General features: G+C 51.9%; 39 protein-coding genes, 1 tRNA gene and 1 pseudogene (1 of these 41 only partly in view). 25 read left to right on the top strand and 16 right to left on the bottom strand.

Going from position 1 to position 46,451, the window contains the following annotated elements; genetic code table 11:
* From E0E20_RS14830 to E0E20_RS11605, 3 genes are all read right to left on the bottom strand, one after another.
* On the bottom strand, nucleotides 1-566 hold a 566-nt coding region (locus E0E20_RS14830), incomplete at its 3' end, for a helix-turn-helix domain-containing protein (RefSeq protein WP_207302872.1).
* A 310-nt stretch (nucleotides 567-876) separates the two neighbouring features.
* A complete protein-coding gene (locus E0E20_RS11610; RefSeq protein ID WP_130838355.1) occupies nucleotides 877-1,962 on the bottom strand; it encodes a DUF5688 family protein in 1,086 nt (361 codons plus the stop codon).
* 382 nt (nucleotides 1,963-2,344) lie between these two features.
* Nucleotides 2,345-2,421, bottom strand: a tRNA-Arg gene (locus tag E0E20_RS11605).
* 847 nt (nucleotides 2,422-3,268) lie between these two features.
* Between E0E20_RS11605 and E0E20_RS11600 the strand changes: the two genes are divergently transcribed.
* The 6 genes from E0E20_RS11600 (at nucleotide 3,269) to E0E20_RS11575 (ending at nucleotide 11,526) form a co-directional block, all read left to right on the top strand.
* Nucleotides 3,269-4,975, top strand: a complete 1,707-nt coding sequence (locus tag E0E20_RS11600; RefSeq protein ID WP_130838354.1) for a sensor histidine kinase — start codon at nucleotides 3,269-3,271, stop codon at nucleotides 4,973-4,975.
* Nucleotides 4,976-5,045: 70 nt separating this feature from the next.
* The gene (locus E0E20_RS11595; protein WP_130838353.1) at nucleotides 5,046-6,725 is read left to right on the top strand and encodes a response regulator transcription factor; all 1,680 of its coding nucleotides are present in this window, start codon (nucleotides 5,046-5,048) and stop codon (nucleotides 6,723-6,725) included.
* 172 nt (nucleotides 6,726-6,897) lie between these two features.
* Complete coding sequence (locus E0E20_RS11590; RefSeq protein WP_165444096.1) at nucleotides 6,898-8,442, top strand: ABC transporter substrate-binding protein; 1,545 nt, start codon at nucleotides 6,898-6,900, stop codon at nucleotides 8,440-8,442.
* A 216-nt stretch (nucleotides 8,443-8,658) separates the two neighbouring features.
* Nucleotides 8,659-9,588: an ABC transporter permease gene (locus tag E0E20_RS11585; RefSeq protein WP_130838351.1), complete on the top strand. Its 930-nt coding sequence runs from the start codon at nucleotides 8,659-8,661 to the stop codon at nucleotides 9,586-9,588.
* Between the two features lie 117 nt (nucleotides 9,589-9,705).
* On the top strand, nucleotides 9,706-10,632 hold the full coding sequence (locus E0E20_RS11580) for a carbohydrate ABC transporter permease (RefSeq protein ID WP_242622774.1): 927 nt from the start codon (nucleotides 9,706-9,708) through the stop codon (nucleotides 10,630-10,632).
* 21 nt (nucleotides 10,633-10,653) lie between these two features.
* Nucleotides 10,654-11,526: a Nif3-like dinuclear metal center hexameric protein gene (locus tag E0E20_RS11575; protein WP_130838350.1), complete on the top strand. Its 873-nt coding sequence runs from the start codon at nucleotides 10,654-10,656 to the stop codon at nucleotides 11,524-11,526.
* A 94-nt stretch (nucleotides 11,527-11,620) separates the two neighbouring features.
* On the opposite strand, the gene E0E20_RS11570 is transcribed toward E0E20_RS11575, so the two are convergent.
* Nucleotides 11,621-12,601 carry a LacI family DNA-binding transcriptional regulator gene (locus E0E20_RS11570; protein WP_165444095.1) on the bottom strand — a complete coding sequence of 327 codons (981 nt, stop codon included), beginning with the start codon at nucleotides 12,599-12,601 and terminating at the stop codon, nucleotides 11,621-11,623.
* A 671-nt stretch (nucleotides 12,602-13,272) separates the two neighbouring features.
* On the opposite strand from E0E20_RS11570, the gene E0E20_RS11565 reads away from it, so the two are divergent.
* The 8 genes and pseudogenes from E0E20_RS11565 (at nucleotide 13,273) to E0E20_RS11530 (ending at nucleotide 18,871) form a co-directional block, all read left to right on the top strand.
* Complete coding sequence (locus tag E0E20_RS11565) at nucleotides 13,273-14,655, top strand: ABC transporter substrate-binding protein (RefSeq protein WP_130838348.1); 1,383 nt, start codon at nucleotides 13,273-13,275, stop codon at nucleotides 14,653-14,655.
* A 114-nt stretch (nucleotides 14,656-14,769) separates the two neighbouring features.
* Nucleotides 14,770-15,654, top strand: coding sequence for a carbohydrate ABC transporter permease (locus E0E20_RS11560; RefSeq protein WP_130838347.1), 885 nt, complete (start codon nucleotides 14,770-14,772; stop codon nucleotides 15,652-15,654).
* Nucleotides 15,654-15,857 carry a hypothetical protein gene (locus tag E0E20_RS11555; protein ID WP_130838346.1) on the top strand — a complete coding sequence of 68 codons (204 nt, stop codon included), beginning with the start codon at nucleotides 15,654-15,656 and terminating at the stop codon, nucleotides 15,855-15,857. Before E0E20_RS11560 ends, E0E20_RS11555 begins: the two co-directional genes overlap by 1 nt.
* A 20-nt stretch (nucleotides 15,858-15,877) precedes the next feature.
* Complete coding sequence (locus tag E0E20_RS11550) at nucleotides 15,878-16,483, top strand: carbohydrate ABC transporter permease (protein WP_130838345.1); 606 nt, start codon at nucleotides 15,878-15,880, stop codon at nucleotides 16,481-16,483.
* A 185-nt stretch (nucleotides 16,484-16,668) separates the two neighbouring features.
* Nucleotides 16,669-17,196, top strand: coding sequence for an alpha/beta hydrolase (locus E0E20_RS11545; protein WP_130838344.1), 528 nt, complete (start codon nucleotides 16,669-16,671; stop codon nucleotides 17,194-17,196).
* 118 nt (nucleotides 17,197-17,314) lie between these two features.
* Nucleotides 17,315-17,515: pseudogene (locus tag E0E20_RS11540) on the top strand (sucrose phosphorylase); the annotation flags it as partial.
* A 22-nt stretch (nucleotides 17,516-17,537) separates the two neighbouring features.
* Entirely contained in the window at nucleotides 17,538-17,711 is a 174-nt protein-coding gene (locus tag E0E20_RS11535; RefSeq protein ID WP_165444094.1) for a hypothetical protein, read from the top strand.
* 29 nt (nucleotides 17,712-17,740) lie between these two features.
* Nucleotides 17,741-18,871, top strand: a complete 1,131-nt coding sequence (locus E0E20_RS11530; RefSeq protein ID WP_130838342.1) for an alpha/beta hydrolase-fold protein — start codon at nucleotides 17,741-17,743, stop codon at nucleotides 18,869-18,871.
* Between the two features lie 4 nt (nucleotides 18,872-18,875).
* On the opposite strand, the gene E0E20_RS11525 is transcribed toward E0E20_RS11530, so the two are convergent.
* The 3 genes from E0E20_RS11525 to E0E20_RS11515 form a co-directional block, all read right to left on the bottom strand.
* A complete protein-coding gene (locus tag E0E20_RS11525; RefSeq protein ID WP_130838341.1) occupies nucleotides 18,876-19,793 on the bottom strand; it encodes a Fic family protein in 918 nt (305 codons plus the stop codon).
* Nucleotides 19,794-19,899: 106 nt separating this feature from the next.
* Entirely contained in the window at nucleotides 19,900-20,097 is a 198-nt protein-coding gene (locus E0E20_RS11520; RefSeq protein WP_130838340.1) for a hypothetical protein, read from the bottom strand.
* A gap of 133 nt (nucleotides 20,098-20,230) precedes the next feature.
* Nucleotides 20,231-21,151: a helix-turn-helix domain-containing protein gene (locus tag E0E20_RS11515; RefSeq protein ID WP_165444093.1), complete on the bottom strand. Its 921-nt coding sequence runs from the start codon at nucleotides 21,149-21,151 to the stop codon at nucleotides 20,231-20,233.
* Between the two features lie 311 nt (nucleotides 21,152-21,462).
* On the opposite strand from E0E20_RS11515, the gene E0E20_RS11510 reads away from it, so the two are divergent.
* The 4 genes from E0E20_RS11510 (at nucleotide 21,463) to E0E20_RS11495 (ending at nucleotide 28,306) form a co-directional block, all read left to right on the top strand.
* A complete protein-coding gene (locus tag E0E20_RS11510) occupies nucleotides 21,463-22,815 on the top strand; it encodes an MFS transporter (protein WP_130838338.1) in 1,353 nt (450 codons plus the stop codon).
* Nucleotides 22,802-25,213 carry a glycoside hydrolase family 2 TIM barrel-domain containing protein gene (locus tag E0E20_RS11505; protein WP_130838337.1) on the top strand — a complete coding sequence of 804 codons (2,412 nt, stop codon included), beginning with the start codon at nucleotides 22,802-22,804 and terminating at the stop codon, nucleotides 25,211-25,213. The genes E0E20_RS11510 and E0E20_RS11505 overlap by 14 nt, the downstream gene beginning before the upstream one ends.
* Before the next feature lie 387 nt (nucleotides 25,214-25,600).
* Nucleotides 25,601-27,061 carry an ATP-binding protein gene (locus E0E20_RS11500; RefSeq protein ID WP_130838336.1) on the top strand — a complete coding sequence of 487 codons (1,461 nt, stop codon included), beginning with the start codon at nucleotides 25,601-25,603 and terminating at the stop codon, nucleotides 27,059-27,061.
* Nucleotides 27,062-27,193: 132 nt separating this feature from the next.
* The gene (locus tag E0E20_RS11495) at nucleotides 27,194-28,306 is read left to right on the top strand and encodes an MATE family efflux transporter (RefSeq protein WP_130838335.1); all 1,113 of its coding nucleotides are present in this window, start codon (nucleotides 27,194-27,196) and stop codon (nucleotides 28,304-28,306) included.
* 126 nt (nucleotides 28,307-28,432) lie between these two features.
* On the opposite strand, the gene E0E20_RS11490 is transcribed toward E0E20_RS11495, so the two are convergent.
* The 8 genes from E0E20_RS11490 to E0E20_RS11455 all read right to left on the bottom strand — a co-directional run bounded on the left by E0E20_RS11490 (nucleotide 28,433) and on the right by E0E20_RS11455 (nucleotide 36,383).
* Nucleotides 28,433-30,028 (bottom strand): ABC transporter substrate-binding protein, encoded by a 1,596-nt coding sequence (locus E0E20_RS11490; protein WP_130838334.1) that lies wholly within the window; start codon nucleotides 30,026-30,028, stop codon nucleotides 28,433-28,435.
* A gap of 31 nt (nucleotides 30,029-30,059) precedes the next feature.
* Nucleotides 30,060-30,440 carry a C-glycoside deglycosidase beta subunit domain-containing protein gene (locus tag E0E20_RS11485; protein WP_242622773.1) on the bottom strand — a complete coding sequence of 127 codons (381 nt, stop codon included), beginning with the start codon at nucleotides 30,438-30,440 and terminating at the stop codon, nucleotides 30,060-30,062.
* A gap of 89 nt (nucleotides 30,441-30,529) precedes the next feature.
* The gene (locus E0E20_RS11480; protein ID WP_130838332.1) at nucleotides 30,530-31,630 is read right to left on the bottom strand and encodes a TIM barrel protein; all 1,101 of its coding nucleotides are present in this window, start codon (nucleotides 31,628-31,630) and stop codon (nucleotides 30,530-30,532) included.
* 86 nt (nucleotides 31,631-31,716) lie between these two features.
* Complete coding sequence (locus tag E0E20_RS11475) at nucleotides 31,717-32,997, bottom strand: Gfo/Idh/MocA family protein (protein ID WP_130838331.1); 1,281 nt, start codon at nucleotides 32,995-32,997, stop codon at nucleotides 31,717-31,719.
* A 98-nt stretch (nucleotides 32,998-33,095) separates the two neighbouring features.
* Nucleotides 33,096-33,938 (bottom strand): sugar phosphate isomerase/epimerase family protein, encoded by an 843-nt coding sequence (locus E0E20_RS11470; RefSeq protein ID WP_130838330.1) that lies wholly within the window; start codon nucleotides 33,936-33,938, stop codon nucleotides 33,096-33,098.
* Nucleotides 33,939-34,236: 298 nt separating this feature from the next.
* The gene (locus E0E20_RS11465) at nucleotides 34,237-34,896 is read right to left on the bottom strand and encodes a YesL family protein (protein WP_130838329.1); all 660 of its coding nucleotides are present in this window, start codon (nucleotides 34,894-34,896) and stop codon (nucleotides 34,237-34,239) included.
* 31 nt (nucleotides 34,897-34,927) lie between these two features.
* Entirely contained in the window at nucleotides 34,928-35,653 is a 726-nt protein-coding gene (locus tag E0E20_RS11460) for an extracellular solute-binding protein (RefSeq protein ID WP_130838328.1), read from the bottom strand.
* Nucleotides 35,637-36,383, bottom strand: coding sequence for a ThuA domain-containing protein (locus E0E20_RS11455; RefSeq protein WP_130838327.1), 747 nt, complete (start codon nucleotides 36,381-36,383; stop codon nucleotides 35,637-35,639). The genes E0E20_RS11460 and E0E20_RS11455 overlap by 17 nt, the downstream gene beginning before the upstream one ends.
* Before the next feature lie 165 nt (nucleotides 36,384-36,548).
* Between E0E20_RS11455 and E0E20_RS11450 the strand changes: the two genes are divergently transcribed.
* The 5 genes from E0E20_RS11450 to E0E20_RS11430 all read left to right on the top strand — a co-directional run bounded on the left by E0E20_RS11450 (nucleotide 36,549) and on the right by E0E20_RS11430 (nucleotide 42,166).
* Nucleotides 36,549-37,478 carry an ABC transporter ATP-binding protein gene (locus E0E20_RS11450; protein WP_130838326.1) on the top strand — a complete coding sequence of 310 codons (930 nt, stop codon included), beginning with the start codon at nucleotides 36,549-36,551 and terminating at the stop codon, nucleotides 37,476-37,478.
* Between the two features lie 69 nt (nucleotides 37,479-37,547).
* Entirely contained in the window at nucleotides 37,548-39,674 is a 2,127-nt protein-coding gene (locus tag E0E20_RS11445; protein WP_165444091.1) for a Gldg family protein, read from the top strand.
* Nucleotides 39,675-39,739: 65 nt separating this feature from the next.
* Entirely contained in the window at nucleotides 39,740-40,309 is a 570-nt protein-coding gene (locus tag E0E20_RS11440) for a DUF4340 domain-containing protein (RefSeq protein ID WP_165444090.1), read from the top strand.
* Between the two features lie 245 nt (nucleotides 40,310-40,554).
* Entirely contained in the window at nucleotides 40,555-41,010 is a 456-nt protein-coding gene (locus E0E20_RS11435; protein WP_130838323.1) for a C-glycoside deglycosidase beta subunit domain-containing protein, read from the top strand.
* A 76-nt stretch (nucleotides 41,011-41,086) separates the two neighbouring features.
* Complete coding sequence (locus E0E20_RS11430; RefSeq protein WP_130838322.1) at nucleotides 41,087-42,166, top strand: xylose isomerase; 1,080 nt, start codon at nucleotides 41,087-41,089, stop codon at nucleotides 42,164-42,166.
* A 111-nt stretch (nucleotides 42,167-42,277) separates the two neighbouring features.
* Here the strand turns inward: E0E20_RS11430 and E0E20_RS11425 are convergent, their stop codons facing one another.
* On the bottom strand, nucleotides 42,278-44,662 hold the full coding sequence (locus E0E20_RS11425) for a GH39 family glycosyl hydrolase (protein ID WP_130838321.1): 2,385 nt from the start codon (nucleotides 44,660-44,662) through the stop codon (nucleotides 42,278-42,280).
* Between the two features lie 392 nt (nucleotides 44,663-45,054).
* Here E0E20_RS11425 and E0E20_RS13955 point away from each other — a divergent pair, with 392 nt between their 5' ends.
* Together E0E20_RS13955 and E0E20_RS11420 are read left to right on the top strand one after the other, a co-directional pair.
* The gene (locus E0E20_RS13955; protein ID WP_165444089.1) at nucleotides 45,055-45,192 is read left to right on the top strand and encodes a hypothetical protein; all 138 of its coding nucleotides are present in this window, start codon (nucleotides 45,055-45,057) and stop codon (nucleotides 45,190-45,192) included.
* 5 nt (nucleotides 45,193-45,197) lie between these two features.
* Nucleotides 45,198-46,451 carry the 5' portion of an MATE family efflux transporter gene (locus E0E20_RS11420; protein ID WP_165444088.1) on the top strand. Its footprint extends 147 nt past the window's final position, so the window shows 1,254 of its 1,401 coding nt (coding positions 1-1,254); it begins with the start codon at nucleotides 45,198-45,200; the stop codon falls past the right edge of the window.

The raw sequence follows: 46,451 nt of genomic DNA, 5'->3' as shown, positions 1-46,451 counted from the left end.
AGTTCCACTTTTTTATGCAGCAAAAAGTCTCGTTGAAGAACAATCTTATTTCTCTTCTGGATCTGACTTATCCAGGCGCAAACGCCCTGTTTGACAGCCCTGTTCGCTCTGACGGAAGCGAAAAATGTATTGTTTTTTTCAGTATTTGTTCCTTCTGTACTTGTTTTATCTTTATTTATTTCTCGCGGGTTTCCCGGATCCGATTCCGCCGTATCCGGATTTTCCGTATACGGTGAAGCTGTACCCGGAAATGCTGTATCCGGCAAAACTCCGTCCGGCATCTCGTAGATCACATATTCGATCTCGCCCATGCGGCCGTTCTCCTGCCGTTTCTGGCTGCGGATCAGGTAGCCGCATTCCTCCAGTTCACGGAGCGCCGTGTTCACGCTGTCCACACCTTCCTTGCTGATCGCCGCGATCCCCCGGATGCTGTAATGCCATTCATCCGGCAGGCTCAGGAACAGGGAAAGCAGCCCTTTTGCTTTCAGGCCCAGGTTCTGGTCCCGCAGGTGGTAGTTGCACATGGTCGTATAGTTGGTATTCTTCTCAACGCGGAACACAGCCATGATGGCCACCGCCTTTCCTGCTATCGGATGCCGCCGGGATCAGATAAGGACAGGTTTTAAAGACGCAATCGCCCCTGGCAGAATACGGTATATGGTACCGGCAGTTCCTGCATTCCGGATACCTGCCTTCACAGCCATCGTCATAATGATTGCTGCCGGGAGCCTCCCGCATCAGAGCCTCGATAGCCCCAGACTTTCCATCTGTAAAGCTCATGTGATCCGTCCTCTCCGGTGCATCAGAAAAGGGAGCAATATCCGCTTTTTGTAATAAGCCTCTAACGCTCCCTTGTTCCGGTATGCTCCTGTGCTGTTATAATGCTGCTTCCGGCGCGATCCTTCCCGGTGCTTTTGCTTTCGGTGCATGCTCCATCGCCTCTTTCTTCTTTTCTCCCAGCTGATCCAGAATGGACGGTTTCTTCTCCGCTGCAGCCCGTGCTTCCGCTTTCTTTTCCAGCTTCTGTGCCAGCTTCCGTTCAGCGGTTTTGTCTGCCAGTTCGAATACCCTGTCCGCCTTGTCGTAATGGTAAACATTGTCCGACAGGCGCTCTGCCGGGGCTACCTGCGTCTCGTTGATAGACTGCACCATGGCTGCCAGCTCATGGTAATCCGCCTTCCCGTCATCCGGCACCAGCAGCACTTCATGAATGGATGAGGGGAGAACGAAGAAGTCTCCTCCGAGCTTTTCCACCGCCTGCTCCATGAAGCCGGGATACTGGATTACGGAAGCGCCCATGAAAGCGCCTTTTGTCGTGGCCACCAGCATCATGGGTTCCCCGGGAATCGGTTCCTCCGGTTCCATGCCCATCATGTCTGCCATCACTTCCTGCATGGAGCGGAGAGATCCCGGATGGGTAAGCGGTGCATTCTCCAGCGCGTCCTGATGGAGCTGGTCTGCCGTAATTCCAAATGCATCCAGTTGCTGGTTGGTAATAACGGAAGTCATCTTGCCGCCATTACTATCGCCCATATCCAGGCGATAGATCAGGGCCATGTCCTCCACCTTCTTATGCGGGACATTGCCCAACCTGTCTTCATTCCCTTTCTGCGGGATCATCTCCATCATCAGCTTTGGCTTCATGGCCTCGTAGTCAGACAGCTCCCCTATATTGAACTGGGGAGTCCGGTCCACTACCTTCATAAGCTGGGCTTCCACATCCTGCAGAATGTCCTCATACGGACGGCCCGCTTCAAAGGCCTGAAATGCCCCGGCCATGTTGAGGTTGGCTTCTACCGGAGAATTTCCGCTGCGGAAGGATAGTCCGCGGTAGGATTCCCCCTGGAGCTTCTCCACATCCCGGATGCCGATCCTCACATCGGCAAGCTCCGGCGGAAGATCTGCGGCAAACCGTTCCGTCAGTTCTTCTTTCATCTGTTCCAGAAACTGCTCGTAATTCATCTGTCGTCCTCCTTTGCGTGAAATGATAAAAGGCCGGTCAGAATACCTCCGAAGAGGCTCTGACTGGCCTATGTAATGGACGATTGATGATTAAAATATACGGGGAATCATTCCTTAGGACAAGGAACAACCGCCTTTTTGATTAGCAGGAAAATTAGCTGGGAAAATCGGCAAATTAGCGGGAAGCCCGTTTTGATTAGCAAAAATCGCGATTTTTTGCTAAAAATTAGCTGGCTAACGGAAGAGGATGGTTGAGTGTTCTACGCCTTTCCGATTAGCAAAAATGGAGCTTGCAAAACGGGTTATGTACGAAGTTCGATAGATGTGCTGGATATGAAAAAACCGGAAACCCTTTATTTACGCGGGTTTCCGGACTGTTGTCTGGCGTCCCCGGGAGGATTCGAACCTCTGACCTTCCGCTTAGGAGGCGGACGCTCTATCCTGCTGAGCTACGGAGACGTGTATGAAATTGGTGGATTTTTAGGTCTCCCGACCTCGCGCCTGTTTTTCAGCTGATGGCCGTTTCTCCCTGTTCTTAGGAAGCGGACGCTCTATCCTGCTGAGCTACGGAGACACATGTAAATTTTGGCTTATTTACGGGCTTTTCGGACCCTCCGGAGCCGCCCGGATGCCTCCGCTTCCTGCTAATGGGCTGACGCCCCGGAGGCCTGATTCCGAGAAACGTCGTGGACGCCATTCTGGCGGAAGGTGCCTGTTGCACTTTTCCCAGTCCCGACCGGATTCGAACCCCGCACTTAGGTGCTTTTTGGATTTCGGCAAAAGCTGCCGGGAATCCTTAGGAGGCGGTTTTTCTGGCCTGCTAAGCCACCCGAGCATGGCGCTACACAACTGCGGAGATATTATAACATATCTTCAGTGTCGGCGTGCTGTATTCGAGATGATTTTTGCAAAAACCAAAATTGTAAAAGTAACTTCCCAAAGAAAATCCCGTTGCAGATCCCGTTGTGGGATTTACTTTGAGAAGTTACTGGATTTTTAAGGCTTCAGGTGAGTTCAATAAAACATCTTTCCGTTACAATAGAGTTGTTCAGCCTCTATTGCAGGAAAGGTGTCCATATACATTCAAGGTCAGACCTGCCTGCATAGACAGCCGGGGAAAGCTGTGATTCGTTTTTTTGACGTAAATACTTCATAATAAGCAGAGAAAGTCATAGCCGTGCAGCGGCCTGGAAAGGAGGAGCGGGAAACGAAAACGGAGAGAAAAGAAAGAACTGGAGCAAAAGAAGCCGGAGCAAAAGGAAGAACACGCGTCCGCTGTTCTTTTCTGTCTGTCATCAGCCGTACCGTGGCAGCTTTTCTGCTGCTCATGATTGTGATTTTGTCTGCGATCTGGGCGAATACCTTTCTGTCCCTGCGCAGCAGTGCGGGAGAGCTGCTGCGTCAGACAGCGGAGAACGGGAGCACAACGCTGGCGCAGATGCTGGAATCCAACGACCGGGCGCTTGCGATTTTGTTTCAGGACACGGGAGATCTCGTCGCGCTGGAGCAGAGCGATATGGTCCGCCGGAGTGTGGCTGCGCAGGGGCTGGTCAAGCTGATGCGGGATCTCATGTACGCCAACAGCGATATTCATGAGCTGGCGCTGTATGACATGGCCAGCGGACAGTACCTTTCCAAGTACAGCGCCCAGTTTTCTTACGCGCAGGATCAGGAGATCCGGCAGTATTTGACCGATACGGAGATGGAAGAAACCGGGAGGATCATGGGCAGGTGGGAGACTGTGCAGATCGGGGATTTTTCCTATCTGATGCGCTGCTACCGCAATAAGAATCAGAGGATCGCCGCATTTTTGCCGGTGCAGACGGGCGGAAAAATATTCCTGCCGGTCTCCGGAGGCTTTGCCGCACTGCTGGACGCAGAGGGAAATCCTCTTTACAGCGCGGGGGAGATTGCAGAACCGGGGGCGGGAGCGCTTTTGGCAGAGCTTTCGCGAAGCGGAGGGCTTCTTTCCGGCAGGGGAGCGTTTTGGACGGCCCGCGGCAGAATGCTCGTCTATATAGACCGGGTGCCGGATACGGATCTGGTGATTCTTGCCGGTATGCCAAGAAGCCGGGTGATCGGCAGCTTCAAGCTGATCCAGCTGCTCATTCCGGCGCTTGTTTTTGCGGCTCTCGTGCTGACGGTTCTGTTTATTCGCTACGCCCGCAGTGCTGTGGTGATCCCGGTGCAGGAGCTGCTGTCTGCGATGAGCCGGATTGAAGAGGGCGATTCGTCGCTGCGGCTTCCGGGCACGGCAGAGACGATGGAGTTTGACCGGATCAACCGGAGTTTTAACCGTATGATGGACACCATCGTCAATCTCAGAATACGATCGTACGAGGATCGGATCCAGTTTGACGAGGCGACGCTCAAATATGTTCAGCTCCAGATCCGGCCGCATTTCTTTCTGAATGCGCTGACGACGATCCACAGCATGTCCTATCAGAACCGAAATGAAGACATTCGGAGGTATATCGAGAGGCTCTCCGAGAATATCCGCTACCTCTTTAAGGCCGGGCTTCACACTGTGTCGCTTTCCGAAGAGATCCGGCATGCAAGATCGTATATCGACATGCAGAATATGCGGTACCCGGACTGTGTGTTTGCTTTCTTTGATGTGGAACCCGGCATGGAGGATTATCAGGTTCCGCAGCTTCTTGTGCACACGATGCTGGAAAACATTTACAAGCATGCGGTATCGCTGAACCGGCTGACCTCCATTCTCGTCGGTGCACATGAGGAGGAACGGGACGGGGATAAAATGCTGCATATCACGGTGGAGGATGATGGTGACGGTTATCCGGAGCAGTTCCTTATGGAGGTTCGCAGCGGCAGGATGACGATTCGTGAGGACGGACACGGGATCGGGCTTTGGAACTTTAAGAAAACGCTGTCTCTGATGTACAGGAGAGAGGATCTGATAGAGTTTTCCAATCGCGAGCCGCACGGGAGCCGCGTGGATATCTGGCTGCCCCGCCGCGCAAGACGGCAGAGCACCATTTGGAAGCTGTAAGAGACGAGGCGGCCGCGAGCAGAACAAAGCAGCAGAGCAACGCAGCAGGATAAAAAGGAATGCGAACAGAATGAACGTTCTTGTCATCGATGATGATATGCCTACGGTCGACGTGATCGTGCAGGCCATGGACTGGCAGCATTTTGCCGTGGACCGGGTGTTTTCCGCCTACAATGCGGAGGATGCGCGGAAAATTTTTGCTTCGGAGCAGGTGGACGTTGCGATCTGCGATATCGAGATGCCGAGGGAGAGCGGATTGGAGCTGCTCTCGTGGGTGAGAGAGCGCGGCTTCCGGACCCAGTTTATTTTTCTTACAAGCCATGAGCGATTTGACTTTGCGCAGACGGCGATCCGCTATAACGCGTCGGGCTATGTGGTGAAGCCGTTTTCCAAAAGCAGGATGGAAACGGAGCTCTACGGGGCGATACAGAAGCTCCGGCAGGAGGAGCGGTACCGGGAGGCGACCAAATATGAAGCGTGGTTTTCTGATACGCTCGAATATGTGGAAGCGGGCTTCTGGGAGGATCTTCTGCACCGGAAGCTGACAGCGGAGCGGAGGGCCGTCGAGCGGGAGCTTCGGGAGAGAAAACTGGACATCCCTGTCGGAGGCAGCTATTGTCTGGTTCTGCTGATCTATGGATTGAGTCTTTTCTCGTCCGGAGAAAACCGGCTTCTGTCTTCTGAGGCAGGGGAGGAGAACCGGGCAGGCGGCACGGCCGATGCGGAGGAAAAGCTCCGCGCAGCGCTGTCTTCGTTTTTGCGGAGCGAAGCGTGCGAAAAGTATGGATATAAGGGAAAGCTCGCGGGGCTTGCGGAGGAGTTGCAGAGAAATGCACTTGTTTTTTCCGCAGTTCTCGAGGGGCAGGAGCCGCAGACATTCGCAGACGCAGAGGGGCTTGCCGCATGCTGTGAGGCGCTGAATGAACGGATCGCAAAGCAGCTTCTGGCTCCTGCCACGATTTATGTCGGGGAACCCTGTGTGCTCTGGAGGCTTCCGGAGGAGAGGAAAAGACTGCTGGCCCTCGATGCGGACAATGTCTCCCGCAAGGGACGGGTCCTCACCGGCGCAGAGGCACAGGCGCTTGCGGCGCCGGCAGGAGAGGAGCCGGTGATCGACATCCGGCAGGTGAGGAGCTTTCTTGTGGACAGGAAAAAGCGGGAGCTTCTGGAATATTTACGGCAGCGGCTCGAAAAGCTTGCGGCGGGACGCAGACTGACAGCCGCGGCGCTCCATCAGCTGCGGCAGGATCTGCTGCAGTGCGTGTATGTATATCTCGCGGATCGGGAGATCATGGCGGCGCAGCTTTTCGGGGATCCGGGCGCGGCGGAGATGGAGCAGCGGGCGGCGGACTCTGTTATGGATATGATCCGCTGGCAGGTGTTTTTCATCGGCAGGTCCATGGATTATGTCGAGGAGGTGGACCGCACGGACTCTGTGACGGAGCGTGCGCGCCAGTTTATGCAGGAGCATTACAGTGAAAATATTTCGCGGACGGAAATCGCGGCCAGTGTGTTTCTGACCCCGGAATATGCCGCAAAGCTCTTCAAAAAGGAGACCGGCATCAGTCTTCGGCAATATCTGACGGAGTGCCGGATCGGGAAAGCAAAGGAGCTTCTTGCATCGAGAGACGTCCGGATCAGTGATGTGGCGGCAAAGGTGGGCTTTGATAATTTCTCGTATTTTTCAACGGTGTTCCGCAAAGAGGTCGGCTGCACGCCGAATGAGTATCATATGGGAGTGCGGCCATAGTGACGGCATGTGCGGAAAAGGAGAAACAGCAGTCCTTAAAAGTGGAAATGGAAAGCCTGTTTTTGAAAGAACATTTTCGGGAGTCTTCCTATACTTATACTCAGCATAGATTTATGACATTGGCGGGAAAAGCAGCATAGAACCCGCAGCAAGGCAAAGGGAGGGAATGAAAATGTTCAGGAAAGCAGTCAGTATTCTGCTGGCAGCAGGTATGACACTGCCGCTTGCGGCCTGCGGTTCGGCAGCGGGAAGCGGCGCAGCGCAGGACGGACAGCAGACGGAGGCGTCCGCGGGGACAGAGGAGACGGGCGACAGCGGAGAGTATACGCAGATCACCTATGCCTTTGTGAGCTTTAATACAATCCCGGATGATACTTCGGCCGTGGAAGAAAAAATCAACGAGATTTCGAGAGAAAAAATCGGCGTCGAGGTTCATCTCATGCCGCTGTCGATCGCGGACTACACGCAGCAGGTCAGCCTTGCGGTGCAGAACGGTGAGGTCGACCTTTTCCATACGCTGGGTGATCTGGGCAACGACATTGCGCAGGATATGTGCTGCGACATCACCGATATGATCGATGCGGATGCCCCGGAGCTGAGAAATCTGATCGAGGAGGACTGGTTCAAGACGACCAGCCAGAACGGCAGAATTTATGCGGTTCCGACGCTCAAGCCGTTTGCACTGCAGCCCATGCTGATCTACCGCAAGGATATTGCGGAGGAGCTCGGCCTTGACATGGATTCGGTAAAGAGCGCAGAGGATCTGACGGCGATTTTTGAAAAGGTGAGAGAGGCACATCCGGAGATGACGCCTCTTGCCCCGGTTTCCCAGGGCGACAGCGGCCTCACGAGGTGGATCACGAACATTGACTGGCTGGGAGATTCTTTCAGCGCGCCGACAGGAGTTCTGCAGGGCGATGACATGACCGTGACCAGCTACTATGATCTGGCCGATTTTGAAAAATATGCAAACCTGGTGAGAAGCTGGTACGAAAACGATCTTATTATGAAAGATGCGGCGACGACCACCTCGGCGGCGGCGGAGCTGATGTCCTCCGGAAGCTATTTTGCTTACAGCGCGTCGTACAGTTATCCGCTGGAGGACACGGCAGCGTCTCTGTCGGCTCCGTCCGGCTATGACGTCGGCGCGATCGCGCTTGGCAGCGCGTACCTTGATACTTCGGCCATCAATGCGGTGGCGCAGGTCGTGGCTTCGACCTCGGAGCATCAGGATGCGGCGCTCAAATTCCTCGAGCTGACCTACACCGATCCGGAGGTCATCAATACCATGCTGTATGGCATCGAGGGCGAGGACTACGTTAAGAATGATGACGGAACCGTCTCCTATCCGGAGGGACAGGATGCTTCTACGGTTTCCTACACGGCGCAGCTCTCCTGCGGCGTACTCGGCAATTTCTTCATTCAGTGGCCTCTGCAGGGCTCCGGCTCCGAGGAGTCTCTGGCATGGGAGAACGAGCAGAACCACAAGGCGGCCAAGTCGCCTGCGATGGGCTTTACCTTTGATGCAAGCCAGGTGCAGACGCAGTATACGGCGGTCAACAATGTCATCAAGCAGTACTTGCCTGGCATTGCCTGCGGTTCGGTCGATCCTGCCGCGGCGCTGCCGGAGTTCCGTGAGGCGCTGAGGGATGCGGGATATGACGACATCCTTGCGGCAAAGCAGACCCAGCTCGATGCGTGGCTGGCACAGCAGTAAGGAAACGCGGTCATCCGAAAGTGCCGGAATGGCACGGCAGTAAGGAAACGCGGTAATCTCAAATCTTAAAACTCTCCTCTCGTTTTTGAAAGAAAGCGGGAGGGGAGTTTTTGTATGATGAAAGAGTAGGAAAGAGGCGCTTTGTGCCGTTTGCCGCCGGACCATCATCCGGCAGGCGTGCGCTTTTGGTTTACTGGCTTTGGCAGGGAGGAAAATATGTCTGCTCCAAAAAAGAAAGTTCGTGTCAAATATGCAAAATCCGGCCCGCTTCTTTTGATCGCAGCACCCGGAATCGTGTATCTGCTCATCAACAACTATATTCCCATGCTGGGAATCTTTCTGGCTTTCAAGCGGTTCAGCTACAAGAAAGGAATTTTCGGCAGTGCATGGAGCGGACTGGACAATTTCCGTTTCCTGTTCCAGTCCAAGGACGCGGTGCTCATGACCCGCAATACGCTGCTCTACAATCTGGCGTTTATTGTGCTGGGGACCATCTTTGCCATTGCCATTGCGATTATGCTGAATGCGCTGGGCGATTCGATCCGGACCAAGTTTTTCCAGTCGGCGCTGCTTCTGCCCAACCTGATGAGCTGGGTCGTCATTGCCTATATGGTCTATGCGTTTCTGAATGCAGACAGTGGCTTTGTCAACAATACGATAATCCGGCTGCTCGGAGGCAGGGAGATTGCCTGGTATATGGAAAAGGGATACTGGCCCTTTATTCTCGTCTTCGTCTTCCTGTGGAAAAATGCGGGATATCAGTCGATCATCTATCTGGCCAGCATTGCGGGCATCGACAAGTCGATCTATGAAGCCGCCAGCCTTGACGGCGCCTCCCGCTGGCAGCAGATCGGACGGATCACCCTGCCGCTGTTAAAACCGACGGTCATTATTCTGACGCTGATGGCAGTCGGGCGGATCTTCTTCTCTGATTTCGGCCTGTTTTATCAGGTGCCCATGAACTCCGGCGCGCTGTATGAAACGACGCAGACGATCGACACATATGTATACCGCGGCCTGATGGAGCTCAATGATGTGGGTATGTCCGCGGCGGCCGGGCTGTTTCAGTCGGTCCTCGGCTTTATTGTCGTCGTCACGGCGAATGCGCTGGTACGCAGGTTTGATGGTGAAAACGTGCTGTTTTGATGAGAGCGAAGCGGTTATGCTTACGGCGTGCGCCTTTGATGGCAGCCGCAAAACCGCCTGCGCGGATTTGGCAGTCGCGAGACTCGCACGGAAAGTGCTTCGGCATGGAGGACTTTTATGAACACACAGACAAAAAATGCGGCGCGGGACGACCGCATGATTTCGGATACCGGACGGTTCAAGGCCGTCTCCACGATTGTTCTGGCGCTCTTTACGGTGATGGCGCTGCTTCCCATCCTGCTCATTGTTATCGCGTCCTTTACGGATGAAACAACGCTGCTGCGCGACGGATACAGCTTCGTTCCGAAGCTTGTTTCTGCGGATGCCTATGTCTATATGTTACAGCAGGGCGCCACGATTTTGCGGGCTTACGGCATTTCCGTTCTGGTCACGCTTGTCGGGACGGTTGTCAGCGTGCTCATCACGACAATGATCGCCTATCCCATGAGCCGCAAAAACTTCCGCTATCGGAACGTGCTTTCCTTTTTCGTATTTTTCACCATGCTGTTTAACGGCGGCGTTGTTCCCTCCTATATGATGTGGTCTCAGATTTTTCATATCAAAAACACGATCTGGGCGCTTATCATTCCCAACTATCTGTGCGGAGCCTTTAACATCTTTCTGGTGCGAAACTATTATGCCAACAGCATTCCCGATGCGTTGATCGAATCGGCGCAGATCGACGGAGCCTCGGAGCTCACGATCTTCTTTAAGATCATTTTTCCTCTGGCGGTGCCCACCGTCGCGACCATTTCGCTCTTTACGGCGCTGACCTATTGGAACGACTGGGTAAATGCACTGTACTACATCCAGAAGCCTCAGTATTACGGCATTCAGAACCTGCTGATCCGGATCATGAACAATATTCAGTACCTCAAGAGCGGCGCGGCCAGCGTGGCGGTCGGAACCGGAGCGGTCTCCCTGCCCAGCAACGCGGTCCGCATGGCGATGGCGGTGATCGGGATCCTGCCGATTGTGATGATCTATCCGTTTGTGCAGAAATACTTTGTAAAGGGCGTTGTGGTCGGCGCGGTGAAAGGATAAACGAAAGGGGAAGGTCTGACAATGACGATTGCGGAAGTATTAAAAGCGGTGGCTGCCTATCATCCTGACCTCGGGCCGGACTATGGCGGCTGCGACGGGATCAAGACGGGGGATCCGGAGCAGGAGTGCACGGGAATCGTGACGGCGCTGGTGCCGACCGCCGAGGTGATCGACAAGACGGCAAAGCTGGGTGCCAACCTCTTGTTTGTGCATGAGCCGACATGGTATTTGACGCCGGACTATCCCGATTGGAGAGCCGCGTTTCCCTGCCATGTCTATGAGCAGAAGCGCAGGGCGGCGGAGGATCATCAGATCGTGATTTACCGCGATCATGACCATATGCATGCGCACCGGCCGGACAGTATTTTTACCGGTGTGATCCGATATATGGGCTGGGAGCCGTATCTTCTGAAAGAGGATCACACGGTCCCCTTTGGCTATATGATTGAGTTTCCGGAGCCCAGGACGGCGGAGGAGATCGGGCGGGAGCTCTTAGAAAAAATCGGGCTGAACGGAACCCGCTATATAGGCCGGCCGGATGCGGAGATTCGCAGGATCGCGCTGGTGGGGCACCTCTATCCGGAGGCTTTTATCCCCTCGAGCGTGACGAACGGCATTTATACGGACTATGCGACGGAAATCATCCGCGTGCTGGAGCAGGAGAATGTGGATGCCATTCTGCCGGGAGAGATCATCGAGTGGAATGTGCTGTCCTATATTCGGGATGCGGCGTATTATGGTGAAAATAAGGTCTGTTTCAATATCGGCCACTATAACTGGGAAGAATTGGGTGCGCGATATGCCGCAGACTGGATGGGGGAAATCACGCACCGCAGGGTGCCGGTCCGGTATGTGCCGACGGGGGATATCTGGAACTTTATGCTGAGGAAATAGAGGATGCAGTGTAAGGCCGCTGCGCATTTACAACGGCGCCCGCGTTCCCGAAAGCTTCTTCTGGCGGCGGGGCCGTGCCTGCAAGCCCTGCGGCTCAGGTTGTGCCGCGGCGGACGAGCGACACCTCCAGCACAGACTGCGTGGGAATGAAGTGCGCCGGGTCGTATTGGAGAATCGCGTCGACGGCAAGGCGGCTCATTTTTTCAATGGGCTGCCGAATCGTTGTGATCGGAGGACAGACCCATGAGGCCATGGGGAGATCATCAAAACCGACGATGCGAATCTCCTCCGGAACCCGGAGCCCTTTTTTCTGGCATGCGGCGAGCAGCTGGATGGCGGTGATGTCGCCGCATGCAAAATAGCCGTCAATGTCCGGCCTTTGTTCCAGAACCGAGGAGCAGAACTCCTCAAAGCACATGAATTGAAACTGTTCTTCTTTCGCTTCAAATACATGACAGGGAATGCGATTTGTCCTGCACACGTCCTGAAATGCGTCAATGCGTTTATCTGCGGCCATCGCGACGTCGCTTCGAACCAGAAAAGACCCGAGACGGCGGCATCCGCAGTCGATCAGATGCTGTGTTGCGATTCTGGCGCCCTCATAGTTGTCGCATACGACAGCGGAGGTGTTTTCGTTGATCACGCGTTCCAGAGAGACGACGGGGAAATTGCCGTTCAAGTCGTTTTCTATCCCCGGCGTGCGGCTGGAAATGACGATTCCTGCAACTTTGTTTGCTTTAAGGAGGGAGATATATTCCTTTTCCTTATCCGGCTGCCGGTAGGAATTGCAGAGCTGAATACGGTAGCCTTTTCGAAAGGCATAAATTTCCATCTTGTCAACGAGCTCGGAAAAGAACGGATTTGCGATACTGGGAACAATGACGCCGATGACGTTGGTGCGTTTATTGCCCAGTGATCTGGCGGCTTCGTTGGGGATATATCCGAGCTTCTGAATGGATTCCCGGACTTTGCTTCTTGTCGATTCGCTGATGGCGCCCCTGTTGTTCAAAACTCGCGATACGGTGGTGACGGTGACTCCTGCGTCTGCGGCAACATCAGCCAGTGTAATGCTCATTTCTGTACAGTCCTCTGCATGGATTCTGAAACGAAATATGAAAAACTCAGACAGGCAGGCCCTGTCTCTTTTTGCTTCGTGTTTATGATTATTATGGAATTGCATGGAGATGTCAAACACAGGCGTGACGCGATGTGCGCTGCCTTGCATCAATAATGTCAACCGATTGACGCATATTCGGAATGAAACCCGAAAAATTCCGGAGAAAACCGCGATATAATTAGGAAAGATGCATAAAAAACAATCGAATTATTAGGTAATATGAAGAAAATAATTGTCAAACGATTGACAATAAGGTGATGAAATTTTATAGTGCATATAGGGACAGGGCGCGAATGCGCCGGAAGGAGATTAGTGTGAAAAATCACGCTGATGCGCTGATTTGCTCCGTGAGCGAAAAGTGCTGTTACGTAGTGGGACGGCATGAGACGCGAAGCGGCTCGTATCTCTGCGCGCCGGCGCAGAGATTTTGCACACGGCTATTTGTGCCGAAGCCAAATAGCCCCTGACCGCAGCTGTAAAACCGCCTGCGCGGATCTTTCAGTAAACGAAAAATGCTGTCAGGTGGAGGGATGGAATGAGCCGCAGAGCGGCTCGGCAGCCCGCGAGCTGGCGCAGGGCGTTTTTACAGCGCGTGCCTCGCACAAAGTGCTTCGGCAGGGAGGATTATTATGAAAAAAAGAGTAGTTGCGGCAGTGCTTGCAGGCGTGATGGCGGCCGGTCTTGCGGGCTGCGGAGCAGCGGCCGGCACAGCTGCGGAAACGGCGGCAAGCCATGAGGATGCGGCTGTTTCTGAAGAGCAGGGAACGGAGGAAGCGGAGTCGGAGACCGGAGCGGATGCTGCGCAGGAGCCCGTCAGTATTTCGTTCTATACAACGGAGACCGGCAAGGACGATATGTTCCAGGATCTGATCCGCGATTTTCAGGAGAAGAATCCGGGAATTACCGTGGAATATATTGCGGCGGGAGACGATCAGCTGCAGAAGTGGATGTCGCTTTATGCCAGCAATGAGGGGCCGACGGTTTCCCTGATGGATCCGATCAATATTTATGAGAACCGCGAGAGAATGAAGGATCTGACCGATAAGGAGCTGATCGCCAATATTCAGGAGGACGCGCTCAGCACATTTACCTTTGACGGCAGGATCTACGGTGCGCCGTACACGGCGGCGGGCATCGGGATTCTTTACAATCAGGCAGTCTGTGATGAAGCAGTCGGCGGAACCTTTGACCCGGCTTCCATCAAGACCCGTTCTGATCTGGAGGATCTCTTCAATAAGATCGAGGCGACCGGCAGAGCGGGAACGATGTTCACCGGTGTCAACTGGTCGCTCGGCGCACATTATGTCGGCATCACCTATGGAGCCGCCAACGGAGATGTGGAGGCAAGAGTGCAGAAAGTCGCCGATCTGAAAGCCGGGCAGCTTTCTCTTGCGGACGACGAGGTTATCAACGATTATTTTGATACCTTTGATATGATGGCCGAGCACAATTACAACAAAGAAGATCCGCTGGTCGGCAACATCAATATGGATGCGCAGGCATTCGCTGACGGAGCAGCAGGCACATGGTTTATGGGCGACTGGGCGTGGACCTATCTCGGACCCATTGTGGAAGAGGGAGCGGAATTCGGACTTCTTCCGGTTCCGCTCAATGACGATCCGGACAACGAGGTCAACACGCTCCTGCCCACCTCCTTTGCGAAAGGCTACTGTGTGGACGCTTCTCAGAACAGCAAGGCGCAGCAGGCTGCGGGCGTCAAATTTATTCAGTATATCACGAGCGACGAGTATGCCGAGGAGCAGCTGGCAAAGATCGCCGGGCAGGCGCTTCCGTACAAGAATTTTAACGGCGAGATCGAGAGCCCTCTCGGCAGATCAACGGCATCCTACATTTCCGCGGGACGGAATTATGATTTCTATGGCACGCCGGATCTTCTCCCGTCGGACTTCTGGTATGAGAACGGCGCTTACATGTGCGAGTACATTTCCGGCGCATGCGACAGACAGACGCTGTTCTCCGATATGGAAGCATACTGGAAGAATATACAGTGACGCAGAGCAATTGATACGATGATAAAAACGGGCGGGAAGCAGAATTTCCCGCCCGGCTCTTTTTGCAGAAACCGGTGCTTGTAAAAAAGTCGGGAAACTGCGGACAGGATTTTTATGAAAACACATGCCAGGCGAAGACCTATTACGGCGTTACAATTCTGCGGCTTTGCTCTTCCGTCTCTTCTGATCTGGACGGGCGTTGTGGCAGTGCCGTTTTTTTATGGAATCGGTATTACGTTTACGGACTGGAACGGGCTTTCGATGCATATCCATTTCACCGGACTGCAGAATTACAGAGCTGTATTCGGAGACAAGACCTTTCTGGTCTCTTTCTGGAGGACGGTGATTTATGTCCTTTTTACCGTTGCGGCAAGCAATGTCGTCGGATTTTTGCTGGCTCTGGCGGTGACAGGCAAGATCAAGGGGCAGAACCTTTTCCGGGCAGGCTTCTTCACGCCGAATATTATCGGCGGCATTATCCTCGGGTATATCTGGAATTTCCTGTTTTCGTATGCGCTGACCGGATTCGGCAAGTCGATCGGCTCGGCGTGGCTCTCAAAATCATGGCTCACAGACCCGTATAAAGCGCTGGCGGCACTCATCATTGTCAGTGCATGGCAGCTGAGCGGGTATCTGATGGTGATTTACATTGCCGGTCTGACGAATGTGCCGGAGGAGCTGATTGAAGCGGCAAGAATCGACGGCGCCTCGGCCGGACAGATTGTGCGGAGCGTCAAGCTGCCGCTGATACGGGAATCCGTTACAATCTGTGTCTTTCTTTCTATCGCCCGCTCCTTTATGTCATACGATGTGAACCTGTCTCTGACAGCCGGGGGACCTTACAAATCAACAGAACTCATTGCCTATAAAATCTATCAGACGGCGTTTACCAATATGGAATTCGGCAAAGGGCAGGCGCAGGCGATCGTTTTGTTTGTCATTGTGGCGGCAGTTTCCCTGCTGCAGGTCAGACTTACAAGAAAGGGGGCGGAGCAGTGATGGGAGAGAAAGGAAAGAAAAAGCTGGTCGTTATCGTGGTGGCGGCGGCGCTGGTTCTTTTTATGATTCCGTTCTATCTGCTGGTGCTGAATACTTTCAAGACGACCGCAGAGTTCACCAAGACCCCCTTTGCGTGGCCGCGGAGCTTTCGTTTTGATAATTATGCAGAAGCCATCCGCAGAATGGATTTTTTCATGCGCTGAAAAATACTGCGCTGATCACAGTGAGTGCGACGATCCTGAACACACTGTTTTCGTCGATGACCGGGTACTTCTTTTCGAGGAAGAAGGCGCTGCGTGTCAACAAAATCATTTTTGCGTGTTTTCTGGCGTCGATGGTGGCCCCGTTTCAGGTTTACATGATTCCGCTTGTCAAGATTTACGGCGGCATGCTGGGCCTTTCCAACCGGATCGGAATGGTTTCCTTTGTGGCAATCGGATTGAATGTGCCTTTTGCTGTTTTCCTTTATAATGGATTTATCGAAGCGATTCCCGGCGAGCTGGACGAGGCGGCGACGATTGACGGATGCAGTTTTACCCGCACATTCTTTGAGATCATTTTTCCCCTGCTCAAGCCCATTATGATTACGGTCATGGTTTTTGTGGGACTGGGGGTCTGGAACGATTACCTGATGACCAGCCTGTTTATGACAAAGCTTGAGACAAGAACGCTGTCCATTGCGGCCTTTACGTTTCTGAGCAATCACACAGCGGACTATACGCCCATGATGGCGGGACTTGTACTTGGAATCATACCGGTGCTGCTGTTTTACTTTGCGGGGCAGAAATACATTATTGAGGGCGTTGTGGCGGGCAGTGTGAAGGGCTGATCCGTGTACCGAAGCCCAAATCGCCGATTGCAGCAACAAAACCGCTTTCGCTGTATGACGACGGGAGTAGCCCTATCTGGCCTTTATCCCCGCGGCGGAGGGGAAAGGTACCATATTCTTATTGCTCACGGGGGCGGCTTCCGCTGGCGAACCGGCTGCTGCCCTCGTCCCGCATGGATGCCGCAGTGATCGGGTATGGAGCCATGACAATAGCTTCCTTTCCGCCTCCGTTCATGCGGGCTGACAGGGACATGGATGAGGAGGCGCTGGAATTTTGGGGAAGAACCAAAGCAGAGCGTCTTTACCTTGCGCCGGAAAAGAACGTTCGTGCGGATACGCCGCCGGTCTTCCTCTGGCAGACCGGCAGTGAGCCGGGAATGTACAGCATGACGCTTGCCAGAGCGCTGGAGGAGGCCGGAGTGCCCTATGAGCTGCACATTTTCCCGGAGGGTTCTCATGGCCTCGGATTGGCAGACGGCGAAAATAATCTGGAGGAGAAGAAAAATATGATGTTTGCCGCGGATAACTGCTGCAGAGCGGATGTCCTTCTGGCGATGGAGACCTCCCTGCCGCTGCCTGTTTATGCAGAATCAATGCGCCGCCTTTGTGCGCTCATTCGGGAGAGGGATATCAGGGAAACATGGCCGGCACATCACTCGGCGCCGGCGCTGCGGTATGCGTACAAGGACATTGCGATTGTCTGCAAAGCCTGAAGAGCGGAAACCTGATGCCTGCTTTCCGTGTCACAGGATGGCGCGGGAAGCGGGCCGATTGACAGGACGGACAGCCGGTAACGGCAATGGCGGATATTTATACGAGGAGTATTTGTCTATGAAAAAAGAGTTGTCCAATGAGATCATGCTGATTACCTATCCGGATTCCATGGGACGGAACCTCAGCGAGCTGGAAAGTATTCTGAACCGGTATTGCAGCGGGACGATCGGCGGCGTGCATATCCTGCCCTTTTTTCCCTCCTCCGGAGACAGGGGCTTTGCGCCGATGGCGTATGATGTGGTTGATCCGGCGCCCGGTCGTTGCGTCTCTTTTTGCGCTGATGCGGTTCCGCAATGAGACCAAGGCGTTTTCGGGGAGCTTCGACCTGCAGGAATGCGATGACGCGCATCTCGTGATCCGCAGAGAATGCGGCGGGGATGAGGCGGTTCTCCGGGCGGACTTTGTAAATAAGAGCTTTGAGATCACGCATAACGGCAGGCAGATTTCTTTATGATATGACTTGCAGGAAAGAGGGAGGCTTGTATGCAGGCGCTGGCATTTAATGACGTTTTGCCGTGGGATGGGCAGAGAACCCCGGTGGTGCAGGAGAATGGCAGGGCATTTCTCCGGCTGCGGGAGAAAGGGGCGCGGGAGGTTTCGCTCCTTTATGCGGAGAAAGAATATCGCTTCCATCAGACCGGGGAAGCGGGAGAATGGGAGCTGGAGCTGCCGTTTCATGAGGGAATCAGTTATGTGCAGCTTCTTGTCGACGGTCGGGAGGTGCTCTCTCCGCTCCTCCCGATTGTATACGGGTACAGCAGACCGTATAACTGCGTAGAGCTGCGTACGGAGAACGATTCGTATTATCAGCTGCGGGATGTTCCGCATGGCACGCTGCGGAGGGAATACTTCTTTTCACAGGTGACGGAGGAATGGGAAAGCTGTGTGATCTATACACCGCCGGGCTATGAGGAACACCCGGAAATTGTGTACCCGGTGCTGTATCTTCAGCATGGACATGGGGAAAACGAAACCGGTTGGACGGCGGCGGGAAGAGCCAACCTGATTCTTGATAATCTGATTGCGGCGGGGGAAGCCGTCCCCTTTGTGATCGTTATGAACAATGGCATGGTGCAGAAAAGAGTGACGGACGAGGCCGGCCGGACATCGCATATGGTGGATCACCTGCTGCTTGAGCCGATGCTTCTCCGGGATGTGATCCCCTTTGTGGAGGGGCGGTATCATGCGGGCCGCTCCAAGGATAAACGCGGCATGGCCGGGCTTTCCATGGGCTCCATGCAAACCTCGATGATTGTGATGCGGCATCCGGAGCTGTTCTCTGAGGTGGGAATTTTCAGCGGGTTCCTGCAGGACTGGATCAGCGGATCGGAGCTGGACATGTCGGGCCATGCGGAGAATAAGAATGCGCACCTTGCGGCAATGAAGGACAGTGAGCGCTTCAATCATTATTTTCACACGTTGTTTCGCTCGATCGGAGACAAGGATCCGTTTATGGAGTTTTTCCTCGAAGACGACCGGCTCTGCGAGGAGAATCAGATTCAATGCACGCGCATGATCTATCATGGCGCGCATGACTGGAATGTGTGGAGAGAGTGCTTCCGCGATTTTGCAAAGCGGATCTTCCGGCAGAGCGATACGGCGCAGGCGAATTAGGATTTTATGAGTCGGTTTCCATATCGAACATGTCCAGAAGTCTGCGAAAGGTATCCTGTCCATCCAGACAGGTGTCCGTGAGATAGCCTCTCTCATTTTCCCATTCCGAAAGGCCGCGGTAATAAAAGGATTTCTTTGCGTCTTCGATAATGAACGGGACAATATTCCAGCGAAAGCATTCTTTCAGAGCAATCAGGCGTCCGACTCTTCCGTTCCCGTCCTGAAATGGATGGATGTGTTCAAAATCCGAGTGAAATGTGATGATATCCTGAATGGAAATATCGGATTTCGCATTGTAGGAGGCCAGAAGCTCTTTCATTCTGGCCGGCACATCTATGGGCCTTGCCGTTTCATGTCCGCCTACGACATTGGCTCTTTGCTTGTAATCGCCGACAGCAAACCAGCTAAGAGAAGCGTCTTTGGTATCGTGCTTCAGGAGGTAATGAAGCTCTTTGATGCCGTCTTCCGTAAGCTCTTCTTCGGCATGATCAATGATATAATCGATGGCCCGGAAATGGTGGACTGTTTCGAGAATATCATCAACAGGAATACCGTCGCCCGCATCAATCGTATTGGTTTCAAAGATCAGACGCGTCTGTTCTTCAGACAGTGTGCTGCCCTCCATGTGATTGGAATTGTAAGCCATCCTTACTTGAAGTTCATGGTAAAGGCCGCCGGAAAGTTTTGTTTCTTTTTCTTCACGAAGACGCTGCAGGATCGGGTTATCAGATATAACCCGGCAGAGGTCTTCGGGTTCACAGGAGAGATAATCAGCGATTTTTTGAAGAACGATCCGCGAGAGCTTTTCCCCTTTCCCAATCTTTGCGATCGTCCGTGAGGAAATCCCGAGCTCATGTGTCAGATCGGTTTTGCTTATGCCTTTGGCTGCCAGTTTTGTTTCAAGATATTCATAAGAATACATAGCCCCTCCCCTGAAACTTTACTTTATTTTATCAAAAAAGGAAAATAAATAAAGGAAATCACAGAGATTCGGGTGAAAAAGTAAAGTCGGAGAATTTGAAAGACACTCACGCTCTGATGATCGTGACGCCCTTGCGCTCAATCTCGCGCAGGATGCCCTTGTTTTGTTCTGTTTCGACCGTTATCAGCATATCAAGCTCTTCATATCTGAAAAAGGTGTAAAGGCCCCGAGTCAAAAATTTGGAAGAATCCACCAGCGCTACTTTTCTTGCTGAGCATTCGATCATCGCTTTTTTGGTTTCCACGGCTCTCAAACATTCCTGCTTGCGTCAAGTAGCTGTTGGCGGCAATCTCATGATTGAACACGGACAAAATTATATAGTAGTCATAATTCAATGTTCAATGCGGCATTAATCGGACTTACAACGCTTCCGGTGTTCAGTCAAAAACTCTGCTTGCGCTTTTCAGCATACAGCGGTATTTGCAGGGGGTAGTTCCATAATACTCCCGGAAGATCTTGTAGAAATGTGTTCGGTTGGAAAAATCCAGCTCGCTCATAATTTCCTCGATAGACAGTTCTGTGTGTGTCAGCAGGGAAACGGCCTCCCGCATGGTGTAAAGAGTGCCGTAGCCGAAAATATTCAGTCCTGAGTATTTCTTAACAATGTCATTCAGGTAAGATCCATCATATTTCAAGGCACATGACAGATCCGATCGGGAGGCCCGGCCATGAGTGGTCTTCATAATATCGGAAATCCGGTCAAAGATCTTCGCTTCCTGCTCTGTCCCCACGTTGATGGGAATATTGTCGTAGGAATTTTTGTCAACGATAGCAGTAAAAATTTCCATCAGGGTTCCCTTAATGTGGAAAGTCCTGCCTGGTGAGGAAATCAGGAAATAGCGGAGCAGAGCTTCAAAGCGGCTGATCATGGCTGCTTTCTCTTTAAGGGCCTCCGGCTTCAAAACAAAGTCGATGTATTCTCGCAGGGCTTTCTTGTTTTCCTCGCCGTTGTTCTGGAAAAAGGAGCGGATTTCATCGAGGTCTGGATCCTTTTCCGAAGCAAAATACTGGTTTCTCTCGTCGGAAAACAGATCCTCAATGATCTGCTGAGGCAAGGCGAAGAACACCGCTTCGTAATCCGTGGAGAAAAGCTCCGCGTGGTGGATATTCTGATTCATCAGGCAGAAAGAGCCCTCGGAATACAGGTGGATTCTGTTCTCGATATTCTGATACATATTGCCCTGACGCACGTATACCAGTTCGAAAAAGGAATGCTGATGCAGATTTGTCCGGCCGAAAACGGAATCGGTGTCCGCTTTGGGAACTTCTGTGTCGTATTGATAATCCGGATTCAGCATTGCCACCTTTAACCGTGGGTCGCCGTTGGGCCGGACAGTTTCAATTATCAGCTGTACCTGATGGAAAGCTTGCATGGATTTGTCTTCCGGCTGGTACTCCTCCGAAGCCGGAGTACTGGAAACCCGGGTTCCATGGGACGATGTATTTCGGGTGACCTGGGCTTCTTGCATTCGATTCATTTTGGAGCCTCGAATATGATAAAAATTCTGATTTTGCGACCTTGATTATGGTATTGTTGGAATATTTTTATTATATACAATTGGAGCAAGCAGGTAAAGAACTGACGAAAATATAATTTTGGAGGACTCTTATGGAACAAAAAAAGTATTTGTCTTTACCGAAAAAGTTGGCATACGGATCGGGAGATTTGGGTTCCAATTTTTTCTACATGATGCTGACTTCCTTTGCGCTGATCTATATGACAGACGCTGTCGGCCTGGACGCAGGCATTGTAGGCACTCTGATCATGGTCAGTAAGCTGTTGGACGGTATTACCGATGTCTTCTTTGGCAGCCTGATTGACAAGACCCACTCCAAAATGGGTAAGGCCCGTCCATGGATGTTCTACTCTGGTTTTCCCCTCGCTATCAGCCTTGTGTTGAATTTTGCGGTTCCTGCGAGTATGGGCACTGTCGGTCAGTATATTTGGTTTTTTGTCTGCTATACCTGCGGCAACGCGCTGTTCTATACCGCCAATAACATTTCCTACGCAACTATGTCCGCTCTGATTACCAAAAACGATGCGGAGCGTGTTTCTCTGGGCTCTTTCCGCTATGTTTTTGCGATCGTGGGAAGCATGGTAGTTATGGGGGTTACCGTTGCCGGCGTTTCTGCAATGGGCGGCGGTATGGCCGGTTGGAGAACGATGGCTATGGTTTATGCTGCTGTCTTCCTGATCTTCAATTCTCTGGCCAGCCTGTGCTGCAAGGAAGTCGCGGAAGAAGAGAACATCAAATCCGAAACTTTCCGGGAGGAATCTTTCTTTGTTCTGCTGAAAAGCATTCTGGCCAACAAATACTACCTGCTTCTGTTGGGAATTTACCTGGCTTTCTATATTACGGGTAGCCTTGGCTCCTCCATCGGTATTTACTATTATCAGTATATTCTGGGGAATCCTGCTCTTATGGGGATCACCTCTATGAGTGCGTTTGTTATGATTATTGGTCTGGCTCTGAACCCTGCGATGGTTAAAAAGTTTGGCATGTATAAGGTTAATCTGGGTACTTACATCGCTACTACAATGGTTTCTGTTGTGTCTGCATACTTTACATATACTGCGAATTTCAGCGGAATGCTGGTCACGGCTTTCGTTCGCTGTGTTACCTCTGCTTTCCTGGTGGGTAGCTTGAATGCAATTGTTGCAGAGGTTGCCAAGAATAATTTTCTGAAGACCGGCCTTCACACTGAGGGGATGATGTTCTCCTGCTCCTCCATCGGGATGAAAGTCGGCGGCGGTCTGGGTGCCGGGATTTCCGGGTGGGTTCTGGCTGCAGCTGGTTATGTTGGCAGTGCTGAGGTTCAGACTCCCGCCGTCATCAATGCGATCAAATTTCTGATGGCCGGCGCACCTCTTTTTCTGACAATCCTGATCACTGTGTTCCTGTATCTGATGAAAGTTGATGTCGAAAATGCTGTATTGGAGAGGAAGCATGATGAAAATTGATTTAAGAGATAACTGGAAATTCCGGCGTCTGGGTGAGCCAGAATATAGGATTGTTCGCGTCCCTCACGATGCGATGATTGAAGAAAAAAGAGATCCGAACTGCGAGAGCAAAGCCTCCGGCGCCTATTTTCCCGGTGGGATTTATGAGTACATTCAAGAGTTGGATGTTCCGGCTGACTGGAAAAATAAGAAGGTATCCATCGAGTTCCAGGGGGGTTTTCGCAAGACAGCTGTCTATGTCAATGAAAACCAGGTGGGTGAGATCGTTTATGGCTACACGGAAGGCTTATTTGATATTTCTGATGCCTTGATCGCAGGCCAGGTCAACACAATCCGTGTTGTGGCAAAGAATGACGAGCAGCCCAACAGCCGGTGGTATACCGGCAGCGGCATTTACCGCCCGGTTACCCTGTATGTACAGGAGCAGGAGCATATCGCGGTCCATGGCGTTCGCGTCTCTACCGTTTCCATTGATCCGGCTGTGATAGCGGTTGCCAGCGTATGCACCAAAGCGAAAAACACAGATACGATTGTGAAAGTATTTGATGCAGCAGGTAAGCTGGCAGCAGAAGGGCAGGGCAATGAATTGCGGCTGACCATCCCGGATGCTAATTTGTGGAGCCCGGAGAATCCTTACCTGTATCGATGCGAGGTTACTCTCTGCGCAGAGGGCCGGGTTATCGATTCCGTCAGCGAGAATGTGGGCATCCGCACGATTACCTGGTGCTCCAAGGGTCTGTTCATCAATGGGCAGGAAACCTACCTGAAAGGAGGATGCATTCATCATGATAACGGTGTTCTGGGTGCCCGCTCTTTTCCCGCGGCGGAAGAGCGTAAGGTCAGAATCATGAAAGAATACGGCTTCAATGCCATCCGTTCTTCCCACAATCCCTGTTCCAGAGCTATGCTGGATGCCTGCGACCGGCTGGGCATTATGGTGATGGATGAGACATGGGACATGTGGTATCAGCATAAGAGCAAGTACGATTACGCAGAGAATTTCCTTACCTACTACCGGGATGATATTCGCAGGATGGTGGAAAAGGATTTTAACCATCCTTCCGTAATCATGTATTCTATCGGCAATGAGATTAGTGAGCCGGCTAAAGAAAAGGGCATGATTTTGGCACAGGAAATGATTGATTATTTCCATATACTGGATGCTTCCAGACCGGTATCCGCCGGCCTGAACCTGATGATCGTTTCTAACGCCGCCAAGGGCATGGAAATGTATAACGCGGACGGTGGTGTCAATATGGATACTGCCTCCGGGATTGGCGGCAATTCGGAAGCAGGACAGGAGCAGGCATTCAAGATGCCCGAGATGAGCAAGATGGACAGCACTATGTTTAACATGATGACCCAGTCCATGGGTGCTGGCATGAACCACTGTGCAGACAGCGAGGAGGCGGACAGGGCAACCACCCCGATCCTGGATGCACTGGATATCGCAGGCTATAACTACGCTTCTGGACGGTACCCGCTGGAAGGCGAAGCCCATCCCAACCGCGTCATCTTTGGCAGCGAGACTTTCCCTCAGGATATCGGCAAAAACTGGGCAATGGTGAAAAAATATCCGTATCTGGTGGGTGATTTTATGTGGACGGCATGGGATTATCTGGGTGAGAGCGGCATCGGTGTGTGGAGCTATTCTATGGATGCCATGTCCTTTGATAAGCCTTATCCCTGGCTTACTGGCGGCGCAGGTGTCATTGATCTGATTGGCCACCCGGACGGCGAAGCTCTTTATGCAGATGTGGTATGGAGCGAGGATATGCGGATCCATATGGCAGTAACTCCTGCAAATCACCCCGGCCAGACCCCATTTAAGAGTGCATGGCGCGGCACCAATGCTATCCCCAGCTGGGCCTGGAAAGGCTGCGAGGGCAACCCGGTGTCCGTAGAGTGCTATACTCAGGCGCCTCAGGTTAAGCTGTATCTGAACGGGGAATTGCTGGGCCAGATGGCTGTCAGCGACAGCAAGGCTGTTTTTGAAATTGATTATCACCCCGGCACTCTGACGGCAGAAGCCTGTGCAGAGGACGGCGGCGTTCTGGATAGCTGCACACTGACTTCTGCAGAGGGTGAGTTGCAGATCTGCATCCGTCAGGAAGCAGCATCTGCTGTGGATCCCAAGATTCGTTTCCTGGAAATTGACATCTGCGGAGAAAATGGCGTACCTGAGAGCAATGCGGATCGCCTGCTTCAGGTAAAGACAGAGGGCTGTGAGCTGCTGGCTTTCGGTTCTGCCCGCCAGAAAACCGAGGAGAGCTTTGTGGATGCAGAAGAAACGAGTTACCATGGCAGAACTCTGGCAGTTGTGTATCTGACCGCACCGGAGAGCGGCATCACGGTGAGCGCTGACGGCCTGGTAGATCAGAGCCAAGCAATCCGGTAAAAACATATGCACCAAAGGGCAACTGAACAATAAAGCAGGCTATTGACAATTTTGCGGTTTCATTGCCATGGACAGCGGTACTGCTTTTCCGCTATGGACTGCACAGTTTTCCCTCTTTCTCTTAGGACATGCTCGTAAGCGGATTAATTTTGTGTGTTGCAGGGGTCTCTTGAGTGAGGCCCCTTTATTTTGTTTTTTCTTTGGCCTGATTAAAAGTATAAACTGAAAAATGCAGTCACAAAGCCGGGAGGGAAACTGAAAACCGAACCAAACAACTGAAATCAGGAACATAAAAAGAACAAAAATATAAACTTAAAAATTTAAGTTCTTTTCTTGACTTCTAAAAAAATGACACTAGAATATTAAATAAATAAGGAGAAAGTGAAAATGACAAGAGAAGAACTCCTTGAAAAGTTAAAGATGATTCAGGTAAGTAAGTGTGAAACACAGACTCTTGAATTGAAAGCGGCTGAATTCGGCTGCCCGAAGCGGCTTTATGACACTCTTTCCAGTTTTTCCAATCAGGATGACGGAGGAGTGATTATTTTTGGTGTTGATGAAAAAAACGGTTTCAATGAATGCGGAGTATATGATTCGCAGGATATTCAGAAGAAAATTAATGAGCAGTGTATTCAGATGGAGCCGCCGGTGAGACCGCTTCTTACTGTTGCGGAAAAGGACGGGAAGCTTTTTGTATCTGCGGAAATTCCCGGAATTGATCTTTCGGAGCGGCCTTGCTATTACAGGGGAAGAGGATGGCTGAAAGGCTCTTATGTGCGAGTGGGGGACAGCGATGAGCCGATGACAGAGTATGAAGTGTACAGCTATGAGGCTTTTCGGAAAAAGTATCAGGATGATATCCGACCGGTGCCGAGAGCCTCGTATGCGGTGCTCGATAAAGCGCTGCTGGATGATTATATGGACTGCCTGAAAGCGGAAAAGCCGAATTTGAGCTCCCTGCCGGATGAAACGATTCGTGAGTTGATGAGCATCACGAGGAACGGAGACGTAACGCTGAGCTCGGTTTTGCTGTTTTGCAGATACCCGCAGGCCTTTTTTCCGCAGCTCTGTATTACTGCCGTCGTATTGCCGGGAGATGAGCCGGGTGAGTTCGGTGATTTTGGAGAACGTTTCATTGATAATCAGAGGATAGAGGGAAATATTTCTGATATGCTGGATCGGGCGATCGCATTTGTCCGCAGGAATATGAGAACAAAAACCATCATCAATCCGGAGACAGGAAAACGGGAGGACCGCACGGATTATCCGATCACGGCGGTCAGAGAAGCGATTTTGAACACTCTGGTTCACAGAGATTACAGCATTCATACGGAGGGTATGCCGATACAGATTTTGATGTATTCGGATCGGATCGAGATCAAAAATCCGGGCGGGCTTTATGGACGTATTCAGATCGATCAACTGGGGAAAATGCAGCCGGATACCAGAAATCCGGTGTTGGTCACGGCGCTCGAGCTTATGAATCTGACAGAAAACCGATATTCCGGGATTCCAACCATAAGGCGCGCCATGAAAGAAGCGGGATTGAAAGAACCGGTCTTTGCGGATGAGAGAGGAACGTTTACAGTAACTTTGTACAACAATGTGCAGGACGAGGAGCAGAAACAGGCCGCTCAGCGAGGGCTGAAAGATAAGGAAGAAGAGCTGCTGATGTTTCTGAAAATGCCGAGAAGCAGGCAGGAGATAGCCGAACATCTCGGAATAGGAACCGTCGCATACGTCATGCGTGCCTATGTGAACCCGATGATAGAAAAGGGGTTGGTGCAAATGACGATGCCGGAGACCCCGAAGAGCCCAAAACAACGGTTCGTGAAGAGCACCCCATAAATCTGAACGCGGGAACTATTAACGGAGGCAGCGCCGTGCTTTATCGTTCTGGAATGGATCGATGCCCATAGACCGGAGATGGAGCGTTGACGATGGCGCGGATTTTTTTATTATATAAGGAAGTCCCTCATCATGGTCAACGACAGGCAGTTTTACAAGACATTTTTCTCCATGGCGCTTGTTCTGATATTGCAGAACGTCCTCACGCTCAGCGTCAATCTGGCGGATAATGTCATGCTGGGCGTTTACAGCGAGGTCTCTTTGTCCGGGGTCGCCGTAATCAACCAGATACAGTTTATTTACCAGCAGCTGTTGCTTGCGGCGGGTGAGGGTATCGTGGTGTTGGGCAGCCAGTACTTCGGGAAAAAGCTGGAGGAGCCGATACGCCGGCTTGCCTCCATCGCGATGCACTTTGCCCTTGTTATTTCGGCGCTGCTTTTCCTGACTGTATCGCTGTTTCCGCATCAGATTCTCGCCTGCTTTACCACCGATGAGGCAATCATCGCGGAGGGTATGCGTTATCAGAATGCCGCGATCCATATGAGGCTGCAGGATTATTTCCGTACGGATAAAACACTTCGCGGCGACTATTTCCGGGTCATGACGCCGATGCTCGTTGTCAATGGTCTCTGGGGACTCAACAACGCGGCGCAGAATGCGATCTTAGGGCACATGACGGCAAGGGCGATTGCCGCCAACAGCGTCGCCTCCACGCTTTTTGTTCTGGTCAAGTCGATAGCCATCGGCTCCGCTTCCACGTCGGCCTATCTGGCTGGTAAAACGATCGGTGAGGGTGACATGACAAAGCTTCGCGCCTATGCGCGGACGCTGCAGGTGATCTTCGTAGGCATCGGCATTACAGCGGGGCTTCTGCTGTTTTTTATCCGGGTTCCGATTCTTTCTCTGTATCATCTCGAGAGGGAAACGAAAGCCATGGCGAATCAGTTCCTCATCATTCTTTCTGTGGTCGAGGTCTTCATGTCGTATCAGATGCCGACCAATGCGGGGATTATCCGCGGCGGGGGCGATACAAGGTATTGCATGAAGCTTGATCTGATCAGCATATGGATGATTGTCATCCCGGTATCTTTTCTGATGGCGTTTGTCGTTCACGCCTCCCCGATTGTGGTTGTATGGTGCCTCAATGCGGATCAGATATTCAAGTGTGTGCCTGCTTTTATCAAATGCAATTACGGCCATTGGACCAAGAAGCTGACAAGAGAGCAGCTGATAGAGCCGCAGTAAGTCATGAGAGCAGTGCAGCCCGGGTTTCTACTGCACTGATAAAAAGATCCATACCGGCTTGAACCGGCATGGATCTTTTTATCAGTGCTGAAAACAAGAAATAGATTAATGACAGCTATGACAGCTTTACTTTCCGGTAGTTTCTTTCCACTCGGTTAACTGCTGCTGCAGTGTGCTGATATATTCATCAACGCCTGCCGTCTTGAGTTCGGACTTATAGTTTTCAAGATCTTCGTCGGAAGCGGTTCCAAACAGAACTTGTTTGTAATATTTCTGGTATACTGTACTGATTGCCGTCATTGTGTTCGTCAGCTCAGAGGCATTCGGTGTGAAGCCCATAAGAGGAGATATGGTAGCTGACTTTAAATAGTTCATGGCCTGCTGACGGAAATCTACATCATTCCCCTCCCAGGGAAGCGCATTGAAGTAGTTGCCGTATACGAAATCGCAGTTATGGTATACGCTGTTTTCGGCCTCTGCGCTTGGATACGCCGCTACACCGTTCTTGTTGACATAATCGATGCCTTCAATGCCCCAAACAAGAAGATTTTCAAGCGCAGGATTTGTCCATACGGCATTAACCCAGCGAACGGCGGCTTCGGGTTCCTGTGCGGTTACGGGGACTGCCACGCCGAACTTGTTGACGTAGGAAGAGCCCACCATGTTCTTCATGACCTCGATACAGGTTTCATCGAAGCCGGTGGCCTCTTTTTTGGAGGTTTCGACACCCATCTCCGAGGTCTGAACCGAGGAGAATACCACGCCTGCCTTTGTCAGAGTATCGACATGATCCAGATTGGTCAGGACATCCTTGTAGACAAGGCCCTCATCCCAATACCGTCTCTGCTCTTTCAGTATCGAGAGATAATCCGGATTATCGAGCGTCAGGGCTACATTCCCCTGGTCATCGGTGAATACAAGAGAGTAGACATCGCCGAGCGTATCCCAGGGCTTTGCATCCGCAAAGCTGTCCTTATTGGCCATCATACCCGCCTGACATCTGTACGACCCGAAAGGAGCAAGCTCCGTCTGATCCTTGACCGCGTTCCAGATTTCCTCGGCTTCTGACCATTTTGTCATATTCTGAGCTTTATCGAGCATGCCGATCTGCTCAAGAATATCGGTTCTCATGATCAGATATATTGCGGATGCGTAGTTTCTCCAGCAGGGAATCCCGTAAATTCTGCCGTTTACGGACATGCCGCCGATGTAGTCGCCCATCTCTGCCAACGTTTCAGGAGCTTCTTCCTCCATGATATCGGAAATGTCCATCAACTGATTATTGGCGATTAATGCATTGAAAGAAATCGGATCCATGGGAATGGCGGTCAGCAGGTCAAGCTGTTCTCCGGAGGACAATGCCAGATTAGCCGTGTTGGCATAGTTGGCCGTTGCCGCCCATGTAATATCGGCATGAACGCCAATCGTCTTCTCGGTGATTTCATTCATTTTTTTGACGACTTCTTCGGACTTATCGCCCGCGCCGCGGAGGTCGTAAAGCAGGATCTTGATGTTTGTGATTTCACCGTCCCATTCTGCGGCTTCTGCGGGAGCTCCTTCACTCTCAGCTTCGGTTTCCGCTTCCCCGGTTTCGGCGGTGGTCGCGGCTTCCGGAGTTTCAACGGAAGCATCCGCCGCGGGCTCGGTGTTCCCGCAGCCCGCGAGTGCGGAAAGCATGGTCGCGGAAAGTATTAGTGACAATAACTTTTTGCCCTTTTTCATAGTCCCCTCCTTTGGATTTTGAGTATTGCATTCAGGCAAACATAATATCTTTCTCCCACTCGGAAACCATCGTAGGAGTGTAGGATCTTCTTGTGCAGAGTCTTAACTTTACATGGTGTATTCCCTGATCGATACCGCCCTTTTTCATGATCGTAACTTTCAGATAGTCTCCAAAGCCCCAGTAAATGTCAGTGGCCATGGTATCCTTGAGGATATCCGGGTAATGGTATTCTCTGTCTTTGCACCATACATACATGGTTTCGGGATCAACCGGTTCCCCGTCAACCCACAGAGAAATTTCGTCAACGCATGAAAGAGGAAGACCGCGGTAATAGTTTATTGTCAGGTTCACGCAGTATCCTGTTCTGTGCCCCGCCTGCCAAATGCTTCGGCAGCCGCTTTCTGTCAGCATATAGGGCTCATACATAGAGTTTGTCGAAGTTCTATGAGTGGAATTTTCGAATACTTTTTTTGTTTCTCCCATTACAGCAGCCCTCCTTATCAGTCAAATACCGGTTCCGGATAGCCAAGGCACTTACGCATCAGGATATGATGTTTTCTTACATATTCGATTTCGTTGCACCAGCCAGCATCATTCATGCGGCGATTTCCCTCAAATTCGGAGCAGATATATCCTTTATATCCTCCCTCTTTCAGAGCGCCGAGGATCTTGTGATAATCCATGTTGTCAACTTCACCGTCTTCATCAATGTAATAGAACTTGCCGTGCACATACTTGATGGAGGAGGCGAACTGCTTCAGGGTCTCATAGGAATGAGACGTATCCTTTGCATCGTACGGGCCTGACCGGCGGCCGTGGAAGCTGAGGAATTTTCTGTCGGCCTCACTCAGACCGATTTTCTCGAGCTCGGGCATCACTTCTTCGAGATCAAGCGCACGCTCTTCCTTATATGCCTTTGTCTGTGCTTCGCGGAGAGCAAGGAGCACCTCTTCCGTGCAGCCCTCATTTCTGACCTGTCCCTGAATATCCGCCATGCTCAGCCGGTACTCATAGCTGGAGAAATCAGCCTGCAGTCCGATGAATTCACCGAGCCCCATTTTGTCGGCAATCTCAAGATATTCCTGCTGGCAGGGGTCTGCGACCGAGCCCGGCGCATGACACTCAAGGGCCAGAAGAATATTATGCTCGGCGGCGGCGGGGAGCAGTCTTCCGCACATTTTCGCATCGGTGAGCCGATACGGCGGAAACTTGTTGCTTACCCGGGCACCCATATGGTTGTCATGCAGTACGCGGATCGCCTTGCAGCCAAGTCTTGCAGCCGTTTTTATGTACAGAACACCTCTTTCATAGAGCTCGTCGTCCGTGAGCTGCCGGTCATGCCACATGGCTCTGTCGGAAAAATGATCAAGGCACACGGACTCGATATTGTATCTGTATTTCCAGCCGTTAAAGGTATCGATCCAGCGGTCTGTCACATAAGGCCATTCGGGAATCATGGCATCAGAGAATATTTCAAAGCCCTCCGCGCCCGCATCCGCGGCAGCGGCAATACAGCCCTCTGTATCAAATCTGTGGAAGTAGTAATTATCCTGATATGAGTACAGCGATACCCCCAGCTTGATATCATGATCTGTTTTCATTAATGCTTATCCTCCTGAAAAGATGAAACGGAACGCCGGCACAGCCTGCGGTCAAGCTGTGTCGGCTGATGTTGAGGAATCAGAAATCAGGCTTTGTACTCCTTGAAGTCATAGTGAATCTTATCGCCGTTCGGGAGCACCTGCTCGCGCAGCGCAATGGACTTGGACAGAGCCTTGATTTCGTCGGCGGTCACGCTGCGTCCGAGCTCGTCGGAAAGAACGACGCCGTCGGACAAAAGAGCTGTCTGGCAGGCGATAAACGGAGAGTCGATTCTTGTCTCATCCGTAAGATCGCCGCGCAGATAAGAGTACCACTGGAGCTGATTGTCATTGTACATGGCCATTTCGGGATGAAGTCTGAGCTCCTGCTGGCCGGTCAGATCGTTGATGCCGCAGTCGATCTTGGTGACAAACATCTCGCCGTGCTCGTTGGTTCCAAACCATTCGAGGCGCGGAACCTGTACACTGCCGCCGCCGATGATCTGTCCTCCCTCCGGAACCGCCATCGGTCCGCCGGTCGAATCGACGTCGATCAGCTTCAGGCCGCCGTTGGAGCCGGCAATAAAGCTGGTTCCGATTTCATCCATGTGCATCGCCCAGTCTTCATAGATATCCATGGAAAGACCGCCCTTAAAGCGGGCAAGACCGACGCCGAGATCTTCAATGGGCGCCGTGCGGCTGACTTCCTTATCAATCGTCTCGTGCGTCCAATATTTGGAGCTCTGTGTGCCGTAAACGCTTTCAAGCTCGGGCATGCCGAGAACATAGAGCATCTGCGCCAGATGATAGATGCCGAGATCGAATAACGGTCCGTGTACGCCGATATTGGGATCAATGAAATCACGGCTGAAGAAAGGCATATCATAGCCGGGACGGCCCTGCAGTCTGTGGCCTACGCTTCTTGCATGATAAACTTCGCCGAGCTCGCCGTTTTCGACCATTCTCTTGGCAATGCGTGTCTGCGGGTTGTAGATCGAGCTGATCTGAACGGCAAGCTTCTGCCCGTAATCTTTCTGCGCGTCATAGAGTATCTTGGCATCCGCATAGCTTGCAGACATCGGCTTCTCGGAGTAGCAGGGATAGCCGGCCGCCATAACGGCGCACGAGACAGAGGTGTGGAGGTTGTTGTGTACGCAGACCTCGACCTCGTCGATATCATCTCTCTTCAGCATTTCGCGGAAATCGGTGTACAGATTTTCCTCCGCGATCCCGTAGCGCGCGCCGAACGCCTTGACTCTGTCCGGAACAATGTCGCAGGCTGCAACAACCGTCAGGTTCTGGCCGCGCTTTTTGAGGTTCTGGATGACCGTCATGTGCCGGTGAGAGATCATCCCGGTGCCGATAATAGCAATTCTGATTTCTTTCATTGTTTATGTTCTCCTTTTTTATCCGGCAGCTATTCTTCAACAGCTGCATAAATGTAACCAGATCATGCTCCGTAGCTTACTGCGGGGTATTTGACTGATTACCATCCGAGGATTCTCAGATACTCGCGGCTTCTTCTTGCCGCCTCCAGAGGATCCATCTCGTAGTGCTCATCCTGCTCCACGACAACCCATTTCGTTCCAGCGGCCAGCGACGTTTCCAGAATAGGCTCCCAGAGCATCTGGCCGAATCCGACGGGGCGGAAGCCGAAATAGCCGGTCTCCTTATCGTCCTCCTCGGCATCGATGCCGATCAGCTTGTACATATTTTTGACATCGCCCTTTTTGATATAGTCCTTGAGATGCACGACCGGGATACGACCGGTATATTTCCTGATAAACTCCGGCGCTTCTCCCGTGGCGACGTCACACCAGCAGGTGTCCAGCTCAGACATCAGGTAATCATGAGGAATGGCATCAAACATCGCATCATATCCCCACTGACCGCCCGGAAGCCTGACAAATTCAAAATCATGATTGTGATACAGGAACGTCATGCCCGCATCATGAATTTTTTTGCCTACCTCATTCAAAAGGGGAAGAAAGCTCTGGAAGCCCTCAGGGCTGACGCCCGGACGATACTGATCGGCCATGTAGGGCATGACAAGAAACCGGACGCCGATGATGGAATAGTCAGCGATCACCTTGTCCAGATCGTCCATCATTTCATTGAACGGGACATGCGCGCTGATCGGAACCAGTCCGACTTCGTCAAGCACCTCTTTTATGTATCCGGGTTCAAGCCCGTAAAGGCCGGCAAGCTCAATGCCGTCATAGCTCATACTCTTGACCTGCTGCATTACGCTCTTGAAATTTTCGGGAGTGTTTTCGAGCAGATCCCTCAGGCTGTAAACCTGAATCGCAACCGGAAGACTATTACTCATAACGATCCTCGCTTTCTTAAAAAATGTATAAGAATTATCCTCAGATGAAAACTCATATTGTTATAATACCCTACGGCATTTGGCATTTCCGTTCGTTTTTTATAGGAACAGAGGGGTTTTATTATCATTTTTTTTCCAATTTGCACAGGGAAGACAAAAATCATGCAAAAAATTAGACCTGCTCTGAAATCTGCCCGTAAGGGAGAGAGTAGGTCTGTCTGAAATGTGATATTTTATGCCCGGTACAGGCCGGGGGTATTTGGTTCATGCATGGAGGGTCAGACGGAAAATCGGCGGATCAGCGCGATGTTCCGTCGCCGTTTTCTTCATCCGTTTCCGATCCGGACGGCGCTTCTGCCTGCTTATATTTACCCCAGACTTTCTGCACCGGGAAGCTGATCAGCCACGCGGCTACGGCGGGCATGACCGCAAAGGTGACCGGAACGATATATATCACGAGAGCGGAAAAGCCGATCATGAACAGGATGTAGAGCGTTGTCCCGAAGTGCCGGATCATCAGGAACAGTGAGTTTTTCGCGATATTGGCGGTGGTATTTTCAAATGCCGAGATGCTGATGAATACCCAGATCGCGTAGACGAGTATCAGTACCATCAGGACGAGAAACAGCACGTATGCGTTCCCGGCCGGATTTCCGCCGTCTTTCAGATAGCGCATGATGATGAAATCAAAATAAAACATCGCCTCCGCAGCGATGAAAAGAATGGTGAGCGGGATCGACTGCCGGAGATTTCCTTTGAACGACGTAAAGAAATCCGAAAATACATATCCTCTGTCGTTCTTGATGTTTTTTTCGATGGTGTGATAAAAGGCGCCGGTCGAGGCCCCGATTGTCACGAGCGGAATGCAGAAAGCATACCAGAGTATCGTAAGAAAAATGATATTGACGAATTTGACCAGCAGCTGGCTGATTGGGCTGTCATAACGAAAAAGCTGCATTACTGTGCCTCCGAATATGGAAATGGCGGCGTTATCTGCCTGTCAGGTGACGGATAATCAGGAGCTCATCATCGACCGGGTCGGGCGAGGCGGCAATGCCCAGAATCGGATCCGCCATCTGTGCGTTGTACTGTTCAAATTCTTTCAGGCCCTTGATGCTGAGCCCGTAATCTTTCTCTTCGCCTTCCGCGGTCACATTTCCCTGCTCGTCGCGGGTGACGATGGAAAAACGCTCCATGCGATCCTGCAGCTCCCCGCGGAGCTCCTCGGGAAGCGCTTTGTCCAGATCCTCCAGCATGCCGCTTTGCGCGTACGCTTCAAAATGGTCTCTTTCTGCAATAAAAATATCAATATCCCCGGCCGTGAAGCGGGCCAGCAGCGTCATGTGCGCAGAACCGTCTCCGGCAGGGTATGCCGTGACATCCACCAGCTCCTTTTTTCCGGTGTCAAGGAGTTCTTCAAGGTCGCGGCTGAGCGCTTTCGTGTCGACCGTATCACTGTCCTCGATGACGACGGCGCTCACGATTTCTTTCTGCCCGATGACCGTCTGATATATAAAAACGGCGGCGAGCACAATGAAAAATGCCGCAGTCACGGTTCCCGTAAGATAGTAATCCTTAAAATACTGCCATTTCTTCTGAGGCGTGTCTCCCTTTAGAAAATGCGAGCCGGTATTCCGCCTTTCTGCGTGCAGCCGGTGCCGTGATCCCCCTGTTGATTTTCCAATAATCATAGCATCATTATGTCCGTGCTTCATAAGCGGTCTGTACCGGCATGACGGGCGGCGTATTGCCGTATGTGATCTCCGGCATATCCTCTGCCGGGGCCGCCCAGTTTACGGCATTGATTAATACTCTTTGAATCTCTTTCTGATGATAGATCGGAAATGTCTCATGGCCGGGACTGAAGTAGAAGATTTTTCCGTTGCCCCGGTGGAAGCAGCAGCCGCTTCGAAATACTTCGCCGCCCTCATACCAGCTTATGAACACGAGCTCGTTGGGATCCGGAATATTGAAATGCTCTCCGTACATTTCCGTATGCGGAATCATGATCTTTTTTCCGAGTCCCCTGCATATCGGATGGTTTGGCTTTACCGCCCAGACGATCTCTTTTTCCCCGTCTTCCCGCCATGAGAGTCTTTCTGAAGCGGTACCCATCAGCTTTTGGAATATTTTGGAAGCGTGACCGGAATGGAGCACAATCAGTCCCATTCCCCCGATTACCCGCTGATAAACCCTGTCTACGATCCCGTCCGCAACTTCGTCATGAGCGATGTGCCCCCACCATAAAAGAACATCGGTATTGGCGAGAACCTCCTCCGTAAGACCGTGCTCTTCTTCACGCAGGGTAGCGGTTCTGACATCCATACCGGCGGCAGAGAGGAAGTCGGCGATACACCCATGGATTCCTTTTGGATATACAGCTGCCACAGACGGGAGGCGCACTTCGTGAAGGTATTCGTTCCAGACAGTAACTCTTACGGCCATATGAATCTCCCTTGTTTTGAAACAGAAAACAATGCTTCTCAATTTATATAGTTTACAATAAATTTCGCTATATTATAATGTGAAATTATCATCCTGCTGTACGAGGTGTACAAAATCCGGTTTACGGCGCACCGCATCAAAATTATGTCCGGGAGGGCTGGCAACGTGATCGAAGTAACGGGTCTGACAAAAAAATACGGCGCTCACTGCGCGGTAGATGATCTGTCCTTTACCGCGGAGAAAGGGAAAATATACGGTTTTCTCGGTCCGAACGGCGCGGGAAAATCAACGACGATGAATATAATGACCGGCTATCTTGCCGCGACGTCCGGCACGGTTGTCATCGACGGCTGCGATATTCTTTCGCAGCCGGAAGAGGCAAAGGCAAAAATCGGTTATCTTCCGGAGATTCCGCCGCTGTACCCGGAGATGACGGTGCTGGAATATCTTCGCTTCGCGGCAGAGCTCAAAAAGCTGCCGGCGGACGGCAGAAAAGAGGCCGTTGCTTACAGCATGGAAAAAACGGGCGTCGCCGGGGTGCAGAACCGCCTGATCAGAAACCTTTCCAAAGGATATCGTCAGAGGGTCGGCCTTGCGCAGGCGATTGTCAGCAATCCGGAGATTATCATTCTGGATGAGCCCACCGCCGGGCTCGATCCGGAGCAGCAGAAAGAAATGTTTGATTATATCCGCTCTCTCCGGGAGGAGCACATTGTCATTCTCAGCTCCCATATTCTTTCCGACATCAGCGCGATCTGTGACTATATATGGATATTGAACAAGGGGAGGCTCGTCGCCAGCGATACGACGAAGAATCTGCGTATGCGCATGACCACCGCCCAGCGGATTACCTGCATGGTCGACGGCTTTCCGGAGCAGGTGGAAAAGGTCGTCGCATGTATGAGCGGCATCAGTGATCTTATGTTCATCCCGTCTCCGGATGAGAGAGGAGTCCGATTTACCCTGACGTCCGAGGCGGATGAGGATGTGCGGGCGCAGCTGTCCCGTGTTCTTGTGACCGCGGGCATGGGCATTCTGGAAATGAGCAGGGACGAACAGTCTCTGGAAGACGTTTTTCTTACGCTGACATCGTAACGTTTCCCTGCGCAGGCACAGCCGCAGCAGAGCATGGAACATCAGACATCAGGAGGCAGCGTCGGCACTATGATTTCCATTTATAAAAGAGAATTTATCTCTTATTTTCATTCATTGATCGGCTGGGTGTTCATTGCCCTGTTTTGGTTTATTGTTTCGCTGTTTGTCGCGGGGTATAACCTGATCGGCCGCAAATCGGGCATCGTCGGCGCGTTCTCCATTACGGAGATCATCCTGATGATCCTGCTTCCCATTCTCACGATGAGAAGCTTTTCTGACGAGCGCCGGCAGAAGACGGATCAGCTGATCTACACGGCGCCCGTATCGATCGGCAGAGCCGTTCTCGGAAAATATCTGGCGGTTTCCGCGGTCTACACGATCCCCGTGATCGGCTTCTGCGCCTATCCGTTCCTGCTTTCCAAATTCGGGCAGGAACCCATTGCGCAGGACTTTTCCGCGATTTTCGGCCTCTGGCTGTACGGGCTTGCCTGCATCGCGATCTGTGTTTTTGTATCTTCTCTCACCGAGAGTCCGATGATCGCCGCGGTGATTTCGTTTCTTTTGCTGCTGGCCTCCTACCTTGTTCCGATGGTGTCCCGGATGATTTCCGTCATGGGAAACGCGGTGACAAGAGTGATTGGTGCATTGGATATGATATCGCCGTTTGAAAGCCTGATGAGCGGCAGACTTTCCGTCACAGCGGTGCTGTACTTTCTGACGGTGATCGCGCTGTTTCTCTTCCTGACGGTGCAGGTCATCCAGAAGCGCAGATATGTCGTGTCCAGAAAAACGTTCAGCATCGGAGCGTACAGCTCTGCGATGATCGCCGCGGCCGTCATCAGCGCCGTTGTGCTTAACCTGACGGCCGCGCAGATCCCGGACTCCATAGGCGTCAGGGATGTCTCCGCCAATCAGCTGTATGCACTTTCTGACGTTACGAAAGAGTATCTGAGCCGGATGGATCAGGACGTCACGATCTATGTTCTGACCAATGAGGGCGACGGGGACAAAACGCTCGGCGAGACGCTTTCGCTCATGGCGGATTACAGCAGCCATCTGACCGTCAGGTACATTGATCCCGCGGTCAATCCCGATTTTGTCCGGCAGTATACGGACAGCACGGAGCTGTACGCCAATTCCCTGATCGTGGATAACGGCACGAAAAGCCGCATCGTCGGCATGGACAGCATTTATGAGAGGGAAGAAAACCTCATGGCGGGTACGGCGACCGTCACCGGCTACGACGGAGAGGGCCAGATTGTTTCGGCGCTGTCCTATGTGACAAGTAACAGAACCCCTGTCATCTATGTTCTCACCGGGCATGGCGAGTTGTCGCTGGACGACCGCTTCAAGGGACTTCTTGCGAAGATGAATATGAGAGTCTCGGAGCTGGACCTCATAAAGGAAAGCGCGGTCCCCGACGATGCGGAGGCCGTCCTGATCAACTGTCCCAGACAGGATCTTTCCGGGGATGATGCCAAAAAGCTCATGGACTACTTCGATAAGGGAGGAAACCTGATCGGCGTATCCTGCTTTGAGTCCGATCCGGAGACGCCGAACTGGGACAGCGTGCTGGCCTATTACGGGATCCGCGCGGAGGACGGCATCGTTCTGGACGGCAGCAGCGATCATTATTACAGCGCGGAGTGCTATCTGCTTCCCAACGTACAGTATGATGAGCTGATCACGAAAGCGATCCTCAAGGGCAACGGGTATGTTTTCACACCGTATTCGCAGGCGCTCACGCATGATGGCCGGAGCGACGTCACGTATACCGATCTGCTGAAGACGTCCGGAAAATCCTGCATCCGCACGGATGTAACGGTCGACACGCAGGACTTTGCCAATGACCATCCGGAGCAGACGCAGCAGTACACCATCGGGCTGAAAGCAGTAAAGGAGGCCGGTGAAAAAACCTCAACGGCCGTCGTCTTCTCCTCCCTCATGATGTTTACGTCCAATGCGGATGAAGTGGTGGCCGGCTCCAACAGCAGGCTCTTTACCGGCACGGTCGCAGCCGTTACCGGCAGTGATTCTCCTGCCGCCGTTTCCGTTCCGGTCAAGGATTTACAGAATCCCAGTCTTGTCATCACGAGGAGAACCGCTGTGATCGTAACCGTCATTGCGGTCGGCATTATCCCCGTATTCCTGCTTGCCGCGGGCCTGTTCGGATGGCTTCGCCGCCGCAAACGCTGATGCGCGGATTTTTGCGGCGGGCGCTCGCTGTCTCGCCGGGTAGCTCCTCGGCATGGAGGATGGCCATGAAAGGTCAGAAAAAAATTACGATCCTGCTTATCGCTGTGATGCTGCTGGTCTGCATTGCGTATTTCGCGGTTCGCCGCTATCAGGCAAACGAGTCGAGGGGCAAGCCGCTGATCGGCAATTACACGGCGTACAGCACGGGGGCAGGGACGATCGCGGAGATAAGAGGCACATGCGTCGGAGGGAGCTTTGACGTCATTCGCAGCGACGGCGTGTGGAGCTATGCGGAGAGCGCCGGTACGCCGGACACGGGCAGGGTTTCCCGTATGGAATCGCTTCTGCTCTCGATCCCCGCGGAGCGTGAGCTTAAGGATGTCGAAGACCTGTCCGTGTACGGACTGGAGGACCCGCAGCTGACCATTGAGCTGACGTTTGAGGATGGGGCCCAAAATACGCTGAGCGTCGGCTTTTATAATTCGGTGATCGACCAGTACTATTTTCGCGTGGACGACAGCAGGACGGTCTACACGGTTGATCCTGCGATATACAGCAGCTTCGCGGTAACGGATAACACAATTGCGGAACAGGAAACGATATCCTCGGAAAGTGCGGCTGAGGTTCCGCAGTAAGCGCAGATCCGGGAAACCTTTCAGACAAAGGGGTTCCCGGATTATTTTTATGCGCAGCACCGTGAAAGCTATGAAAAGTACCCTGATTTTTACTGCCCGATGCCGATGTATTGATCGAAGAACAATTTCTTCTCATGGTTCGGATGGTTTTTGAATAATTTATATATATATCCATAAGTAAAATAGTGTGAGAATAATTATAGTTTCCGCAGCAGAAGTACATCAGAACGAAATGGAGGAAAGACATGTTTGATAATTATCTGATAAGGAAAGACAGTCTCGAGAATGTCGAAGAAAACGGGAAAATCACCGGGTTCAAATTTGCCGTTCGGATTGCAGATTATCGCGGATGCTTCCTTTCTCTTCATAACGGCTATTACATCACCGTGGACGGCACAGAGTATCCAAGAGAACTGCAGAGATTTGAGATCAACGGAAAGGCGCCCCGCACGTTTGAAGAGCTGAAGACGGCGACGCTTGAGCACTGGAACTACGACGACGAGGCCTATGTCTATGTGAAAAAGGACGGCGGTCTGGCTCCCGGGCTCCACAAGGTAGGGCTGCAGCAATCGATTTTGTCACAGTACGGTTATGCCAAGCACGATGAGGAGTGGGTCAAGAACCCTCCGGTGCCCGGCAGCGGCGATGGCGCGGGCAAGACATTTGTGGTCTGCTATTACGATCTGGAGCTTCAGAAATAATGATTTGCAACGGCAGCTTTGCGGGACGGACAAAATTCCACAGTGAAATTCCATAGTGAAAGAAAGGGTCATAGATATGGCAATTAAAAGAGGCGTATCCCTTTATAGTTATCAGCAGTCCCAGTTCTTCAAAAAAATGGACTGGAAAGATCAGGTCAGAGAGGTTCGCGAGGGCCTTGGCGCGGACGGTGTGGAGATTATCGACGAGGCGACGATCCGCGATTATCCTTTTCCCTCGGATCAGTTTGTCTATGAGTGGCATAACTATCTGGCGCGCTACCGGTGCAAGGCAATTACCATGGACGTCTATCTCGACACCATGCAGTGGCGTGATCATGTTATGAATCATGAGGAGGCCGCAGAGCGCCTGAAATTCGATATTATGATTGCGGCTAAGCTCGGCTTCCGCAATGTCCGCTGCCTGTGTGCAGTACCGATCGATGTGATTGAAATGGCGCTTCCCACCGCGGAAAAGTATGATGTGCGCATCGGTAAGGAAATCCACGCTCCGTTCCCGATCAAGCGCTATCCGGAGGGCGTCACCAGAGAGGGCATGGGCGGCTTCCCGATCAACGATCGCATGTGTGAAGAAATCATGGCTCTCGCCGACAAGTATCACACGAAGTATGTCGGACTCGTTCCGGATTTCGGCATCTTCCAGCACTCTGCGTCGCAGCCGAGGATCGACTGGCAGAAGCGTCACTGCAAATATCCCGAGGCGATTGATTTCATCGTTCAGAACAAGCTGAATTACAGCGTTCCGGAGATGATCCGCCTGCTTCAGGAGAAGTATCCGGATGAAGAGTGGCATGCGCGGGGCTGGACCGGCATTCAGGTCGAGGGCCTGATGCAGCACGAATCCTCTGCACAGCCGGAGGATCTGCGTGAGATCGTTCCTTACATTGTATCCATGCACGGGAAATTCTATCAGATGACGGAGATCCCCGGAGAGCCCGGACATTATGAGGACAAGGCCATTGATTATGCGAACCCGATCCGGGTTCTCAATCAGGAGGGCTTTGAGGGCTACATCGATTCGGAATACGAGGGACAGCGCGATCAACAGGATCGCGGGATAGAGTTCCTCTCCGATGAAGTCGAAGAGGTGCGGCGTCATCACGAGATGCTCCAGCGGCTGTTTGACACCATGAAATGATTATTTGATACCATGAAATGATCATGGAGGAATGAAAGATAAAGCGGCAAATCGGAAATGACGGTCTGCCGCTTTATCTTTTGTATGGGGCGGATTAATGTATGAGCCGGCTTAATTAATGGCCTGCTTGATATGGATCAATCGTATCTCGTTCAGCTTCAGCGTGGCGTCCAGCCGGATCATGTTGTCCGTGACGACGGCCATATGCTTTCTCATATGAGGAATGGAGATGTTTCTCAGATAATTCAGCTCTTCAAGATCCAGATTTTGCTGGAAGCCCATCCTCCCCCATTCGTCAAAGACGCTGCCGGCATCGCTGTTCATATAGTATTCCGTGATACGGTACTTTCCTGCCGCCGCGTTTTCGATGGCGATGTCCAGCGTCAGATCATTCCCGTGAAAGTATTGGGCGATCTCTTTCGGAGCCATCTGTTCGCCGGATTTGAGGTAATAGTCCATATCAAACTGCGCCTCGTTGTGGCAGAGAATGAAAAAGCTTCCGTGATTCGTTTCGGTAACAATATAGTTTTTGCCCTTTACCAGCAGATTGTTCGCCAGCTTGTCCAGAAAGACGAGCGCATAAAAGGCGGGCTTGCAGATCCCATCTTTGCTGAGCAGTCCGCTGCTCCCGTTCAGGAACGAAATCGAATCGAAATATTCATTGATCAGGTCCGTGCTGCCCCAGTAGCCCATACAGGGCGTCAGGCTGACCGAATCGATGACGTTCTTTACAATATAGGCGCCCTTGTAAACCGTATCGTTCAGGAAATCACGGTTCGAGATCGACTGGTTATATTCGGTAATATACAGCTTATCCGTCGAGACGCCGTACTTTAAGAACATCGCCTGCAGCGCGATCAGTTCGTTCTCAATAAAGTCGTTGTCCGGAGCGATATTGTAATTTAATCCGTTCGTCTGCTTGAGGTACGGATACAGAGTGATGGAGAGGAAATCCGGCTCCGACATCATCGAAGCTTTGTCCATCAGGAGGTGCTCCACGGCGCTGTTATTATCAAAAACGGCGATGCCGAAAGCGCCGACCTGCGCTCCGGGCGCATAGGCCTTGAGGCACTGATACGCCGTATCAAAAAGCTCCAGCCAGCCTTTATCAATGTAGGCGCTGCTTACACCGCTTTTTCCGCGGCGGTCCCACCACACCTCAAACTTCCACTGCTCGACCTTTTCGATTCCGAACCGGTCTACGCAGTGCTGGATAAATTCCGAGATGAGCCGGCGGTACGACTGCATATTGTCGAACTCGCGGTCTCTGTCGATCATAAGAATGGTCGACAGATCATTGAGGACGATCCGCTTGGGCTTGAGGCCAAGGTCAATGAACGGAAGAATGTGATTCTGATCCATAAAATCCAGAACCTGATCGATCTCCGTGAAATTAAAAGCATCCCTGCTGTGAATATCGACCAGATTATCCTTGACAAACAGGCTCCAGATGCGCCCGTACTGGAAATCCAGTGAATTTTTGAGAAAGCGGATATGATTCTGCACGTTGCTGTTTTTGATATCCTGCACGGCGCCGATATTCAGCACGCAGTTCCAGTTTTTTACATAGGGGAGCTTGCGCTGCGCATCCGCCTTTACCCAGACCGTCTGCTGGCGGCTGCTCTCCACATACGGATTCTCCGAGAAATACTCTTTCAGAATCTGCTTGGTCTCAAGCTCCGAAACCGCCGGCTCCGCCTCTTTCTGCTCGAGGGTCAGCTTGCGCTTGTAGGCCGTCGGCACCATCCCGTAATTCTGCTTGAATACACGGTTAAAGGACGCCATATTGGGGAAGCCGTTGTCAAACGCAATCTGTGTCATTGAGTGATCCGTCGTCGTCATTTCATCGACGGCATGGTTCAGACGGACCGTACTCAGATATTCGACGAAGCCGACGCCGGCGTTTTTCTTGATATATTTGGAGAGATAGGGCACGGACAGCGAAAACCGATCCGCGATATCCTGCAGACCGAGCTGCTTCATATAGTTGTTCTGTATATAGATCAGGATCTGGTCAAGACGGTCCACCGTCTTGCTCTCTTCATCCCTGCTCTTGTCCCAGTTGGACAGATTGCGGATCAGATACCAGAGACAGGCGTAATAGCACTTGTACTCCCTGACCTTGTCAAGCACGCCGCTGTTGCAGTGATGCAGCAGCGTTTCCTTGAGCAAACGGGAGAGCTCGGTGTAAGAGCTGTTGTGATACTCGATTACGCGCGAATCGAATATCATGGAGCAGCCGCCCGTCAGCCGGAACAGAAACTCCTTGTTGATGGAAAAAAGTATCACCAGTGAATTTTCTGATCTGATATAGGAAAAAGGGACGGAAAGGTTGACAATGATCATCTGCTCTTTTTCCAATACGATTTCTTTGCCGCTGCAGACGGCGGTCATGCTGCCTTTGAGAACATAATACAGATCTACGCTCTGACTGAGGTACTGCCCTCTGCTGAGGGCGGACAGCACCTGCAGCTTCATATCATTATCGTAACGCATCTTCCCTCCCCCCTATGCCGAAGCGATTTATGCGAGGCGCTTTGAAGCCAGAACAATCCCGCACAAATCACATTATTGTAAGAATTATATACTGTATTTCGCTGTAAAACCATTACAATTACTGTCTGCCGTCGGAATAAGCGGTGACACGTTAGGGCAAATAGTAATCCCAGAGTGACACGGGAGCCAGATCCAGCGCCGCGGCATCCGCCGGGAATAAAAAATATCAAATTCTCTTAATGCTCCTGTCATTATTTGCTCCGGATGAATAAAAAGATGACGTTAAGATCATTAATTACGGAGGAGATTAAAAATCATAAAATGGATATTCTTATTCTTAACAAAGTACGGTGGATGATATAAAAAATACTGTTGTAACAGGGAGACTCAGTGTGAACAATCACGCCGATGCGTTGATTGTTCACACGGCTATTTGTGCCGAAGCCCAAATGGCCTCTGATCGCAGCCGCAAAACCCGCCTGCGCGGATTTTGCGGCGCGCGCCTCGCACAAAGCGCTTCGGCATGGTGATTATTATGGCTAATGCGTTAACCGGCAAGGGCAGGTATGATTTCACACAGGGGAAGATCGTAAAACCGATGCTGATCTTTTCTCTACCTATTTCAATAGGAGACATTTTCTCCGCGCTGTACAACGTGGTCGACTCGATCGTTGTGGGGCAGTATGTCGGATCGGCCGCTCTGGCGGCGGTGAGCGCGAGCTTTGCGATCACAATGGTATGCGTGGCGGTCTACGCCGGTTTTGGCATAGGCTGCGGCGTTGTGATCGGGCAGCTTTTCGGGGCCAGAGAGAAAGAAAAGCTGGACAGGGCCATCGGCACGGCCTATGCCGGCGCACTGGTGATCGGACTGACCATGACGGTTGTCGGGCTCATCATCAGCAAGCCTCTTCTTGTCGCGATCAATACGCCGGAAGAAATTATTAACGATGCAAACATCTATCTGATGATTTATTTCCTCGGATGCACGACTCAGCTCTGCTACTACATGACATCCGGCATGATGCGATCTCTGGGCGACAGTAAAATCCCCATGATCATCCTGACCATCTGTGCGGTTCTGAATATTGTACTGGACATACTTTTTGTCGTTGCGTTTCATTGGGGCTGCGCGGGCGTTGCTCTTGCAACGGTGCTTTCACAGGCGCTGTCCGCCGTCATTATTGTCCGGCTGCTCTTCACGCCCCGCTTCGGATTTACGTTCCGTCTGCGCAAAATGCGAATCGACAGGGAAATCATCGGCATGATTTTCAAAATCGGCATACCCAGCGCAATCCAGTCGCTTGTAAGCTCGTTCGGTCTTCTGATCATCCAGAGCTATTCCAATTCCTTCGGAACGAATCTTGTGGCGTCAAACGGCATCGTCCAGAAGCTGGACAGCTTTTCACAGCTGCCGATTATGGCTCTCGGGCAGACGATCACGACGTTTACCGCGCAGAATCTCGGTGCGGGACAAAAAGAGCGGGTTATAAAGGGAAACAGAATATTTTTGTTTATCCTGTTTGCGATCGGCGCGGCCGTCGGAGTGATTCTGTTTTTCGCGGTCGTTCCGCTCTACCGGCTGTTCATCAGCCCGAGCGATCCCGGATTTCAGGAAATCATTGAGATCGGCATGAACAGTATCCATGTAATGGCATTTTTCTACTGCGTTGTTGCGATCCAGCTGGGAACCGGCTCGATTCTTCGCGGCGCCGGCGCGGCGATGCCGGTCATGGTGATCGCCATCGTTTCGATCATCGTCCGTGTTCCGATCACATACTTTATGGCTGCC

This window comes from Lachnoclostridium sp. Marseille-P6806 (assembly GCF_900625025.1).
Taxonomy (GTDB): domain Bacteria; phylum Bacillota; class Clostridia; order Lachnospirales; family Lachnospiraceae; genus CAG-791.
This window is presented reverse-complemented; position numbering and strand designations above follow the sequence as displayed.

Excerpts from the sequence above, each read along its gene's own strand:
- E0E20_RS11585 (WP_130838351.1), top strand. The coding sequence starts at position 8,659 with ATGTCTGCTCCAAAAAAGAAAGTTCGTGTCAAATATGCAAAATCCGGC.
- E0E20_RS11485 (WP_242622773.1), bottom strand. The coding sequence starts at position 30,440 with ATGCTGACAGAAAGCGGCTGCCGAAGCATTTGGCAGGCGGGGCACAGA.
- E0E20_RS11480 (WP_130838332.1), bottom strand. The coding sequence starts at position 31,630 with ATGAAAACAGATCATGATATCAAGCTGGGGGTATCGCTGTACTCATAT.
- E0E20_RS11470 (WP_130838330.1), bottom strand. The coding sequence starts at position 33,938 with ATGAGTAATAGTCTTCCGGTTGCGATTCAGGTTTACAGCCTGAGGGAT.
- E0E20_RS11475 (WP_130838331.1), bottom strand. The coding sequence starts at position 32,997 with ATGAAAGAAATCAGAATTGCTATTATCGGCACCGGGATGATCTCTCAC.
- E0E20_RS11505 (WP_130838337.1), top strand. The coding sequence starts at position 22,802 with ATGATGAAAATTGATTTAAGAGATAACTGGAAATTCCGGCGTCTGGGT.
- E0E20_RS11555 (WP_130838346.1), top strand. The coding sequence starts at position 15,654 with ATGGGAGAGAAAGGAAAGAAAAAGCTGGTCGTTATCGTGGTGGCGGCG.
- E0E20_RS11580 (WP_242622774.1), top strand. The coding sequence starts at position 9,706 with ATGAACACACAGACAAAAAATGCGGCGCGGGACGACCGCATGATTTCG.
- E0E20_RS11490 (WP_130838334.1), bottom strand. The coding sequence starts at position 30,028 with ATGAAAAAGGGCAAAAAGTTATTGTCACTAATACTTTCCGCGACCATG.
- E0E20_RS11525 (WP_130838341.1), bottom strand. The coding sequence starts at position 19,793 with ATGTATTCTTATGAATATCTTGAAACAAAACTGGCAGCCAAAGGCATA.
- E0E20_RS11425 (WP_130838321.1), bottom strand. The coding sequence starts at position 44,662 with ATGCGTTACGATAATGATATGAAGCTGCAGGTGCTGTCCGCCCTCAGC.
- E0E20_RS11455 (WP_130838327.1), bottom strand. The coding sequence starts at position 36,383 with ATGGCCGTAAGAGTTACTGTCTGGAACGAATACCTTCACGAAGTGCGC.
- E0E20_RS11510 (WP_130838338.1), top strand. The coding sequence starts at position 21,463 with ATGGAACAAAAAAAGTATTTGTCTTTACCGAAAAAGTTGGCATACGGA.
- E0E20_RS11465 (WP_130838329.1), bottom strand. The coding sequence starts at position 34,896 with ATGCAGCTTTTTCGTTATGACAGCCCAATCAGCCAGCTGCTGGTCAAA.
- E0E20_RS11590 (WP_165444096.1), top strand. The coding sequence starts at position 6,898 with ATGTTCAGGAAAGCAGTCAGTATTCTGCTGGCAGCAGGTATGACACTG.
- E0E20_RS11460 (WP_130838328.1), bottom strand. The coding sequence starts at position 35,653 with ATGAAGCACGGACATAATGATGCTATGATTATTGGAAAATCAACAGGG.
- E0E20_RS11445 (WP_165444091.1), top strand. The coding sequence starts at position 37,548 with ATGATTTCCATTTATAAAAGAGAATTTATCTCTTATTTTCATTCATTG.
- E0E20_RS11495 (WP_130838335.1), top strand. The coding sequence starts at position 27,194 with ATGGTCAACGACAGGCAGTTTTACAAGACATTTTTCTCCATGGCGCTT.
- E0E20_RS11575 (WP_130838350.1), top strand. The coding sequence starts at position 10,654 with ATGACGATTGCGGAAGTATTAAAAGCGGTGGCTGCCTATCATCCTGAC.
- E0E20_RS11515 (WP_165444093.1), bottom strand. The coding sequence starts at position 21,151 with ATGCTGAATCCGGATTATCAATACGACACAGAAGTTCCCAAAGCGGAC.
- E0E20_RS11610 (WP_130838355.1), bottom strand. The coding sequence starts at position 1,962 with ATGAATTACGAGCAGTTTCTGGAACAGATGAAAGAAGAACTGACGGAA.
- E0E20_RS11560 (WP_130838347.1), top strand. The coding sequence starts at position 14,770 with ATGAAAACACATGCCAGGCGAAGACCTATTACGGCGTTACAATTCTGC.
- E0E20_RS11595 (WP_130838353.1), top strand. The coding sequence starts at position 5,046 with ATGAACGTTCTTGTCATCGATGATGATATGCCTACGGTCGACGTGATC.
- E0E20_RS11500 (WP_130838336.1), top strand. The coding sequence starts at position 25,601 with ATGACAAGAGAAGAACTCCTTGAAAAGTTAAAGATGATTCAGGTAAGT.
- E0E20_RS11530 (WP_130838342.1), top strand. The coding sequence starts at position 17,741 with ATGCAGGCGCTGGCATTTAATGACGTTTTGCCGTGGGATGGGCAGAGA.
- E0E20_RS11440 (WP_165444090.1), top strand. The coding sequence starts at position 39,740 with ATGAAAGGTCAGAAAAAAATTACGATCCTGCTTATCGCTGTGATGCTG.
- E0E20_RS11570 (WP_165444095.1), bottom strand. The coding sequence starts at position 12,601 with ATGAGCATTACACTGGCTGATGTTGCCGCAGACGCAGGAGTCACCGTC.
- E0E20_RS11435 (WP_130838323.1), top strand. The coding sequence starts at position 40,555 with ATGTTTGATAATTATCTGATAAGGAAAGACAGTCTCGAGAATGTCGAA.
- E0E20_RS11535 (WP_165444094.1), top strand. The coding sequence starts at position 17,538 with ATGCGGTTCCGCAATGAGACCAAGGCGTTTTCGGGGAGCTTCGACCTG.
- E0E20_RS11430 (WP_130838322.1), top strand. The coding sequence starts at position 41,087 with ATGGCAATTAAAAGAGGCGTATCCCTTTATAGTTATCAGCAGTCCCAG.
- E0E20_RS11565 (WP_130838348.1), top strand. The coding sequence starts at position 13,273 with ATGAAAAAAAGAGTAGTTGCGGCAGTGCTTGCAGGCGTGATGGCGGCC.